The following is a 55,974-nucleotide window of genomic DNA, read 5'->3' on the forward strand; positions in this document are numbered from 1 at the left end:
TCCCCGTAGCCGTCGACATCGCACCCGGCCAAGCCTCGGACTACACCGGCGCACTGCCTCTCCTCGACGCCGACGGGCCGGAACCGAAGGTTCTGCTCGCCGATCGCGGCTACGATGCGGATGCCATCCGCACGGAGATGGAAGCGCGCGGCGTCACGCCGATTATCCCGATGCGGCGAAGCCGGAAGGTTCAGGTCCCCATCGACGCCTACGTCTACGCCCTGAGGAACCGGATCGAGCGCTGCTTCAACAGGTTGAAGAACTGGCGCCGCCTCGCCACCCGCTACGACAAGACCGCCGACAGCTATCTCGGCTTCGTCCTCATCGCCGCCGTCCGCCTATGGATACGCTTATTCGTCAACAGGACCTAGGCGTCTATGAGTTGCTGCGCCGGCGCTGCCGCTTCATCGTTGCCGTCGACGGCGAGAGTGACCCCGAGATGACATTTCATGCGCTGACCAACCTGCAGCGGCTCGCCTACATCGACTTCGGCATCGTGCTGGAGGCGGACCTCGACGACCTCAGATTGGGCTCTTCCGGATTCAGCAGATCACATTTCCGGATCTGCCGGATTCTCTATCCGCGCGGGCAGCAGGACGGGGAAATTGAGATTGGCTATCTCGTCTATCTGAAGCTGTCGCTAACAGGCAACGAAGGCGAATTCATCAGACGTTTCAAATTCGACGAGCCGGCGTTCCCACATCAGTCAACCGCAGATCAGTTCTTCTCTGAGCAGCAATTCGAGGCCTATCGCGCCCTCGGCGAACACATTGGCGAGAAGCTGTTTCTTCCCGCGATTACGGGGCGCCTCGGCGACACGGTCGGCCTGGAAGACTGGATATGCCGGCTTGGCATAAGTCTGCTGGACGCGCGCTCGCACGCTGGGCAAGATCAACTGGCTCGGGCGCCGTGAGATCACACCCGAAACGGCCCGTAGAATCCGCCGCGTCCGGCGGCACAGCTCGGTGGACCGATAGATGTTGATCGTCATCGGAGCGGGAATCTGACTCACTCTAGATGAAGTTTGGAGGCGGACTGAGCAACTCATCCCGGATGGGGGGGGGCGCCATGTCGTTGCCGCGCTGCTTCACGTCTCTCGTTCCGCCTGACCTTGCTGTTGAGCAGATCGACACGCGTGGGGAGACGATCTTCATCATCGCGTTGGCGCGCCGCCGCCATGCCAACTGCTCGTCATGTCTGTGAATGAGCGCCGAAATGGAGCCCTGGCCGGAGACATCCTAGCCCACTGATTCAATTCGCTATTTTCGATGACGACCCGGGTCGACACGAAGTTCATGACGCTATTTCAATGGACTGAAGCAATCTGCGGCGGGGTCCTGTTTCGGCGCTTATTCACAATCTGTCGAGAGCGGTTCGGGGTGGACTACACCGAGGCCGGCATGCTCCGACTGATGAAGGGGCTGGATCTGTCGCACCAGAAGACCCTGCCCGGCCATCCGCAGAGCGATCCGGCGGCGCAACGGGATTTTCAAAAAGGGGGATGGCGCGCGCGGTGAAACGGATCGTCCGCCGTCACCGCGATGCCGACGTTCAACTGTGGTTCGAGGACGAAGCCTGCGTCGGTCAGAAGGGGCGAAACGCCCACGTCTGGTACCAGCGGGGACAACGCCCGATTGCCCCGACCGACAAACGGTTTAAGTCGGTCTACGTCTACGGCGCCGTCCGCCCCGACACCGACGACGCCTTCGGCCTCGTCCTGCCTCACGCCGACACCGCGATGATGAGCCTCTTCCTTGACGCGTTCTCGGCTTCGCTCGCCCCGAACGTCCACGCCATCCTCGTCATGGACAAGGCGGGCTGGCACGTCACCGGGCGGCTGAAGGTGCCGCAGAACGTCAGCCTCGTACACCTGCCGCCGTATTCCCCGGAACTGAACCTGGTCGAACGCGTCGGGCTTCACCTGAAGGAAAGGTACCTCTCTCACCGCGTCTTCGCCGACGTGCCGGCGATCGTCTATGCCTGTGCAAAGGCGTGGAACGACCTCCTCGCCGACAAGGGCCGCGTCGCAAGCCTCACCGCATATCCCTACCTCAAACAGGTCTGGACTTCATCAGGTTGGTATAAGGCCGAGCTCACGACACCGTTGCGTTTCTTTGAACGGGCCATTCCGGCTTGGCCATTGCGCAGGCCGTCGTCCTCATACTTGAAGATCGCCTCAATTTGTCATATATAGATAATTACGATGAGAAATCGTTCGTATATGGAGGATAATATGGGTTCTCCGAAGTCGAGGGTGGCGCTCGAGAGGCTCGGACACGACGTACGCGGCGCACGCCTGCGGCGGGGAATTGCCGTGGCCGATCTGGCAGCCCGCGCCGGCACGTCTGCCAGCACAGTCGCCCGTCTCGAAAAGGGCGATCCCGGCGTCGGCATCGGGACCCTAGCGGACATTCTCGTCGCCTTGGGGCTGGTCGAGCGCTTGGCGGACCTCGTCGACTTCCGCAAGGATGATTTGGGTCTGGCGCTGGCTTCCGAGCAACTGCCGCGGCGCGGAAAGACCTATGCCGCGAAGCTTCGCAAGCAGAAGGCGCTCGACGATGAGGCCTCGGCTGGAGCAAGGGACGTCGTCGACCCGGACGGCGCGGCCTTCTGATGCCCGAATTCAACGCCCGTGTCGCTCTGGGGGAGAGCCTGACGCCGGTCGGCCACTTGCGGTTCACGCAGGCCGGGCCGCGTCAGTTTTCCACCTTCTCCTATGACCCAGCCTGGCGAGAGAACCCGCGCGCCTTCGCGTTGCAGCCGGACATGCCCTTCGATGGCGGGCCGTTCCATACCTCGGGACAGTCGGACACCATGCGTGATGCGCTCGCCGGCGTTTTCAGCGACGCATCGCCGGACAGTTGGGGGCGTCGGCTTCTCGAACGAGCCTATGGCAAAAACCTCTCCGAGTTCGCCTATCTGACGCTCTCCGACGACACCTGCCGTCAGGGTGCCTTGCGCTTCGTCGATGACGCGGGAGCCGTGATCCGCGGGGGCGCCGCCGAGGCGGTGCCGCGCCTCATCGATCTGCAGACGATCACCGGCATTGCCCGGGCCTATGAGCAGGGCAAAGAGATTTCGGCTCGGAACCTGCAGGCTCTTGCGGGAGCCGGCGGTTCGGGCGGCGCACGTCCGAAAGCCAACGTCATAGACGGCGAAGTCCTATGGCTCGCCAAGTTCACCTCCGTACACGATCAGCAACCGATCGAGCGGGTTGAAGTCGCGACGCTTCGGCTCGCCGGGGCCTGCGGCATCCGCACGCCGGAAGTCCGGCTGGAACTCGCGGACACTCCGTTCCCGGTCGCCTTGCTGCAACGGTTCGACCGGCGTGGCAGCGCGCGTATTCCTTATATCTCGGCGCGCACGGCACTCGGCAAGACCGGGACGGATCTCGGTGCCTACACCGAGATCGTCGATTTCATGCGAACGGCGTCGGCCGATCCGAACGCGGACTTCCGAGAACTCTATTCTCGTCTGGTCTTCACCATTCTCGTCTCGAACAAGGACGACCATCTGAAGAACCACGGTTTTCTCTATGTCGGCAGCGGGCGTTGGCGCTTGTCTCCGGTCTTCGACGTCAATCCGGCACCCGATCGCAACCCGCATCTTGAAACGGCGATCCTGGAGGGAGGTGCGCACGACCGGTCCATCCGGCTTGCTCTCGACGCTTGCGGCTTCTTCGAAATTGCTGAGCCCGACGCACGCCGGATCATCCGCGACACCGCGCAGCGCATTTCGGATGGATGGCGTGAGGCGCTCCGTCAGGTCGGCGTCACCGGCAGCCTGGCGCGCGACTACGAGCCCGCTTTCCTGAACGCTGAAACCGAGATCGCTTTGACGCTCTAGCCGCCGTATTTGACGGAGATATGGGTATTATTCATCAGATATGGAGATTTGTCATCTGTTTTCCTCGCGGGAGTTTGCGGGAAGGGTAGCCAGAAGTCCGGGGTTGCCGGGCGTGCCCAGTTGGTAAACTCGAAGAAGGCATGGGAGGTATCATCGCGCCATCTATCGCAGTCAATCACGGACGTTTGCGATCGGCTCTAGCTATTTCTCCCGCGCTTCGTATATAATACGAACGAAGAGATTGACGCCGCGCACCGCGCCACATTTATTGTGGAAAATCAATTGCGTGTGATTCTGACGGTATATCTGACGGTAAACGTCGATTTCTCCGTCTTACACTCGTCGAAAATTCAAATACTTACCACTTCGGTTGATCATCGAGTGGGAGTAATCTTCCCCCACTCATCGCCATCTCGCGCCGTCGCCTCACGGAAAAGACGAGCCTGATCGGGGCGAGCGAGAGACGCGGGAAGGGGCGCTTCAGACTCCCGGAGGGAGTTTGGAGCGCATCATTTCCTTGCGATCGAGCTTGCGGCCGTCGACGATGAAAGTCCCGTCGCCGACGGCATGCAGCATACGCTTCTCCTTGCGCGCATCGTCATAATAGGCCGCGACGCCCTGCAACACGACGATGCCGTGTCGCTCGACGATGTCCGTGACGCGACATTCGATGTTCGCGAGACAGTCCTCGATGAGCGGCGCTCGAACGTGCTTTCCGGGCCGCGCGGTGAGCCCGAACTTCCGGAACTTGTCCGTGTCCGCGCCCGAGCAGGTGCCGATTCCGACGACGGTGTCGATCATGTCGACGGTCGGAATCGCGATCACACATTCCCGCGACTTCTCCAACGCGGCGTAGGAATAGTTCCAAGCGCCCGTCGTCATCGCGAATTCCGCAGAAAAGCCCATGACCATCGTCCATGTGATGGTCATGACGTTGTTCTTCTCGCCGTCGTTGGTGGTCACCAGCACGACGGGACCCGGTTCGACCAGGGTGAATGCCTTTTCGAGCGCCAGCGTCCGCATGTCGTCATCCTCGTGAGGACATGACGACATCATACACCCTCTCACCGGCGGCCCGTTCCCGATTCTTCACCCCCCCGCGCGTCCCGGCGAAGCACGAGGATGCTGAAATTCATCAATATTCACAGTTACCTGCCATTTCGATCGTGTTACGGCCGGCCGCCTCTGGACGGAGCGGTGCCTTCGCGTGCAAGTTCGACGCGCTGACATGAACCGGAACGATCGGGCGGGAGCGGCTCCTTTGGCGACCATCGACATCTTCGGCATCAAGGCCTGCGACACGATGAAGAAGGCGCGGACCTTCCTCGAGACGCGAGGCGTGCCGCACGTCTTCCACGACTACAAGCTCGAGGGCGTGACGGCGGAGCGTCTGCGCGAATGGGCCGGGAAGGTCGGTTGGGAGAAGCTCCTCAATCGGTCCGGCACCACCTTCCGCAAGCTGCCGGAGGCGGCGCGCGCCGATCTCGACGAGGGACGAGCGATCGCGCTGATGGTCGCGCAGCCCTCGATGATCAAGCGGCCGGTCCTGACGCGCGGCTCCGACATCCTCGTCGGCTTCAAGCCCGAGGAGTGGGAGCGCTTCCTCGCCTGAGCGCCTTCAGCCCTCGCGCAGGCGCTTCTTCACCTTCTCGGGCACGTCGACGAAGATCGCGCCGTCCTCGATCTTCAGGTCGTATTGCTTGACCGGCGCGCATTTCTGGCCCGAGACGCAGGCGCCGGTCGTGCCGTCGAAGCGCCAGCGGTGATGCGGGCAAGTCATCTCGCGGCCGTCGAACGTCGCCTCGACGAGGCTCGATTCGTCGTGCGGGCAGAGCGCGCGGAAGGCTTTGGGCTCGCCGCCCGTCGGCCAGACCACCAGCCAGCGCTTCCTTTCGATCGTCACGACTTCGCAGGCGCCTTCCGCGAGCGCGGCGGCCTCGAGGACCCGGTGGAACATGTCGTCTCCCGTCGCAAGTCCGACACACCGGTCGGTCACGGGAGAGGTCGAGCAAGTTCGGTGCCGCCGGGCGGATCCGCCGACGCCGTCGCCTCCCCAAGGGAAGCCGAAAGGTTTTCTCAATCGTCTCGCGATTATTGTCTCCCGGAGGAAGGGGAGAGGCATGCGCGAGAAGCGACTACGCGAGCTCTATCGCGAGGGAACCGGCGGAAGCCGGCCCGCGCCCGAGATGCTGAAGCGCCTCGCCGAGTTGCATGGCCGCGACACGACCGAACTGACGCCGGTCGAGAGCCAGATCTTCAACAAATTGTCGATCGCTCTTCTCGACAAGGCCGGTCTTCTCGATCGCTTCGCCTTCGCCCGCGACGTCGCGCCGCTGCCGCACACGCCGCAGACGGTGATCGCCCGCCTCCTCGACGACGATCATCTGGTCGCCTCGTCGGTCATCGAACACGCCCCCTTCACCGATCTCGAACTGCTCAAGCTCATCGCCACCCGCGACGGCGAGCGCGTCCACGGCGCCATCGCGCGGCGCGCCCAGGTGAGCGAGACGATCTCCGACGTGTTGATCGGCAAGGGTCGGCCGGAGGTGCTGACCGCGCTCGCCGGCAACAAGGGCGCCAAGCTGTCGCGCGCCAGCCTCGAGATGCTGTGCGACACCGCCGTGCGCCAGAGCGCCATGGGCAAGGCGCTGGCGCGGCGCTCCGATCTGCCGCCGCAGGTCGCCTCGCTGCTCAATCGCCGGCTGGAGACGCGCGAGCTCGTCCATGCGGTCCTCTCCGACGAAGATCTGATCGGCATGGTCGTCACCAACGACGAGGAATCGAAGGAGGTCGCGATCGCCTGGCGCTCGCCGCTCTCCATCCAGATGACCGATTTCCTGATCGATCGCGGCCGTCCGCGGGTGCTGCTCACCATCGCCGGCAACGTCGGCGCCGAGATCTCGACGCGCGGGTTCGACGTGCTCTCGGCGATCGCCACCGATCATTCGGAGATGGACGAGGCACTGGCGCGGCGCGGCGACCTACCGCCGGCCATCGCTCGTTACCTCCATCATCGCCTCGGCGAGCGGATGCGGGCGCGCATCGACGAACTCGTCGCCCGCGACCTCGGGCGCGGCCGCCGCACCTTCGTGCTGCGTCAGGCCTGAGCCTCGCCCCCCTCCCCCGCGTCGCCGGTCTCGCCCGTGCCGCCGGTCGCGGTGGCGCGCGCCCGCGCCATGCGGCGGAAGGCGTTGGGCGTCAGGCCGGTGCGGCGCTTGAAGAAGCGCCAGAAGTAGGCGGGATCCTCGAAACCCAGCTCATAGGCGAGGCGTGACACCGGCGCGGCGATGTAGATCAGCCGCCGTCGCGCCTCGAGCGCCAGCCGTTCCTGCACCACCTCGAAGGCCGTGGTGCCGACGACGGCGCGGGCGGCGCGATCGAGGCTGCTCTCGCCGACGCCGAGGGTCGCGGCATACCACGCGATCGGGCGATGCTCGGCATGGGCGCGTTCGACCAGGGCGCGGAAGCGGGCGAAGAGGTCGGCCTCGGGACGCGCCGATCGGCTCCAGGGTGTCGCGACGGCGCGTGCCAGAAGCGTCAGGACGGCCGAGACCAGCCAATCGAGCAGGACCGCGCGGCCCGGCTCGGCGCCGTGGAACTCCTCGCCGATCTCCTCGAGGAGGCGGGTGATGCGAGCAAGGACGTCGGGCCGGTCGGCGAAGCCGGTCACGGCGGGGCGGGCGAAGAGGCTCTCCACCAAGGCCTCGCGTTCGGTCGCGGCGCGGGTCAGGCCACGTTCCGCGAAGGTCAGGACATGGCCGATCGTGCCGGGGCGAAAGCGGAAGGCATGGACGGTGCCGGGCGGCACCACCACCGCGCAAGGGGCGGAGGGCGAGGTCTCGACGTCGTCGAGGCGCAGATCGACCCCGCCCTCGACCACCACCAGGATCTGGCAGAGGCCCTGATGGACGTGGCGGTCGATCTCCCAGCCGTAGAGGCTCGAACGCGCGGCGATGTCCTCGACGTGGACGAAGTCGTCGCCGGCCCCGCCGCTGCTCTCGCCATAGAGGAAAAATGCAGGAATTCGAGTGTCCCGGCCCGTCGAAATCCGGCGTCCTCTCCCTGTTTTACCCCTTATTGCGGCGCACAAGACGTCGACCCTCCCCAGGATGCTCCGACGGAAAAGTACAGAATTTTCCCTCGATCGTCCATTTCGCCCGCGCGGCGCGACGGGCAGGATCGACGCATCCGGGAAAACCCGGAGGCCGGAGCGTTCCGCTCCCGGCGGCGACGAGCGACCGGCCCGGCCGAAGTCGCTCGCGAGGGAGGCCACATGTTCGTCTTCGACCCCTATTCGCCGGCGATCGACGCCGATCCGTTTCCCGCCTATCGGCGGCTTCGTGACGAGTTTCCCTGTTTCTGGAGCCCAGAGGCGGGAATGTGGGTGCTGTCGCGCCACGCCGACATCGTCACGGCGCTGAACGACTGGCAGACCTATTCCTCGGCCAAGGGCAATCTCATGACCGAGTTGCCGAACCGCGCCGGGGCGACGCTCGGGACCACCGATCCGCCGCGTCACGACCGTCTGCGCGGGCTCATCCAACACGCCTTCATGAAGCGCAATCTGGAGACGCTCGCCGAGCCGATCCGGGCGATCGCGGCGGAACTGGCGGCCGAGCTCGCCGGGCGCGACCGTTTCGACTACATCGGCGACTTCTCGTCGAAGTTCACGGTGCGGGTGCTGTTCGCGGTGCTCGGCCTGCCGATGGGCGACGAGGCGACGGTGCGCGAGAAGGCGGTGCTGATGGTGCAGTCCGATCCGGTGACCCGCACCAAGGGGCCGGAGCACATCGCCGCCTACGAGTGGATGCAGGCCTATGCGGCGCGGATCATCGCGCTGCGGCGGGCCGAGCCCTGCGGCGATCTGATCTCGCTCCTGTCCTCGGCCGAGATCGACGGCGATCGGCTGGAGGAGCGCGAAGTGCTCTTGACCATCACCACGCTGATCATGGCGGGGGTGGAATCGCTCGCCGGGTTCCTGGTGATGTTCGCGCTCAATCTCGCCGACCATGCGGAGGCGCGCCGCGCCGTGGTGGCGGATCCCGCACTCCTCGCCGACGCGATCGAGGAATCGCTGCGCTACAACACGTCCGCCCAGAGATTCCGCCGCTGCCTCACCCGCGACGTGACGTTGCACGGCGAGACCATGAAGGCGGGCGACTTCGTCTGCCTCGCCTATGGCGCCGGCAATCGCGACGAGCGCCAGTTCCCGAACCCCGACGTCTACGACATCGGGCGCAAGCCGCGCGGCCATCTCGGCTTCGGCGGCTCGGTCCATGCCTGCCTCGGCACCGCCATCGCGCGCATGGCGGTTCGGATCGGGATGGAGGAACTGCATCGCGTGGTTCCGGACTATGCTCGGGTCGAAACGGACCTGCCGTGGATGCCGTCCTCGACCTTCCGCAGCCCGACCCGGCTGGACCTCGTCCGGGCGTGAGGCCAGGATGCCCGCGACCCGCCCACCGACGGCGGGCGCATCACACGTACGGAGCCCGCCCCCGAGAGGCGGGCCCATCGAGGGAGAGAGACGCATGGTGAAGCTGACGTTCATCGAGCCTTCGGGCGCCGAGGTGGCGATCGAGGCGCAGGAGGGTTGGTCGGCGATGCAGGTCGCGACCTCCAAGGGGGTCGAGGGCATCGACGCGGAATGCGGCGGGTCCTGTGCCTGCGCCACCTGTCACTGCTATGTCGAGGGCGACGTCGCGGCGCGCCTACCGGCGCCGCTCGACGGCGAACTGGCCATGCTCGACAACGTCGCCGCCGAGCGACGGCCCAACAGCCGCCTCTCCTGCCAGATCAAGGTGACGCCCGAGATCGAAGGGCTGATCCTGCGTGTCGCCGAGGTTCAGTCGTGACCAGCGATCCCATGGTGATCGTCGGGGCCGGTCAAGCCGGTCTCCAGATCGCCGAAAGCCTCAGATCCGAAGGGTGGGAGGGGCCGATCCGCCTCCTCGGCGACGAGCCGCATCCGCCCTATCACCGCCCGCCGCTCTCCAAGGCCTGGCTCCTCGGCGAGGCGATCGAGGCGCAGGTCGGCATTCGCGGACCGGAGTTCCTTGAGCGCAAGGGGATCGAGCACGTCATGGCCCGCGAGGTCGCGGCGATCGATCCGGCGGCGCGGAGCCTCACCTTCGAGGGCGGCGAGACGCTGCGCTGGGCGGGGCTCGCGCTCGCCACCGGCGCCCGCCCGCGCGGCCTGCCGGTTCCCGGCGCCGATCTCGACGGCGTCATGGCGCTGCGCTCGCTCGACGACGCCACGCGTCTCGCGGCGCGGCTCGCGCCGGGCGTTCGGGTGGTGGTGATCGGTGCCGGGTTCATCGGGCTCGAAGTGGCGGCGGCGGCGGTCAAACGCGGCTGCGAGGTCACCGTGGTCGAGGCTCAGGCGCGGATCATGGCCCGCGCGGTGCCGCCGGCGATCTCCGCCTTCCACACCGAGCTGCACGCGCGCCACGGGGTGCGCATCCTGCTCGAGACCGGGGTGACCGCGATCCTCGGCGAGAGTGGCCGCGTGCGCGCGGTCGCGACCGGGGCCGGCGAGCTTCCCGCCGACGTGGTGGTGGTCGGGATCGGCGTCGTCGCGGCGGACGATCTCGCCCGCGCGGCAGGGATCGTCTGCGAGCGCGGGATCGTCGTCGACGCCTCCTCGCGCACCTCCGCGCCCGGGGTCGTCGCGGCCGGCGACTGCACCGTGCGGCGGCTCGACGACGGCACGTCGCAGCGGCTGGAATCGGTGCAGAACGCGGTCGAACAGGCGAAGTCGGCGGCGGCGGCGCTGATGGGCAAGGACCGCCCCTTCACGGCGACGCCGTGGTTCTGGTCCGATCAATACGACGTCAAACTGCAGATGGCCGGGCTCTCGGCCGGCGCGACGGCGATGGTGACGCGCGGCGATCCGGCCTCGGGGCGGTTTTCGCTCTGGCACTTCGCCGGGGATCGCCTGATCGCGGTCGACACGGTGAACCTCGCCCAGGAGCACATGGCGGCGCGGCGGATCCTCGATCGCGGCATGGCGCTCACGCCGGACGACGTCGCTGCGGCGGCGTTCGATCCGATGGCGGCGGCGCGCGGCTGACGGCGCGTCGCGCCCACGTGCCTCACGCCCGATAGCGGGCGACCTCGACGGCGTCGATCGCCCGCACCTCGCCCTCCGGCGGCGCGGCCGGATCGGCGCCCGGACGGGGACGCAGCGCGAGGCTGCGTTCGCCCGGCGCCAGATGGAAACCGTCGTCCTCGGCGAGGAAATTCTCGTCGACGATCACCACCGAGGTCGCGAGCACACTGGTCGCGACGACGAGGCGCCACGCCCCCTCCCCGCCCTCGACCCGCGCGATGAGCCCGCAGGCGCGGCGCGTGGCGGTGCGGCCGAGCGGGAAATGGAAGGCCTCGGCGAGCACCTCCCCGTCGGGGCCGGTCAGGCGAGCATGGGTCGCGTCGTGCGCGGGCGGGCCGAAGCGATAGGCCCGGGTCGTGTCGAAGAAGGCGCCGAAGAGGTCGGTGGCGGCGAGGGTCAGCGCGCCGCGCGCCGGGATCTCGACCTCGCGCGAGCCGGCGACGGCGGGGCGGGCTCCGTCGGCGAGCGCGACGAGATCGAGCCGGCCGGAGACCGGGGCCGCCGTCTCGTTCGAGAGATGGACGTCGAGCCCGTTGACGCCCTCGTCGGAGAGGATCACCGCGACCGGACGGCTCGCGCGGGCGAGCGCATGGAAGCTCGACTTCGGCACGCCGAGCGCGTCGACGAGGCCCCAACCGGCGCCGAACCAGGGATCGCGGTGGAGCAGCACCAGCGCGCCGCGCGTCGTCGAACCGGGGCGGCGGAATTCGCGGATCGTCTCCTCGACCACATGGGCGGTCGTGGCGCGGGCGAGATCGAGGTAGCGCGCCGGATCCTCCTGGCGCAGCGCGTGCGGATCGACGCCGAAGACGGCGGCCTCGTAGTGGATCCGCGTGTCCTCGAAGTCCCAGGCCGCTCCGGTGTCGCGCGGCACCCGCGCCTTCCATTTCGGATGCTGGACCGGGGGAACCGGCAGCGCCGTGGCGAGTGAGACCGGGTCCGGCACGTGGGCGAAGGCGAGGCACTCGGCGGCGAAGCGGACCTTCGCGCGGCGCGCGTCGTCGAGCGGGCGGCGATAGGCGCCGACGCCGAAATAATGGCCGACGCCCTCGTCGACGCGGAAGGGCATGGCGCCGCCGTCCGGCGTCGAGCGCAGCCACGGCACCGAGGGGGCGAGGCGGGCGGCAATCTCGGGCAGGATCTCGTCGAAGAGGGCATTGCCCCAGGCGGCGGGCGGAAGGCCCATCATCGCCGCCTGCTGGGTCACCTCCGAGCCGCCGCAGACGATGGTGAGCGACGGCGAGGCGGCGAGCCGCGTCAGAACCTGCTCGGCCTCGCGGCGGCAGAGATCGACGAAGGCGGGATCGGCGGCGGGATAATCGAAATTGGCGAACATCAGGTCCTGCCAGACCAGAAGGCCGCGCTCGTCGCAGAGGTCGTGGAAGGCGGCGCTCTCATAGGCGCCGATCCCGGCGACGCGGACCATGTTCACGCCGGCGGCGACGAGACGGTCGAGGTCGGGGGCGAGGGCTTCGCGATCTCCGGCGAGGCCGACGAGGTCGGACGGGGTCCGGACGACGCCGCGCGCGAAGACCGGGACGCCGTTGACCGTGATGCCGAAGCCCTTGCCGTCGGCGTCGCGGTCGACGGTGAGCCGGCGGAAGCCGACCCGGCCGAGCGGCAGACGGCGCCCGGCGACGTCGAGGACGACGTCGTGCAGCCTCGGCTCGCCGTGGGTCGCCGGCCACCAGGGTGCGATGCCGGCGAGGGCGAGGCGGGCGACGAGACCGCCGTCGGGGCCGGCGACGAGCGGCGCCTCGCAGCCGGCGCAGCGCACCACCGCGCCGTCGAGCGACACGCCCGGCGCCGGATCGATCCGCGCCTCGAGCCGGCCGTCGATGCCGTCGTAATCGGCGCGCAGATGCACGTCGCGAAGCCGGGCCTCGGCCGGATCGATCAGCAGAACAGGGCGGAACGGGCCGACCACGTCGACCGGCGGACACCAGCCGGGCATGTGGCCGAGGAGCGTGGTGCGCACCGCGCGCAGGCGCTGATCGGGCACCAGGGTCGAGCGCCAGCGGGCGCGTTTCGGCTTCACGCCGTCGAGATGGGCGGCGAGCGAGCGGAAGACGATCGCCAGTTCCTCGCCGCCGACGAGATCGACCTCGACCTCGTGGGCGAGGAACATGCTGGTCGAGGCCAGGATCTCACGGCCGTCGAGGAAGACCTGCGCGATGGTCGCGAGACCCTCGAAGCGCAGAATGCGGCGGCCGGCGACGTCGAGACGGCGGCGATACCAGTGATCGCGATCGTGGAGGGCGGCCGGCGCGTCGAGCGACCAGCGGCCGTGGGCGGCGAGCGTCGCGGCGACGGTGCCGGGAACGGCGGCTACGAGCCGTTCGGCGTCGGGCGGCAGATCGGCGGGGCCGGCGTGGGCCCGCGCGGGCGTCGAGGTCAGCGACCAACCGGCGTCGAGGGCGACGGCGGTTTCGAACGGACGTGCGGTCACGGGCGGGCTCCGGGCGAGTCGAGGGCGTCTTTCTCGGGGAAGAGTAACCCGGAGCGCGGCCCCCGGCAGCCCGGTCGCCCCCCGTTCGCGACGCTCATATCTATCACAGGCCATTCCGACTCGTCGGAATGGCCTGCGGTTGCGGCCTGACCGGCCGACGCCCGTTCGGGCTTGCCTTCGCCTACGCAGTTTCGAGCATGTCGAAACTTCCCAGGCTCGGTATCAAGCGGCGTCGCGGATCGGTTCGTCGCGATATTTCGCGTCGAGATCGGCCATGATCCGCTCCCAGGAGGCGGCCATGGTCTCGATCATCTCGACGAGACCGTCGAATTTCCTGCGCGCCATCGCCCGCGCCAGTTTGAACTGGAACACCTTGGCGGTCTCGGCGATGGCCTCGGCCTCGATCGCGGCGGGCTCGAGCCCGGTCTCGCCCTTCGCCTCGAGCCAGCGCAGATGGCTGGCGAGAAGCTCGAAATTCGCGCCGTACTGGCGCGGCAGATTGAAGGCGTAGGTGTGGAACCACTCCGGCGGCCGGGTCGCGAGATCGGCGGCGTGGCGCGGGAAGTCGGCGGCCCAGGCGGCGAAGGGATTGGTCGCCGGACGGCGGTCGAGATGGCGGCGCAGCAGCGCCACCGTCTCGCGGCGCAGGTCGCGCGGCGGCGCCCGGTCCGGGATCTTGAGGAATTCGGCATAGGGCAGGAGCCGGGTCGGATCGACCGGCTCGCCGCGGCGGCCGAAGATCCCGTCGTAATCCTCGCCGTCGAGAGAGAAGAACCCGTCGTTGTGGAAGTAGTCCAGGCGACGGGCCTCCGGATCGATCCGCGTGATGCCGATCGTCGTCTTCGGATGGGTGGTGCGATAGGAGACGCCGAGCGTGTCGGGCAGGTAATGCCCGTCGACCTCGACCACGACGATGCGGCCGCGCGCCGCCTGCTCGACCACATGGGCCTCGAGCCGGTCGAAGATCGACAGTTCGAGAAGCCTGAGACCCCAGAGCCGCTCCATGTCCTCGGTCGGCACCTTGAAGAAGGTGGCCTGATCGCCCTCGTAGTCCTGCATCACCGTGAAGCCGAGCATGGCGTGGGGATCGTGGCCGAGCGCGGCGACGATCTCGATCCACAGATCGGTCCAGCAGTTGGTCTGCGGCCAACGGCGGTCGGAGGCGTGGAGGACATGGGAGCGATGGGTCGAGGGGTCGAGTGCGAGCATTCGGATCTCCACGATCGAGCGGTGTGGTCACGCCGACGGCGCGTTCGCCTCCTCCCGCGAGGGGAGAAGGAAAGGCCGCGCGTCGCGCGGCCCCAGTCTTCGAGGTCTCAGCCCCACAGGACCTTGCGCACGGCTTCCGGCCAGGTCGCCGGATCGGAGCCGTGCTGGCGGAAGAGCGCCAGCGCGATGCGCTCGAGGCCGAAGCCGACGCAGGCCGAATGGGCCTTCTCGCCGTCTTCCCGCGTCATCCCCCACAGGGTGCCGAAATGGTCCTGGTGGTAGTTGAAGGAGAGGCAGGCGGTCGGGTTCTCGACCGAGTTGACCGGCACGAGCAGCTCGAACTTCAGCTGCTGGTCGCGCTGATTGCGGGCCATCAGCTTGCCGCCGCGCCCGAAGAACGGGTCGTTGGCGACGTCGAGGACGCAGGGCAGATCGAGCGAGCGCAGGAGCTCGGGGCCGCGCGCCAGCCAGCGCTCGCGGAACTCGGTCACCTGTTCGGCGGTGCCGATGCAGACGTTCTCGCGCATGCGGAAGAACTGCATGCGGGTCGGTTCCTTGGAGGGCTCGTGGCGGAAGCAGTAGCTCTTCAGGTCGAACAGCAGCCCCTCGGCCGGCACCGCGCCCTTGGCCGCCACCGTCGGATAGAGCGGGTAGCAGGCGGCGGGCGTCAGGACGAGGTCGGTCGGCTTCTGGAACTCCGACCAGTCCGCCCCTTCGGCGATCGCCGCGATCAGGCGGCAATGGTCCATGTCGTTGCCCATGAAGGAGTGGACCGATCCGGCGAGCTGGGGAAAGCTCTTCAGATAGCCCGACTTCTCCATGTTGACGCGCGGCATGGCGGGGGGGAAGTGGATCTTCACCGCCCCGTCTTCCTTCGAGAAGCGCTCGACCAGCGTCTCGAACCGATCGATCACCTCCTCGAAGGCGCCGGAGCGGCCGTAGAGACCGTCCACACCGGAGGGGATCAGGACGCCGTCCTCGAAGAGTTCGTCGAGGAAGGGCTTGGCGGTGGAGACGCTCGGCGCCTCGGCGGCCGCCTGGAATGCGGGAGGTCGGGCGTTCATGACGTCACTCTCCGATCGAGGTGTCGATCCGGCTCATCAGGAGCAGGTTCGCGGTGTTGCCGAGGATGCGGTCGTTGTTGATCATGATCGCGGCCGACAGGAGATCGCGGTAGTTGCGCGCGATCGAGAACGGGCCTTCGTTGCGATAGCCGGCGAGGCCGGTGATCATCAGCGACTGCTGAGCGATCTCGATGCCGAGCTGCGAGGCCGACACCTTGATGGTGTTGAGCTCGGCGATGAACGACAGCGCGTTCATCAGGTTCTCGTCGGCGAGGGCGGCCTCGTAGCGGGCGATGCCGGCGACGAGCAGCGACTTCATCTTCTGGAGCGAGGCGGAGACCTCGGCGAGGCGGAGCGCGCCCGGCGGCACGACGCCCGGCTTCTTCTTGGCCTCGGCGCGGACGAAGGCCTGGGACTTCACCACCGTATCGGCGGCGATGCCGTACCAGGTCGCGCACCAGATGATGTGCGCCATGGCGAGCATCGACTGGGCGGCGATCTCACCGAAGGGCTGGACGAAGACCTGACGGGCGTCGCCCTCGGAGACCAGCTCGAAGCCTTCCGAGCGGGTGCCGCGCATGCCCATCGTGTCCCAACCGACGGTCTCGCGCAGGGTGTAGTCGCCCTTCTTGCAGACCACCATCACCTGATCCGACGAAGCGGCGTCGGGATGGCGACGGCAGGTCGCGAGGATCGCGTCGGCGGCGCGGCCGTAGGAGATGCAGGTCGCCTGCTTGGTCAGGCGATAGCGATCGCCCTCGACCTCGACGGCGCAGATCGAATTGCGGAGGTCGCCGCCGATGCCGCCCTCGGTCGTCGCCGAGCCGAGCAGGAGCTGATCACGGGCGCATTCGCGCATGTAGTCCTGATGCCAGGCGCTGCCGGTCGAATGGACGATCAGGCTCGACATCTTGATCTGATGCATGCCGTAGATCATCGCCGACGATCCGCAGGCCTGACCGAGGCGGGCGACGAGATCGCACATCTCGGTGAGGGTGACGCCCTCGCCACCGTATTCCTTCGGGATCCAGCAGCCGAGCAGACGCTCGCGCTTCAGGGCCTCGAAGGTCTCGGCCGGGAACCGGCCGGACTTGTCGACGTCGCCGGCGTATTTGGAGGCGACCTCGTCGGCGACGCGCGCCATGCGCGTCAGGGCGGTCTCGGCGAGCGTGGTCGGATCGATGGCGATGTTCATGGCGTCAGGCCCTTCCAGCGACGAGTTCGGACACGGAACGGTCGATCGAGGCGATCGACTGGAACGTCTTGCGATTGAGCATGCGTTCCGGGAATTCGATGTCGAACGCTTCCTCGAGCGCCAGCATCAGCTGGACCGAGGCGAAGGACGTCATTCCCAGATCGTAGAGATCATCCATGTCGCCGATCCCGTCGACGGGAACCGGAATGATCTTGTGGTTACCGAGAAGTTCTCGAATCTGAACAGCCATGACACTCCCCTTGAGCAAGTGACCCATGACCGAAACCTTGCCCGGAAAACTGAAAAATAGCGTGAATTCACATGATTACCGTTTCACTACGAAATTCGTTCGAATTCGATCGAACCGGCGCGAGGCGTCATCGCGGCACGCGCGGCGTCGGCCCGGCAGGGCTTGCCGGGTGAGGGATGCCGATCGGCAGCGATTTCCCGGTGGGCCGGGGTGGTCGCCGGGCGCCGGGTGGGCGGCCACCCAGGAAGAACCCGCCGCGAACCGCCGAAACTTGTCGCGCTCGTTTCTCTGGAAGGCGATTTTTCGCGGTCGGAGACGAGGCGGATACACGGCACGGTCCTTGATCCTCGGTCTGCGACCCGAACCGTTCCGCGTTCGGCCCAGCCACCGGAGATCCCGACCATGATCGGCTCCCTGTCGTCCCATACCCCGTCCTGGCAGGCGGACTGGTCGTCCTCGCGAGACGCGGCCGTCGCGACCCGGTCCACCTCCAGCGCCGACATTTTGCCGCAGGAGCGGATGTCGGCGCTCTTCGGTTCGCTCGACGGCGATCAGAGCGGCGCGGTCTCCTCGACCGAACTGCAATCCTATGTCGACGGCCTCGACAGCACGACCCTGAGCGCGCTCCTCTCGCTGCAGGAACAGACCGTCTCCGCCTCGAGCGGCGACACCACGACCACGACCGACGGCACCGACACCTCGTCCGACACGACGACGACCTCGGCGACCTCCGCCGACGTGGTGGCGACGCTGATGTCGGCGCTCGACGGCGACGGCGACGGTTCGGTCAGCGAGAGCGAGCTCTCCGACCTCCTCACCTCCTCCGCGCCGCCGCTGCCCCCGCCGGGCGGACACGGCGGACCGGGTGGACCGGGCGGGCCGCCGCCGGAGGGTTCGAGCGTCTCGACGACGGCGAGCTTCTCCGACATCGACACCGACGGCGACGGCTCGATCAGCGAGAGCGAATACGAGGCCTGGACCAGCGCCTCGACGACCAGCAGCGGCACCACCACCTCGAGCAGCGACACGACGACGTCCGAAGGTACCGTCGGCACCACGACCGCCGCCGCCACCACCTCCACCGACTGCGCGGCGATCATGGCCCAGCTCCTCATGCGCTCCTACGCGCAGTCGAGCAGCGGCCTGACCTCGACGCTCCTGTCCTCGGTCGACACCGCGGCCTGACCCGCCGGGGATGCGACATGCGAAGGGCGGGATCCCCTCCCCGGGGATCCCGCCCCTCGTGTCTCTTCGTGACCCGCGCCGAGCGGCGCCCGGTCGATCAGCGTTCGATCTGGCTGACGTCGCGGACCGCGCCCTTGGCGGCGGAAGTCGCCATCGCGGCATAGGCGCGCAGCGCCGCCGAGACCTTGCGCGGACGCGCCTCGGACGGCTTCCAGGCGTCCTTGCCCTTGGCCTCCATCGCGGCGCGACGCCGGCTGAGCGTCTCGTCGGAGACGAGCAGCGCGATGGTGCGGTTGGGGATGTCGATGCGGATGCGATCGCCGGCCTCGACCAGACCGATGGCGCCGCCCTCGGCGGCTTCCGGCGAGGCGTGGCCGATCGAGAGGCCCGAGGTGCCGCCGGAGAAGCGGCCGTCGGTCAGGAGCGCGCAGGCCTTGCCGAGACCCTTCGACTTCAGATAGCTGGTCGGGTAGAGCATCTCCTGCATGCCCGGACCGCCCTTGGGGCCCTCGTAGCGGATGACGACGACGTCACCGGCGACGACCTTGCCGCCGAGGATGCCCGAGACCGCCGCGTCCTGGCTCTCGAAGATCTTCACCTCGCCCTCGAAGGTCAGGATCGACTCGTCGACGCCGGCGGTCTTCACCATGCAGCCGTCGAGGGCGATGTTGCCGAAGAGGACCGCGAGGCCGCCGTCCTTGGAATAGGCGTTCTCGGCGGAACGGATGACGCCCTTCTTGCGGTCGGTGTCGATCTCGTCCCAACGGCGATCCTGGCTGAAGGCCTCGAGGCTCGGCACGCCGCCCGGCGCCGCCGCGTAGAAGGTGCGCACGGCGAGCGAATTGGTGCGCATCACGTCCCACTGGTCGATCGCGGCCTTGAGCGTCGGCGCATGGACGGTGGGCAGATCGGTGGTCAGCAGGCCCGCGCGGTCGAGTTCGCCGAGGATGGCGAAGATGCCGCCGGCGCGGTGGACGTCCTCCATGTGGACGTCGGCGACCGCGGGCGCGACCTTGCAGAGACAGGGCACGCGGCGCGACAGGCGATCGATGTCGGCCATGGTGAAGTCGACGCCGGCTTCCTGCGCGGCGGCGAGGAGATGCAGCACCGTGTTGGTCGACCCGCCCATGGCGATGTCGAGGGTCATGGCGTTCTCGAAGGCGGCGAAGGAGGCGATCGAGCGCGGCAGGACGCTCTCGTCGTTCCCCTCGTAGTACCGCTTGCAGAGATCGACGATGGTGCGTCCCGCCTCGAGGAAGAGGCGCTTGCGGTCGGCGTGGGTGGCGAGCGTCGAACCGTTGCCGGGCAGCGACAGGCCGAGCGCCTCGGTCAGGCAGTTCATCGAATTGGCGGTGAACATGCCCGAGCAGGAGCCGCAGGTCGGGCAGGCCGAACGCTCGTAGGACTTCACGTCCTCGTCGGAGACCTTCTCGTCGCCGGCGGCGATCATCGCGTCGATCAGATCGACCGACTTGGTGACGCCGGTCGAGAGCAGCACCTTGCCGGCCTCCATCGGACCGCCGGAGACGAAGATGGTCGGGATGTTCAGGCGCAGCGACGCCATGATCATGCCGGGGGTGATCTTGTCGCAATTGGAGATGCAGACCATCGCGTCGGCACAGTGGCCGTTGACCATGTATTCGACGCTGTCGGCGATGAGGTCGCGCGAGGGCAGCGAATAGAGCATGCCGTCGTGGCCCATGGCGATGCCGTCGTCGATGGCGATGGTGTTCATCTCCTTGGCGACACCGCCGGCCGCCTCGATCTCGCGGGCGACGAGCTGGCCGAGGTCCTTCAAATGGACGTGGCCGGGCACGAACTGGGTGAAGGAGTTCACCACCGCGACGATGGGCTTGCCGAAGTCGCTCTCCTTCATGCCGGTGGCGCGCCACAGGCCGCGGGCGCCGGCCATGTTGCGACCGTGGGTGGAGGTGCGGGAGCGATAGGCGGGCATGGAGCTTTCCTTCGACGCGAGACGCGGGCGCGACGGGTGAACGACGGACGCGGTTGACATAGCGCCTTCCGCCCGTCGAGACCAGAGGTCGATCGTCGTCGCGCACGCCTTGCGAGGCGCCCCGTCAGAGTTCGCGCACCTTACTGTCGTTCGTCTTCGACGCGCGGATCTCGACGACGTCGCCGACGCCGAGCTTGTGACCCTCGGGATAGTCCGACAACTGGCGCTTGGCGGCATGGGCCTTGCCGTCGACCGGCGAGGTGAAGAGATAGCCGACCTCGATCTTCATCTTGATCGCATAGCCCGCCCATTTCGGGTGGCTCGCGACCAGCCGTTCGGCGACCGGGCACGGCAGGAGATCGGAGGTGTGGGTCGTCTTGGTGAGGATCCCCCGCTCCTTCTTCTCCATGTAACACTGCTCGTCGACCTTGGTGACGCGCGCCATCACGGGCTCGTAGTTCGCCCGCTTGTCGTAGAAGTCGTAGGCGGTGAATCCGATGATCGCCAAGACGAAGAAGACGAACATCATGCCCCTGAGTCCCATCGAACCCTCCATCGGTCGAAACGAGTGATCTCGCAATGCGCCACCGAGGGTCGGCGCGGCGGGTGAAGTGTCGGTTAAGGCCGTGCCCGTCGCGCACGACATGGTTGTCGAGCGGCTACCGCGATCGATCGAATGAGGCGACGTTCTCCTCCCGCGCCGAGAGGCGTCGTCATCGGCGCCGGGCATGCGTCCCGCGCTCTGCTCAGACCGCCCGTCATCTGCTACGAAAGTCGTGAAGTCATTTCCGCCACGGTCGCCGCCGTCGGCCGACCGAGGGGCCACATGAGCTTCGCCTTCGAGACCGTTCTGCCGATTTTCCTTCTGATCGCGGTCGGGTGGACGCTCGCGGCGACGGGGTTGCTGGCGCATACGGTCGGCGAGGGGCTCGCCGCCTTCGCCGCGACGGTCGGCATTCCGCTGCTCCTCTTCGAGACGGTGGTCTATGCCGATCTCGGCGCGACCTCGCCCTGGATGGTCTGGCTCTGCTATTTCCCGGCGGCGGGTTGCGCCTGGGCGCTCGGCCAGACCCTGGCGCGGCGGGTCTTCGGCCTGGACCGGCGCACCGCCGTCCTCGCGGGGATGGGCGCCACCTTCGCCAACATCGCCTTCGTCGGGCTGCCGCTGCTGCATCGGGCGTTCGGTGAACAGGGCGTGCTGGTCGCCACCGTGGTGGTCTCGGTCCATCTGCCGATCTGGATGACGACGCTGACGCTGGCGATGATGCGCGCCGAGGGCGGCGGCGGCGGATCGGCGATCGAGGCGACCCTGCGGGTGATCGGCGCGCTCCGCCGCAATCCGATCATCATCGGGCTCGGCAGCGGGATCGTGCTGCGCTTCGTCGGCTATCGTCCGAGCGGCATTCCCGCCCACACGATCCACACGCTCGCCGGGGTGGCGAGCCCGGTCGCGCTGGTCTCGCTCGGCATGGCGATGTACGGACAGAACTTCCGGGGCGACGCCCCCGCCGCCCTCGCGATCTCGGCGGTGAAGCTCGTGGCGCTGCCCGCCTTCGTGGCGATCGCCTGCCGGATCCTCGACCCCGATCCGGCCGTGGTCGGCCCGCTGGTGATGCTCGCCGGGGTACCGACCGGCATCAACGTGTTCCTCGCCGCCGGCCAATACGGCGTCGGCCTCAGGCTCGCGTCGAGCGTGGTCACCGCCACCACGGCGCTCGGTGCCGTGACGTCGATGCTGTGGCTGATCTGGCTCGCGCCGCACTGAGAGCCTGTCTCGAAAGGTCGGACGGGTCGGCTCGGCGGGTCTTTTCGCACCTCGCGGCGTCGGCAATCTCGCCGATATCTCGATATCGGCATCGATTTCCTCCTTGCGAGGCACGAAAATCCCTCGCCGTTCCTCCGCCGCCGACTTTCGAGACAGGCTCTGAGCGAGGCCGCGCGCTTCGCCGCCCCGTCTCGCCCCTCGTCGCATTGACTCGCCTCGCCGGCCGGAGGACGCTCTGCGGGTTCACCCCCAGGCCTCGCGCCGACCAACGGGAGGGAAACATGGTGCTCGAGCCTTCGCGCCGCCTCGGTCTCGTCGTCCTCACGGCCCTCCCCCTCGCCATGGGAGCCTCGATCGGATCCGCCCGGGCCGACGGGGCGCTCGCGGTCGGTCTGCCGGAAAGCGGCGCCCAGGACGGCTTCAGCTACGGTTACGCGGTCGGCTACGAGGCCGGCGAAGCCGAGGCCCAGGCGATGGGCTCCTGTCGCAAGAACAGCGGCGACGCCGAGCGCGCGGTGCTGCGGCTGTGCCGGGTCGTGGAGACCTTCCAGGGGAGCTGCGTGGCAGTGGCGATGGATCCGGAGGACGGCACGCCCGGCGTCGGCTGGGCCGTCGACGACGACGAGACCGCGGCCCAGGCGGCGGCGATCGCCGCCTGCCACGAGACCGCCGGCGAGGGACGGCGCCTCTTCTGCCGCATCGACGCCTCCGCCTGCGACGACGGCGAGCGCTCGGCCAATTGACTCGCGCGCGCCGGTTGCCAATTTGTTCCGTTTCGCACAGACTGCCGCCCGATCGCGGGAATCGGATAGGGTCGCGCCCGACGAGACGGGGGCGGGGCTTCGGGACGACGGATGGATTGGTCGAGCGAGCAGGACACGGCGCTGAAGGAGATCGCCGCTTGGCTGAAGGCCGGGGACAAGCAGGTCTTCCGGCTGTTCGGCTATGCCGGCACCGGCAAGACCACGCTCGCGCGCCATCTCGCCGAGGGCATCGACGGCGACGTCTGTTTCGGCGCCTTCACCGGCAAGGCGGCGCTGGTCATGCGCTCCAAGGGCTGCGAGGGCGCCACCACGATCCATTCGATGATCTATCGGCCGAAGCGTCCGGCCGAAGACGAGGAAGAGGCGGAGGAGACCTTCTCCTTCACGCTCAATCGTCATTCCGACGCGGCCAAGGCGGATCTGATCGTCATCGACGAGTGTTCGATGGTCGACGAAGACTTGGGCCGAGATCTTCTCTCCTTCGGCAAGAAGACGCTGGTGCTCGGCGATCCGGCGCAGCTGCCGCCGGTCAAGGGCGGCGGCTTCTTCACCGAGGCCGAGCCCGACGTGATGCTGACCCAGGTCCACCGTCAGGCGGCCGACAATCCGATCATCCGCCTGTCGATGGACGTGCGCGAGGGCCGCGCCCTCGACTTCGGCGATCACGGCCGGGCGGCGGTGATCCATCGGCGCGAGATCACGGCCGATCGGATCCTCGCCGCCGATCAGGTTCTGGTCGGCCGCAACAAGACCCGCCATCTCTACAACAAGCGGATCCGCGAATTGCGCGGCTACGGTTCGCCGACGCCGGAGGTCGGCGAGAAGCTGGTGGGGCTCAGGAACGACAAGACCAAGGGCATCCAGAACGGCGGCCTCTACCGGGTCACCCGGGTCAAGGATCCCAAGGGCGCCTTCCTCAAGTTCGATCTGGCACCGGAAGACGCCTCGGAGCGGCGACGAATCGCCGCATCGGTGCTGCCGGCCTTCTTCGAAGGCGGCGAGGACGCCCTGCCCTTCCAGCTGAAGCGCAGGTCCGACGAATTCGACTACGGTTACGCCCTGACCGTGCACAAGGCGCAAGGATCTCAATGGGACGACGTCGTCCTGTTCGACGAGAGCTTCGCCTTCCGCGACCATCGAATGCGTTGGCTCTACACGGGCATAACGCGCGCCGCGGAACGTTTGACCATCGTCGTTTGAGGCCAATGGGGGCCGGTCGTCGAAGAGACGTCCCCCTCGTCGGATTTGACGAGAGGTCTCCTTTGGTTGACGTTACGGAATATCGCGACGTCATCGGGCCGGCCCGGCGAAATTTCATGGCCTATCCCTGCACTATAAGTCCAGAAGACCTGGCGTCTGCGTATTTCGCCGGAGGCTCCCTACGTTGGGGAAAGCGACGAATTCTTTAACCAACGACGGTTAAATTTCCTGAATCCTCGTTCCAACGTCGGATCCAGAGCAACCATGCCGACCGGCTTCAAGATGACCCTCGGCCTTCGCTTCCTCACCGTGATCGCCATCGCCGTGGTGATCATGAGCGCGGGGACGATCTACGCCATCTTCCAATTCCGCGGCGCGATGATCGAGCTGCGCGAGGAACAGGCCAAGGCGGTCGTCGAAACCGCCGCCTCCTACATCGCCGGACTGGAGAAGAAGTCGGCCAATGGCGAGATCTCGCGCGCCACGGCCGAGAAACTGTCGATGGACGCGATCTCGTCGATTCGCTTCGAGGGGGACAACTACATCTTCGCCTATGACCGCGACGGCCGAATGCTGGCCTCCGGCAGCCCGGAGCCGAAGATCGGCGCAGACATGAACGGCTTCGTCGGCGCCGACGGCAAGACTTTGATGCAGGAGATGATCGCCGTCGCCGACAAGGGGGGCGGCTTCATCGACTACAAGTGGAAGCGGCCGGGCGAGACGAGCGATTCGCGCAAGATCACCTATGTGACGCGACTGCCCGGTTCGGGCTGGATCATCGGCAGCGGCACCCACGTCGCCGATGTCGACCGCACCATCCTGAAGACCGTCCTGTGGATCTCGGCCGGCTGCACGCCGGCGATGATCGCCTTCGTGATCTACGCGCTGTGGCTCGGGCGCGGCATCACCCGGCCGGTCGGCCGTCTCAACGGCGTGATGGCGGACCTCGCCGCCGGCGACACCGCCGAGCACGTGCCCTTCACCGACCGCCGCGACGAAGTGGGCGAGATCGCCCGGGCGGTTGCGGTCTTCCGCGACTCGATGATCGAGCGCGACGCGCTGAAGCGCGAGGAAGCCGACATCGCCGGGGAACGGCACGCCCGCGCCGCCCGGGTCGAAGCGATCATCGCCGCCTTCCGCGAGGAGGCGGCGCAGATCGTCGGCTTCGTGCGCACCACCGCCCAGGACATGACGGTTTCGGCCGAGGAACTGACCCGCACCGCGGCCACGACCGGCCGCTCCATGCACGATGCCGAGGGGCTCGCCTATTCCGACGCCGAGCACGTCGCCGCCGTGGCCCAGGCGACCGGCGAATTGGCGGGGACCGTCGACGGCGTCGGCCGGCAGATCGCCGAGGCCGGCCGGATCACCGCCGACGGCGCCGCCCATGGCCGCGACGCGCGCCAGGGCGTGGCCGCGCTGGCGGAGACGGCCGAGAAGATCGGCGTGGTCGTCGACCTGATCCGCGCCATCGCCGATCAGACCAATCTGCTCGCGCTCAACGCCACCATCGAGGCGGCCCGCGCCGGCGAGGCCGGGCGCGGCTTCGCGGTCGTGGCGCAGGAGGTCAAGCAGCTCGCGACCCAGACCACCAAGGCGACGGAGGAGATCGGCGACAGCGTCGCGGCGATCCAGACCGCCACCCGCGAGGCCGTGCGCCAGATCGCCGCCGTGACCGACTCGCTGACCGCGATCGAGAGCGCGAGTTCGACCATCGCTCAGGCGATCGAGGAGCAGACCGTGACGACGACGCAGATCTCCGATCGCTCCAAGGACGTGGCGCGCGACACCGACCTCCTCACCGGGGCGATCTCCAAGGTCGCCCATGCGATCGACGAGACGTCCCGGGTCGCGGCGGAGGTGACCGGGGTCGCCAAGGAACTGGCGGAATCGGCCGGCGAGCTCGACGGCCGCATCCGCCGTTTCCTCGAGGACGTGGCGGCGGCGTGAACGACACCGCCACGGGATCGCGAACGGCCGCTCTCGGGCGGCCGTTTGGCGTTCGGCGATCGATCAGGCCCCGGCTTCGGCCGGGCGGTGATGGGCGTGCCAGTGGCGGGCGATGTCGATGCGGCGCGCCACCCAGACCTTCTCGCGCGCGGCGATGTGGTCGAGGAAGCGCGCGAGGCCGGCGGCGCGGCCGGGACGGCCGGCGATGCGGCAGTGGAGGCCGACCGACATCATCTTCGGCGCCTCGGCGCCCTCCTCCCACAGCAGGTCGAACGTGTCCTTCAGATAGGTGAAGAACTGCTCACTCTCGGTGAAGCCGGGGGCGTTGGCGAAGCGCATGTCGTTGGTCTCGAGGCTGTAGGGGATCACCAGATGGGATCCCTTCGGCCCGCCCTCCCAATAGGGCAGATCGTCGGCGTAGGTGTCGCTGTCGTAGAGAAATCCGCCCTCGGCCTTGACGAGATCGCGGGAGTGGACCGACGTGCGGCCGGTGTACCAGCCGAGCGGCCGCGAGCCGGTCACCTCGGTGTGGATGCGGATCGCCTCGTCGAGATGGGCTTGTTCCTCCGCCTCGGTGAAGTTGCGATAGTCGATCCAGCGCAAGCCATGGCTGGCGATCTCCCAATCGGCCTCCTTCATGGCGGCGACGGCCTCGGGGTTGCGCGCCAGCGCGGTGGCGACGCCGAAGACGGTCACCGGCATGTCGCGCTCACCGAACATGCGCCACAGCCGCCAGAAGCCCGCGCGGGAGCCGTATTCGTACATGCTCTCGATGTTCATGTGGCGCTGGCCCGGCCAGGGCTGGGCGCCGAGCACGTCGGAGAGGAAGGCCTCGGAGGCCGCGTCGCCGTGGAGGATGCAGTTCTCGCCGCCCTCCTCGTAGTTCACCACGAACTGAACCGCGACCCGCGCGCCGCCCGGCCATTTCGGATCGGGCGGGGTGCGGCCGTAACCGATCATGTCGCGAGGATAGGGCGCGGCGTCCGTCATGGGTCTTCTCCGGCGTGTACACACGAGGGCATACAGTGCGACGGCACCATGGCGAAATTCAAGTCCGCCGATCCCCCTTCAGAGCAGAGCTGCCCCCGCGGGCGCCGGGACCGGCGGGGGCCGGCCGGCGGGATCAGAAGCGCGAGCGGCGCGAGCCCGCGGTGACGCGCACGGGTGCGGGCGTCATCGGCGGCGTCATCTGGGGCAGCTTCAGGACTTCCAGCTTGGATCCGCCGCCGGGGCCGTCGTCGTCGTCGTCCTTGGGCAGCATCATCACCGCCGTGCCCATGGCGACCGAGCCCATGGTCACCACGAAACCGAAGAACAGGAGGACGATGCCGATCCACGGCTCCCGCGAGGAGAAGATCAACGTACGCAGATGGGCCGTGTCGGTGATCAACACGACGGCGGCGAGCGCGCCGGCGACCACCGCGCCGATCAGACCGTTGACGGCGAGCAGGCGCAGCAGCGGTTCGTCGCGCAGGCGACGGGGTCCACCGGCCGTGGCGAAATCCGGGTTGGCCGGATCGAAGTCCGATTCCCGACGATCTTCGCGCATCTCGAACATTCTCCTCGACGCTCTCGTCCGACAGGATAGCTCGACGGCGGCGCGTCACCAGACAATAAAAAGGCGATCGGCGAAAAAAACGCACCGGAGTCGCGCGACGACATGCCGAGGTCATGGTTCGAGGGGACGATCTCCGCCTCGAGCGCGGGGCGCGAACGGCACGATCCATGCTAGGGACCATCGGGTCTCAGCGGATCGCGCAAGGTTGCGCCGGGAGGACGACATGAACGGCGGTAAGACTTTCCATTCCATCGAGCCGAGCCCCGGCGAAAGGCGGGTTCTCGGCGAAGGACCACCCGGGTGGTCCTCGACGCAGCACTGCGCGGTGACCGACTCGCGGGTTTCGGAGATGCGGGCGCTCTTGGCGCAGATGCGGCCGGTGAGCGATTCGGAGGCACTCCAGTGCCTGCGCCGTGCCTTTCCGGAATCGACGCTCGCCGCCCGCGTCGCGGCGATGGCGACCTCGCGCGGGTGATCGCGCCGAAGTGATCACCCCTCGGATCGAGGGGCGGCGTCGGTGGAGAAGACCGGCGAGGCGAGATGCGCGGAGTGAGCCGCCTGCTCGTCCTTCCAGGCGCGATCCATGCGCCGGAACAGAGTCCATCCCCAGGGGATGAAGGTGAGATAGGCGATCGTCACCGCCGCGAGGATCGGGAACGGGTAGCTGACCAGGGCGGCGATCACCAGGACCACGCCGACGGTGATCGGGATGACCTTGTCGCGCGGCACGCGGGTGCCGATCTTCTTGCCCGACCAGGTCGGGATGGTCGAGACCATCATGAAGGCGATCACCAGAAGATAGACCGCCACCACGCCGGCGATCGCCCGGGCCGGCACGAATTCGAAGATCTCGGCCAGATAGAGCGGCAGCATCGCGGCGATGGCGCCGGCGGGCGCGGGCATGCCGGTGAAGAAATTCGCCTGCCACGCCGGTTTCGGCTTGTCGATCATCACGTTGAAGCGCGCCAGACGCAGCACCGCGGCGATGACGTAGGCGAGCACCGCCAGCCAGCCGAAGGAGGCGGCGTATTTCAGCACCCAGATGTAGAGCAGAAGCCCGGGCACGACGCCGAAATTGACGAAGTCGGAGAGGCTGTCGAGTTCGGCGCCGAAGCGCGACGTACCCTTCAGCCAGCGCGCGACACGGCCGTCGACGGCATCGAGGAGGGCGGCGAGCACCACCGCCGCGACCGCCCATTCGAACCGCCCCTCGAGCCCCATGCGAATGCCCGTCAAGCCGGCGCAGAGCGCGAGCAGCGTCACGAGATTGGGCAGGACCACCCGGAAGGGCAGCGATCGCAGCCGGGCGAAGCGTCGTCCGGTGCGGGTCGACTGATGTTCGATGTCGGGGAACAACTGTTCGTTCATCGCTGCGGCCTTTCGGGAGGTCGGTCCACGTCTCGCGGCACGCGGCGTTCGGCCGGGCCGGACGCCGCGAACGCGGGTGTCAGGCGGCGTGGAACACCGGCTTCGCCGCGCCGGTCGCGGTGAGATCGGCGAGGATGGTCTCACCGGCCAGCGTGGTCTGGCCGAGCGCCACCTTCGGCACGGTGCCGAGCGGCAGGAACACGTCGAGGCGCGAGCCGAAGCGGATCATGCCGAAGCGCGTGCCGACCGTCAGGTGCGAGCCCTCGGTGGTCCAGGGGACGATGCGGCGGGCGACGAGGCCGGCGATCTGGACGCAGCCGATCACGCCCAGAGAATGGCGGATCAGAAGCGCGTTGCGCTCGTTGAACTCCGACGCCTTGTCGAGTTCGGCGTTGAAGAACTTGCCGGGCGTATAGACCATCTTCTCGATCTCGCCGGTGATCGGCATCCGGTTCACATGAACGTTGAAGACGTTCATGAAGATCGAGATGCGCAGCATCGGCTCCGCCGGCAGGCCGAGTTCGGGCGGCGGCAGGACCTCGACCAGATGGGAGATGCGGCCGTCGGCGGGCGAGACGACGAGCCCCTCGGCCTCCGGCGTGACCCGGGTGGGATCGCGGAAGAAGGCGGCGACCCAGATCGTCAGACCGAGCAGGATCCAGAACAACGGCTGCCACATCAGACCGAGAACCAACGTCAGGATCACGGCGATGGCGACGAAGGGCCAGCCCTCACGGTTGATCGGGGGGAAGGCCTTGGTGATGGTCACCCACAGGGAATTCATCGGTCGAGCTCTCTCTCGTGAGGCGCGAGCACGGTCGCGCGCGAGGTTTTCACCGACCTATACGGGATCGGTGGCAATGAAAAGGCCGCAAGACGGCGCGGGCAGAGGCGGCAGGGCGCGCGCGCCCCGCCGGCCCGTCCTCACTCCGCCGCCGGCGCGCCGCGCTCGACGACGCCGTAGGGATCCTCCGCCACCGTCTTCTCCAGCTGTTCGCGCGCCTCGTCGGCGGCACGCTGGCGGGCCCACATCGAGGCATAGAGACCGTCGGCGGCGAGCAGTTCGTCGTGGCGGCCGCGCTCGGCGACCACGCCCTTGTCGAGCACCAGGATCTCGTCGGCGGCGACCACGGTCGACAGGCGATGGGCGATGACGAGCGTGGTGCGGTTCTGCGAGACGCGATCGAGCGCCTCCTGGATCTCGCGCTCGGTGTGGGTGTCGAGCGCCGAGGTCGCCTCGTCGAGCATCAGGATCGGCGGCGCCTTCAAGATGGTGCGGGCGATCGCCACACGCTGTTTCTCGCCGCCGGAGAGTTTCAGGCCGCGTTCGCCGACTTCCGTTTCGTAGCGCTTGGGCAGACGCTCGATGAACTCGGCGATCTGAGCGAGGCGGGCGGCCTCCATCACCTCCGCCTCGGAGGCGTCGGGGCGGCCGTAGCGGATGTTGTAGGCGACGGTGTCGTTGAAGAGCACGGTGTCCTGCGGAACCATGCCGATGACGCCGCGCAAGGACGTCTGGGTGACGTCGCGGATATCCTGACCATCGATGGTGATGCGGCCGCCGGAGACGTCGTAGAAGCGGAACAGGAGCCGTGAGATGGTCGACTTGCCGGCACCCGAAGGGCCGACGATGGCGACCGTCTTGCCGGCCGGCACCTCGAAGGAGACGCCCTTCAGGATCTGGCGTTCCGGATCGTAGGAGAAGGTCACGTTCTCGAAGCGGATCGCGGCGTCGGTGACGCGCAACGGCTTGGCGTCGGCACGGTCGGAGACCTCCGGCGGCTGATCGAGGATCGCGAACAGGCTTTCGATGTCGACGAGCGACTGCTTGATCTCGCGATAGAGCGTGCCGATGAAGTTGAGCGGCACCGAGAGCTGCATCATCAGCGCGTTGATCATCACGAAGTGGCCGACCGACTGCTCACCCTTCAAGACCGCATGGGCGGAGAGCGCCATGCAGGCGGCCATGCCGATCGAGAAGATCACCGCCTGACCGAAGTTGAGCCACGCCAGCGACGTATAGGTGCGGATCGCCGCGCCCTCGTATTTCTGCATGGCGCGGTCGTAACGGGTTGCCTCGAGGTTCTCGGCGGTGAAGTACTTCACGGTCTCGAAGTTGAGGAGACTGTCGACCGCCTTCGACATGGAGTCGTTGTCGGCCTCGTTCATGTCGCGGCGGATGTCCATGCGCCAGTCGGACGCCTTGACCGAGAACCAGACGTAGAGCCAGGTCGTGACCGCGATCACCGCGACATAGACCCAATCGAACTCCCACAGGATCACGCCGGCCATCAGCGCGAATTCGACGATGGTCGGGAAGCCGGCCAGGATCGAGATGCGGACGATGGTCTCGATGCCCTTGGCGCCGCGCTCCACGACGCGGGAGAGGCCGCCGGTGCGGCGCTGCAGGTGGAAGCGCAGCGACAGGGCATGGAGATGGCGGAAGGTCGAGGTCGCCAGTTCGCGCACGGCATGTTGGCCGACGGCGGCGAAGAGGGCGTCGCGCAACTGGTTGAAGCCGTTGGAGGCGATGCGGACGACGCCGTAGGCGATCACCAGCAGCACCGGAACGGCGAGGAGCTGCACCGTCTGCGGCTCGCCGGCGGGGGCGGCGAGTGCGTCGGTGCTCCATTTGTAGATGTAGGGCAGGAAGACCGTCGTCACCTTACCGAGAATCAGGGCGCCGAAGGCCAGCATCACCGCCCGCTTGAGGTCGGGGCGATCGTGGGGCCACAGATGCGGCCACAGGTTCTTCAACGTCTCGAAGGTCTTGCCCTCTCCGGCCGAAACGCGCGGGCCGACGGGTCGATGATGTCGCGACATGAGAAATCCGGACAGGAGGGAATGAGCCGAAAGGCGAGGCTTTCTGTTGTCCTTCAGATATAGACTCCGGCGCGGATTTCAAACCCGCGCGGCCCGCATGGGTCCCCCTCTCCGCCGCCGGAGGACGCGCGCGGGGGTTTCGCCGCTCTCGGAAACGGATAGAGTGGCGCCCGTGTTGCATTGCGATACGGCCGTTCGCCGGCCGCCGCCCGACGGAGTGACGACGTGATGGGTCTCGGTTCGATCTGCATCTATTGCGGTTCCGGCAAGGGCGCCGACCCGGCCTTCGAGCAGGCGGCGATCGAGCTCGGCCGTCTCCTGGCGCGGGAAGGGATCCGGCTCGTCTACGGCGGCGGCTCGCTCGGGCTGATGGGCGCGTCGGCGCGCGCCTGTCTCGACGCCGGCGGCGAGGTGACCGGCATCATTCCGCAGTTCCTGGTCGACAAGGAGCTGATGCTGCCCGAGGTCTCCGAGCTGATCGTCACCGCCGACATGCACGAGCGCAAGCGGCTGATGTTCGAGAAGGCCGACGCCTTCGTGGCGCTGCCGGGCGGCATCGGGACGCTCGAGGAGGTGGTCGAGCAGATGACCTGGGCCCAGCTCGGCCGTCACGCCAAGCCGATCATGCTCGCCAACATCGCCGGATTCTGGGATCCGCTGGTGGAGCTTCTCCACCACATGAACCAGAACGCCTTCATTCGCGAGGGCTTCGAACTCTCCTACGGGGTCGCCGACACGATCGACGACATCTTGCCGAAGATGCGCAAGCGCCTCGGGCAGCTGGAGGACCGCGCGGCGGAGGCCGGCGCGGTGGATCTCCAGAAGATGTGAGGGCCGTCTCCCCTCTCCCTCTCGGCAGAGGGAGCCGCGCTCACACCGCCTTCTCCACGCCCGCCTTCACGAGCTTGTAGAAGACCGAGTCCATCAGCGCCTGGAACGAGGCGTCGATGATGTTCTCGGAGACGCCGATCGTCGTCCAATGGTTCTTGGCGCCGTCGCGGCTCTCGATCAGGACGCGGGTGGTCGCGCCGGTACCGCCGTTGAGGATACGGACCTTGAAGTCGACCAGCTCGAGGTCCTCGATCGCCGACTGATAGGGGCCGAGATCCTTGCGGAGCGCCGCGTCGAGGGCGTTGACCGGGCCGTTGCCCTCGGCCACCGACAGGAGCAGATCGTCGCCGATCTTCACCTTGACGATCGCTTCCGACAGCGTGATCAGCTCGCCGATGGCGTTGAACCGGCGCTCGACCATGACCCGGAACGACTGCACGTCGAAATAGCGCGGCACGGTGCCGAGCGTGCGGCGGGCCAGGAGCTCGAGCGAGGCGTCGGCGGCCTCGTAGGAAAAGCCGCGCGCCTCGCGCTCCTTCACCTCGGCGAGCAGCTTGTCGAGGCGCGGATCGGCGCGATCGGCCTCGATGCCGAAGCGGGCGAGTTCGGCGAGGAGGTTCGACTTGCCGGCCTGATCGGAGACGAGCACGCGGCGGCGGTTGCCGACGCTCTCCGGCGTCACGTGCTCGTAGGTCTTGGGGTCCTTGACGATCGCCGAGGCGTGGATGCCGGCCTTGGTGGCGAAGGCGTTCTGGCCGACATAGGGCGCGTGGCGGTTGGGCGAGCGATTGAGGATGTCGTCGAAGGCGCGGGAGACGTGGGTCAGTTCGACGAGTTTCGCCTCGGCGACGCCGGTCTCGTAGCGATCGGAGAATTCCGGCTTGAGGCCGAGGGTGGCGATGATCGTCACCAGATTGGCGTTGCCGCAGCGCTCGCCGATGCCGTTCAGCGTGCCCTGGACCTGCCGCACCCCGGCGCGCACGGCGGCGAGCGAATTGGCCACCGCCTGGCCGGTGTCGTCATGGGCGTGGATGCCGAGATGGCTGCCCGGCACCACTTTCGAGACCTCGCCGACGATCGCCTCGATCTCGTGCGGCAGGGTGCCGCCGTTGGTGTCGCAGAGCACCACCCAGCGGGCGCCGCTGTCGTGAGCCGCGCGGGCGACCTCGATCGCGTAATCCGGATTGGCCTTGTAGCCGTCGAAGAAGTGCTCGCAGTCGATCATCGCCTCGCGGCCACGAGCGATCGCCGCTTCCACGGTCTGGCGGACGCAGGCGAGGTTCTCCTCGAGGGTCGTGCCGAGCGCCACATGGACATGATAGTCCCAGGACTTGGCGACGAAGCAGTCGGCGTCGGTGTCGGCGGCGAGGATCGCGGCGAGGCCGGGATCGTTCGAGACGGAGACGCCGGCGCGCTTGGTCATGCCGAAGGCGGTGAAGCGGGCGCGCTTCGTCCGCTTCACCTCGAAGAAGGCGGTGTCGGTCGGGTTGGCGCCGGGATAGCCGCCCTCGACATAGTCGACGCCGAGATCGTCGAGGAGGCGGGCGATCTTGATCTTGTCGTCGAGGGTGAAGTCGACGCCGGAGGTCTGGGCACCGTCACGCAGGGTGGTGTCGAAGAGGTAGACGCGCTCTTTCATTCTTCCGTTCTCACTCTGCGCCGGTCGCCGACGGCGGCCATTCGGCCGTGTCGTGATCGGGATGCTGGTAGGAGACGATCTCGGCGAAGAAGCCCTCGGCCTTCGCCTGCTGCTCGGGCGGACGGCCGGGAAGCGTCGCCAGTTCGTGGAACCAGGGCATGCGGCTCTCGACGCCGACCTGGATCTCGGGGCGGATCTCGGCCGGGGCATCGAAGGCGCCGAGCGCCACCTCGACGTGGGGATATCCGTCCGGCTCGTAGGTCAGCGGCGTGCCGCAATCCGCGCAGAAGCCGCGGCGGATCTCGTTCGACGAGCGGAAGCGCTTCGGCTCGCCGCGGGTCCAGACGAGGCCCATCGCGGTGACCAGCGGGCCGTAATGGCCGCCGAAGGCCTTCTGGCACATGCGGCAATGGCAGATCGAGGCGCGGCCGAGATCGTCGCAGCGAAAGCGAACGGCACCGCACTGGCAGCCGCCGGTGAGCGTGGTCATGACGTCCCTCCCCTCATCCCCTCAGATCAGGCCCTTCCAGCGTAGGATCACCACCGTCAACGCCGAGAGCACGGCCAGCTTCACGGCGATGAAGATCGCGACCTTGGCGACCGGGTTCATGCGCTCGCGCGGCCGCGGCTCGGTCATCGCGTCCCCCTCCGGGCGCCGTCGCCGCGATCGGCGGCCCCTTCCCCGAGGGTCTCGAGAAGGCGGCGGGTGGTCAGGAATTCCATCGGCACCTCGGCGTCGAGGCAGATCGCCGCCGCGCGCGGGTCCTCGTGCAGCACCAGGATCGGACCGCCGGCCGGAAACACGAACCGATCGAGCGCCGCCTTCAACGCCACCGCGGGCGCGGTGTGCGGCGGCGTGCCCGAGGGCTCGATCCGCAGCCGATCGCCGAGGCGCTCGGCCCATTCCCGGATCCTCCAGGCGAAGGGCGCGGTCAGATCGCCGAAGGCCGCCTCCGCCACCCGGTCGACCACCACCACCGTCCGCCCGAGCCGGCCGAGAGCGTCGAGCCGATCCGCCTCGGCCAGGCGCAGGAGCGGTTCGGCGTCGGCGATCAGCACCGGCGGGCGGGGGTCGCGTCTCACCGCTTGACCTCCCAGGTGGTCTTCATCTCGCCGGACGCAGGGTCCTTGGCGTCCTTCAGGACGACGCCCAGGCCTGCGAGTTCGTCGCGGATGCGGTCGCTCTCGGCCCAGTTCTTGTGCTTGCGCGCCGAAAGACGCGCGGCGATCAGCGCCTCGACCTGCTCCACGTCGACCGAGACCGAGGTCTTGCGGCGGGCGGCCCAGGCGTCGGGGGTGTCGGCGAGAAAGCCGAGGAAGCGCAGGCTGCCGGCGAGCGCGTCGCGGGCGCCCTCGCCGCCGTTGCGCTGGGCGGCGTTGCGGAGTGCATGCAGCTCGGCGATCATCTTCGGCGTGGCGAGATCGTCGGCGAGCGCTTCGACCACCGCCTTGGCCGGCTTGGTGCCGGGGGTGTCGCCGACGAACCAATACCAGTCGTCGAGCGTCTTCCAGCTCTCCTCGAGGCTCTTCACCGTCCAGTCGATCGGCTGGCGATAGTGCGTCTTCATCATGGTGAAGCGCAGCACTTCGCCCGGCCAGTCGGCCAGAAGCTGGTTGATGGTCAGGAAGTTGCCGAGCGACTTCGACATCTTCTCGCCTTCGACCTGAAGGAAGCCGTTGTGCATCCACACGTTCGCCATCACGTCGTGGCCGAAGGCGCAGCGCGACTGGGCGACCTCGTTCTCGTGATGGGGGAAGAGCAGATCGATGCCGCCGCCGTGGATGTCGAAGACCTCGCCGAGGTGCTTCCACGACATGGCCGAGCACTCGATGTGCCAGCCGGGACGGCCGCGACCCCAGGGGCTCTGCCAGCCGGGCTCGTCGTCGGCGGAGGGCTTCCACAGCACGAAGTCCATCTCGCCGCGCTTGTAGGGGGCGACGTCGACGCGGGCGCCGGCGATCATGTCGTCGAGCGGACGCTTGGAGAGCCTGCCGTAGTCGGGCATCGAGGGCACGTCGAAGAGGACGTGACCCTCCGCGGCATAGGCGTGGCCGGAGGCGATCAGCTTCTCGATGAGGGCGATCATCTCGGCGATGTGCTCGGTGGCGCGCGGCTGGACGGTCGGCGCGAGCGTGCCGAGCGCGGTCACGTCGGCCTGGAACTGCGCCTCGGTGGTCGAGGTCACCTCACGGATCGCGTCGTTGAGCGCGAGGCCGGGGAAGTCGCGGGCGGCACGGGCGTTGATCTTGTCGTCGACGTCGGTGACGTTGCGCACATAGGTCACGGCCTGGGCACCGTAGGTGTGCCGCAGCAGGCGGAACAGGAGATCGAAGACGATCACCGGCCGGGCGTTGCCGATATGGGCGAAGTCGTAGACCGTCGGACCGCAGACGTACATGCGCACGTTCTTCGGGTCGATCGGCGAGAAGTCTTCCTTCTCGCGGGTGAGCGTGTTGTAGAGCTTCAAGGCCACCGACGATCTCCTTCGGTCCCGCGATGCCGCGCGGTCGGATGTGCGTATGGTACCGAGCCCGCGACGTTTCGACCTCGTCGAGACGTCGTGGGCGAAGGCGAGCCCGAACGGGCGCCGGCCGGTCGGGCCGCAACCCCATGAAATTCCGACGAGTCGGGATTTCATGGGACTGGTATGACACGACGTCCCCGCCCACCGGCCGGGGTCTCATCTGATCTTCGTGAAAGAAAGGCAGACGGAACCGGGCCAGCGAAAGAGCTAGCCGCAAATAATGCCGATGAGGGCGAGCGCGAGGATCGCGCGGGGTCCGTTCGTCATGGTGGCGAGAAGTGACGGATTTCGAAGGTTCCGTCAAGGGCGTGCCGGCCCCGGAGGGCCGATCAGAAGGTCGCGGCGAAATCCGAGATCAGCTTGACGATCAGCGCGATCACCGCGACCAGGAACACCCGCCGCAGGAACTTCGAGCCCCAGCGCAGCGCCACCCGCGCGCCGACCTGGGCGCCCATGAAGTTCGACGCGGCCATCATCAGCGCGAGCGGCCACATCACCGCGCCGTTCCAGGCGAAGAAGAGGAGCGCCGCGAGATTGGTGGTGGCGTTGACGATCTTGGTGCAGGCGTTGGCGGTGACCAGATCGAGGCCGAAGAGACGAACGAAGCCGAAGATCAGGAAGGAGCCGGTGCCGGGGCCGAAGATGCCGTCGTAGAAGCCGACGCCGCCGCCGAGCATCGCCGCCTTGGGGCGATCGGCCGCGTCCGGCACGCGGGTGGCGGTGTGGCCGAAGTCCTTCTTCAGGAAGGTGTAGAGCGCCGCGCCGATCATCAGAACGATGACCAGCGGCAACATCACCCGGCGCGGCAACGACGAGGCGAAGAAGGCGCCGGAGAAAGAGCCGACGAAGGCGGCGACGGTCGCCGGCACGACGATCAGCCAGGGTATCTTCACCCGGCGGACGAAATGGACCGCGGCGGCGAGCGTGCCGACCACGCTCGCCACCTTGTTGGTGCCGAAGAGGGTGGCGATCGGCGTCGTCGGGAAGAGGCCGAGGAGCGCCGGCACCTGGATCAGGCCGCCGCCGCCGCCGACCGCATCGACCATCCCGGCAAAGAAGGCGGCGAAGAGCAGGAACGGCCAGAAATCGGGCAGCATGACGGGTCCGGTGCGTCGCGAGGGGCGAAACGCTCGACCCACGGCCGTTTCGACGACGAGACGGCCGGCGCTTCTACCCCATTCATCGAAGAGGAGCGATAGGCAAAGGGCGCATCACCCCTGCGCGACTCTCCCCGATCGGCCCTGCATGCCCGGTTACCGACCCATCTTGCGCTTCACGCAGGCGTCGAGCTCGGCGATCTTCATGGGAGATTTTTTGACCTTCCCGGGCAGGTTGGGCCAATCCATCTCTTTGCGACATTCCTTGACCGCTTTTTCCTGATCGGTCTTCGCCGAGGCCGAACCGACGCCGAAGCTCACGAAGGCGGCGACCACTGCAATGGAAACGGCGCGATACCCGTGAATCATGATGATTTCCTCCCAATACGCGACACGCCAAACGTTCGCAATTGCAATCTACAGGCGAAGACACGAAGTAAAAACAAAATTCCACTGAAATTCGACGGATCATTCGTGGTCGTCAGGCGGGAAAATCCCGGTCGGCAGGCCGTCCATGCTGACGGTGTTCTTCTGGCGGCGATAGGCGTCGAGTTCCTCCGCCGACTTCGACGAGGCCCAGCGATCGAGCGTGTCGCGCGGGCCGACGTGATCGAAGAAGGGCACGGCGAAGCCGCAGGAGGTCTGCACCAGATCGATGTCGAGCCAGACCATCTGGCGGGCACCGGGCGGCTCGACCCCGTCGAACTCGATGGCGAGCAGCGTCGCCCAATCCGGCGTGCCGCGTCCGACCACCCGGCCCCGGCCGTAGAAGCGCAGGATCATCGGCGGCCCCTCGAAGGCGCAGAACATCACCGTGAGGCGGCCGTCCGCGACGAGATGGGCCGCCGTCTCGTTGCCGGAGCCGGTCTTGTCGAGCCACAGCACCGCGTTCGGGCTCATCACCCGGAACATGTCGGTGCCGCGCGGCGACAGGTTCACGCGCGTGCCGTCGGCCGCCGAGGCGGTGAAGAAGATCTTCTGCTTCTCGACGAAGGCGCGATGGACGTCCTCGATGCGCTCGAACGGCTTGGCCATGGGGGCCTCCTCATGTCGGGCGCCCATGGCCCCGTCGGTTCGAAGGATCGTCGTGGCTCACTTGATGAAGTCGGCGCAGCGCGGCGGCGGCTCGGCGCCCCAGGGCATCACCGGCACCGTCGAGGTCGAGTTCTTCGGGCTGCCCTCGATCAGCTTGTCCGTATAGACCATGTAGACCAGCACGTTGCGCTTGGCGTCGCAACCGCGCACGATCTGCATCTTCTTGAAGATCAGCGAACGGCGGGTGCGGAACATGTCCTCGCCCTGCTCGAGCTGGCGCTTGAACTTGATCGGCCCCCACTGGCGGCAGGCGAGCGAGACGTCGGAGGTCTCCTCGGCGACGCCGAGCATGCCCTTGACGCCGCCGCGCTCGGGCACGGTGTAGTGACAGGCGACGCCTTCGACGTCGGGATCGTCGATGCCGTAGACGGCGAGCTTGTCGTCGGGGGTGAGCAGCTTCCACACCGTCGACTTCTTGAAGATCAGCTCGGGGTCCTCGGCACGGGCGGCGGTCGGGGCCGCGAGCGGCGCGGCGAGCGCGGCCAGGACCGTCACGATCGGGAAGAGGCGGGAGGCGAAGGCGGCAATCGGCATGGGGATCTCCTGTGTCGAGGAAGAGATGAGGCCGGCGCCGAGAAAACGGAAGGGGAGAGATGCGAAAACGTCACTCTTCCCCAAGGTCAGGATGCGGGCGCGGCGTTACCCTTTTCTCCACGGATCCGATGTTATATCTCGCCGGACAGGGAGTCGCCCCCGACGACTCCACATCGAGGACGACCATGAGACGCGACCATCGACACCGAGTTCGCCCTCGGCTGGCGATCGCCTTGCCGGTGATCGGCGGCCTGGCGAGCGGCTTGGCGTCGGTCGCGCCGGCGTGGGGGCAATCGGGCGCCGATCAATGGGCCTCGGCGATCCGCGAGCAGAAGGAGGCGATCGCCGCCAATCGGGCTCAGCGGGCGCGCTGCGCCCCGGCCGACGATCCGCGTTGCGTCGCGCTCGCCCAGCGCGGCAAGCTGATGGACGACAATCTCGGTCGCCTCGAGCGTCATTACGCGCGGCTGACCGGCGCGCCGGCACCGGCCGCGCGCGCCTCGAGCGGCGTGACGCTGAACGGCCGTCCGGTCCAGGCGGCGCAGCGCGGCCATGGCGAGATCCCGCCGGGGGTGACCTTCCGCACCGCCGAGGCGCGGCCGGCGCCGCAGCAGCAGCGCGGCTTCTTCTCGTTCCTCTTCGGCGGCAACGACACCACCCAGGCGCGATCCGGGGTGACGATCGACGGCGAGCCGCTGGACGAGCTGCCGCAGGGCGGCCTCGGCGAGGGCGACGGCTACGGCGCGTGGTCGGGCAATTACCGGACGCTGTGCGTGCGCACCTGCGACGGCTATTTCTTCCCGGTCTCGTTCAATTCCACGCGGGGGCGGCTCAAGACCGACGCGTCCGTCTGCAAGGCGCTGTGCCCGCAGGCGGAGACGCGGCTCTACTATCACGACGCCGCCGGCCAGGAGGCGGAGGACGCGGTCGCCGCCGACGACGGCACTCCGCTGGTGAAGATGACCAACGCCTTCCTCTATCGCACCAAGGTGGTCGAGGGCTGCACCTGCGGCACGCCCGATCCCCGCACACTGCCGGTTCAGGCGGGCGGGCTCGCCGGCATCCGCGAGGCGCGGCTCGACGACTCCGGCGGTCTGCCGATGCCGCGACCGCGCCCCGGCCCGGATCAGGATCCGGCGACGCAGGCGGTGCAGCTCTCCGGGCTCTCGGCCGAGCCGGTGGCGCCGCTGACGCCGCTCTCGCCGGAGAGCGAGGCGCGCATCGCCGCCGCCGCGCCCGCGACCCCGCCCAAGGTCAGGACAGTCGGGCCGAAGTGGCTCTCCGACCGATGACCGGCAGCAGGCGCTTCATCTCCGGCCCGTGATCGCGGCCGGTGAGCGCGAGGCGCAGCGGCAGGAACAGGGCCTTGCCCTTGCGGCCCGTCGCCGTCTGGATCGCCTTGGTCCAGGTGCCCCAGGTGGTCTCGTCCCAGGGCTCCTCGGGCAGGAGGCGCAGGGCCTCGGCGAGGAACTCGGCCTCACCGTCCGCCCGCACCGCCACGCCGTCGTCGCGGACGACGCCGGCCCATTCGACGACGTCCGGCAGTTTCGCCAGATTGTCGCGTACCGCCGACCAGAAGGCCGGGCCGAGATCCGCGTCGAGGGCGGCGAGGCGGGCGCGGGCGTCCTCCCAGGCGAGCGCGTGGACGAGGCGGGCGTTGATCGTGTCGAGTTCGTGGGGGTCGAACTTGGCGGTCGAGCGCGACATGCCGGCGAGTTCGGCGTGCGGGGCGAGGCTCGCCAGATCCGGATAGGCGTGGACCTCCTCCGACGAGCCGATCAGCACGGCGATCGAGGCGACCGTCATCGCCTCGTAGCCGGCCTCGCGCAGGGAGCGGATCGACAGCGAGCCGAGCCGCTTCGACAGGGCCTCGCCGGTGGTGGTGGCCAAGAGATTGTGATGCGCGAAGCGCGGCACCGGGCCACCGAGCGCCTCGAAGAGCTCGATCTGGACGCCGGTGTTGGTGACGTGGTCCTCGCCGCGAATGACGTCGGTGACGCCCATGTCGATGTCGTCGACGACCGAGGGCAGCGTGTAGAGGAACGAACCGTCGGCGCGCACCAGCACCGGGTCCGACAGCGAGGTGGTGTCGACGGTCTGGGGACCGCGTACGCCGTCGTCCCAGGAGACCGTGCGGCCCTCGAGCTTGAACCGCCAATGCGGACGGCGGCCCTCGGCCTCGAACTTGGCGATCTCCTCGGGCGTCAGCTTCAGCGCGGCACGGTCGTAGACGGGGGGAAGCCCACGCGCCATCTGGCGGCGACGGCGGCGCTCCAACTCGTCGGGGCTCTCCCAAGCCGGGTAGAGGCGGCCCATGGCCTTCAGCTTCGCGACCGCCGCCTCGTAGGCTTCGATCCGCTCCGACTGGCGCTCGACCCGGTTCGGGGTGATGCCGAGCCACGCCAGATCCTCGGCGATGGCATCGGCATATTCGCGCTTCGAGCGCTCGAGATCGGTGTCGTCGTAGCGCAGGATGAAGGCGCCGCCGCGCGTCAGCGCGAAGAGCGCGTTGAGGAGCGCGGTGCGGGCGTTGCCGATGTGGATGAGGCCGGTCGGCGACGGGGCGAAGCGGACGGTGGGGGCGGTCATGAGCGGAGGACTTTCGGCGGGCAGAAACGAGGAGCGCGGCATCGGGTGTGGGCGGCTCGCACGCGGAGGCGATGCGCCTTCCGGCGCGGGCGAGCGCCCGCACCTCCAGCGCCGATCGTCGGCGACGCCATCAGAAATCCACCACGTCGGTCATCGGCTTCACCGGCACCGGCGCCTCCGGGACCTCGATCTTGCGGCCGGGGTCGCGGAAGCCGTTGGTGATCGGATAGCGGCGATCGCGGCCGAAGTTCTTGGCGGTGATCTTCACCCCCGGGGCGGCCTGACGGCGCTTGTATTCGGCGATGTAGAGGAGCCGCTCGATGCGCTTGACCGTCGCCTCGTCGTGGCCTTTCGCGAGAATGTCGGCGAGCGCCATCTCCTTCTCGACGAGGCATTCGAGGATGTCGTCGAGGACGTCGTAGGGCGGCAGGCTGTCCTGGTCGGTCTGGTTCTCGCGCAGTTCCGCCGTCGGCGCCTTGGTGATGATCCGGGTCGGGATCACTTCGCCCGAAGGCCCGAGCGAACCGGCCGGCCGGTTCTGGTTGCGCCAGCGGGCGAGCGCGTAGACCTCGGTCTTGTAGAGGTCCTTGATCGGGTTGTAGCCGCCGTTCATGTCGCCGTAGAGCGTGGCGTAGCCGACCGACATCTCCGACTTGTTGCCGGTCGTCACCACCATGGCGCCGAACTTGTTGGAGATCGCCATCAGGATCACGCCACGGGCGCGCGACTGGAGGTTCTCCTCGGTGATGCCCGGGTCGGTGCCGGCGAACATCGGCGAGAGCGCCGCCACGAAGCCCTCGACCGGCTCGGCGATCGGCACGGTGTCGTAGCGGATGCCGAGGGCGGTGGCGCAGGCGGCGGCGTCCTCGAGGCTCGCCGACGACGTGTAGCGGTAGGGCAGCATGACCGCGTGGACCCGCTCGGGCCCGAGCGCGTCGACCGCCATCGCCGCGACGATCGCCGAATCGATGCCGCCGGAGAGCCCCAGCACGACGCCGGGGAAGCGGTTCTTGTCGACGTAGTCGCGCAGACCCAGGACACAGGCGGCGTAGTCGGCGGCGAGGCCCTCCTCGATCACCGTCAGATCGCCCGGCTCCGGTGCCCAGCGGCCGTCCCGCTTCACGAAGGCCTGGAGCGCCATGTCCTCGCGGAAGGCCTTCATCTGGCGGACCATCGCCCCGTCGGCGTCGAGCACGAAGGAGGCGCCGTCGAAGACCAGTTCGTCCTGGCCGCCGACCTGATTGAGATAGACGAGCGGCAGGCCGCTCTCCTTCACTCGCGCGACGGCGACGGCGAAACGTTCGTCCATCACGCCGCGGCGATAGGGTGAACCGTTCGGCACCAGCAAAATGTCGCCGCCGGTCTCGGCGATGCATTCGACCGGGTCGGCGCCCCAGATGTCCTCGCAGATCGGCGTGCCGACGCGCAGGCCACGGAAGGCGATCGGACCGGCGAGATCGCCGGGGGTGAAGACGCGCTTCTCGTCGAAGACGCCGTAGTTGGGCAGATCCGCCTTGAACCGCAGCGAGGCGATGCGGCCCTGATCGAGCAGGGCGACGGCGTTGTAGAGGCCGGTCTCGGTCTTCCAGGGCGAGCCGATCAGAACCGCCGGGCCGCCGTCGGTGGTGTCCTCGGCGAGTTCCGCCGTCGCGGCCATGCAGGCGGCCTGGAACGAGGGCTTCAGCACCAGATCCTCGGGCGGATAGCCGGCGAGGAAGAGTTCGGGCAGGAGCACGAGATCCGCGCCGAGGGCGGCGGCGTCGGCGCGCGCCCGGCGGGCGCGGGCGAGGTTGCCGGTGACGTCACCGACGGTCGGATCGAGCTGGGCGAGGGCGACGAGAAGGCGTTCGGTCATGCCCTCGGTCTTAGCGCGCGCCGGGTCGCGCCACAACGGGCGTCGATCGGCTCGGCGAACGGTTCGGCTCGTGACGCGCCGCGCCCTTGGCCGGTTCGCCGCGCGTCGGCAGGTGCGGATGAATGTGCGGCACGGTGTCGTGATATTCGACGAAGAGGAGATCGGCGTCGTAATCGAGCATGCGGCCGACGCGGGCGCCGAGCTTCAGGCGCAGGACATGGCCGCCGGCGGCGGCGATGGCGAGCGAATCGACGTCGCAGGTGAAGCCGGAGATGTCGTAGACGTTCTCGACGAAGGCGCGGGTCTCGGCCGGCAGGTGATAGAGATCCCGCGCGGCGCGATTGGCGAAGGCGATCTCGCCGGTGGCGATCGACACCAGCAGAATCGGGTGTTTGACCCATTCCAGCGCGCGATGGCGCGCCTGGAGCTCGATCTCCTCGGGCGCGCCGGCGGGGGCCGGCGGCAGGGTCGGCTCGAGCGGCGCGGGCGGCGGCGCAGGTTCGGCGGCGCCCCCGGACCGCAGCGCCTCGCGCTCGGCCAGATCGGCGACGCGGATCTGGCGCTTGGCGTTCAGCGTCATCACCAGACCGGACATCTCGCCCTCGCCCCAGGGGTTGGCGCGCCACGACAGGCGCGGGCCGCCGAGACCGCCGAGCGAGAAGGTGCCGGAGACCGCCGAGGCATTCTCGATCGCCTCGAGCAGGAGGTCGCGGGTGGTCTTGGGAAGTCGCGTCTCGATGACGGCGGCCCAATCGCCGTTCTCCTCCTCGGCCTCGGTGACGCCGAAGAGACCGAGGGCGTTGCGATTGAGGCGGCGCACCTTGAGGGCGCCGTCGAAGATGACGATGCCGCTGTCGGAGGAGATGAAGAGCGCCTCGATGATGAAGCCGAGGCTCTTCGCCAACATCTCGTGCTCGCGCCAGCGTTCGATCACCTCGACCAGTCCGACCACCTTGGTGTCGCGCCCCGCGCCGATCTGCCGGCCGGCCATGCGCAGGCGGATCTTCTCGCCCCACGAGGCGAGATGGGTCATCTCGATCACGCAATCGGAACGGCCCTCGAGAATGTCGGCGAGGAAGCGGCGAAACCGGCCCTGATCGGCCTCGTCGATGCGGTCGATCATCTTGTCGAGGGGGGCGACGCGATAGCCGCGCTCGGCCTCGGTGCCGCCCTCGTCGTGACGGCCGAGACCCTTCGGCCAGTAGACGAGACGCCGTTCGAGATCGATCATCCAATAGCCGATGTCGAGCGTGTAACCGACCTGTTTGACGATCTCGATCGCGTCGAGCATTCCCGCACTCCCCTTCGTCGCGCCGATCCGGGGCACACGGCCGATCCGCGTCGATATTTGCGAAAATCCTGCGCACGAATGGGTTTAAGATCCCTCAAATCGCCCGTGACATTTCGACGGGCCGGGCGTCGTTCGGCGGCGGGCGCGGGTTTTCCGGCCGCGTCACGGCAGGCGCAGGCCCAATCCCAGGCCGAAGCCGATCAACAGCGTCGCGAAGACGCCGCGCCGCAGCGCCGCCAGACGCGGGCGACCGGCCGAAAGCGCGCCGAGACCGGCGCCGAGACACGCGTAGGCCACGTCGAAGGCGAGGCCGATCGCCACCAGCACCGCGCCGAGTTCGAGGAACTGCACCTCCACCGGCCCGCGCTCGGGATGGACGAACTGCGGCAGCAGCATCGAGCAGAACAACAAGGCCTTGGGATTGAGGATGTTGGTGAGGAGGCCGCGCAGGAAGGCCGCGGCATGGGAGCGGCGCGAGAAGGGTCGCCCCGGCGCCGTGATCGGATCGGCATCGCCGGACCGCAGGATCCCCCAACCGAGCCAGACGAGGAAGCCGGCGCCGGTCCAGCGGGCGACGTCGAAGGTCCAGGGCTCGGCGCGAAAGAGCGCCGCCAGGCCGACACCGGCGAGGCCGACATGGGCGGCGCGCGCCAGCGCCAGACCGCCGGCCGTGGCGAGCGCGCGCGACCGCCCCTCGGCGGCGCCGGTCTGGAGCACCAGGATCATGTCCGCCCCGGGCATCACGTAGACGATGACGAGGGCCGTCACGAACATCACCCAGCCGGTCGGATCCATCGCGCCTCTCCCGTCGCCTCGAACCGGGATCTAGCACGCCGACGCCCGGCAGGTCCTTGCAAAGTCTGCCTCTTCATGCTCCATGATCGGCAGATCATGCCACTCTGGCCCCATTCGTCATCGGGATCTGCCACCATGCGCCTCGACGCGATCGATCGCCGCATTCTCGCCGCGCTCCAGCGCGACGGCCGCCTCACCAACGCCGATCTCGCCGACGCCGTCGGCCTGTCGCCGTCACCGTGCCTGCGCCGGGTGAGGCTCCTGGAAAAGGCCGGGGTCATCGCCGGCTATCACGCGGCCCTCGATCGCAAGGCGATCGGCCTCGGGCTGACGATCTTCGTCGGGATCAAGGTCGAGCGTCACCACGACGAGGAGGCGCGCGCCTTCCGCGAGGCGGTGGCGGCGCTCGACGAGGTGGTCTCGTGTCACCTCGTCTCGGGCGAGGCGGACTTTCTGTTGCAGGTGGTGGTGGCCGATCTCGCCGCCTACGAGCGGTTTCTGATCGGCACGTTGTTGAAGCTGCCGGGCGTGAGCGACATTCGTTCGAACTTCGCCATCCAGACCGTCAAGGACGGCGCGCCGCTGCCGCTCGACCATCTGTCGGAGGCGGCGGCGCGCCGGGCGTGATCGCCTCGGATCGACGGCTCAGGCCTCGGCGCGACGCAGGCCGGAGCGCACCGGCCGACGCGCGGCCGAGGGGCGGCTCACCGTCTTGCCGTCGACGCGTGCCGAGGCCGCCGGCAGGGCGTGGGCGTGCGGCAGGTCGTGGTATTCGACGAAGAGGAGATCGGCGTCGTAGTCGACCATGCGTCCGACCCGGGCGCCGAGCATCAGATGCACCAGCATGCCGTCGGGCGGGGCGTCCTCGTCGATCGGCGTTCCGAAGCCGGAGAGCTCGGGCAGATTGGTGGCGAAGGCCCGGTCGGCGGTGGCGAGATGAAAGAGATCGCGGGCGGCGCGGTTGGCGAAGACGACCTCGCCGGAGGCGATCGAGATCAGCAGGATCGGGTGTTTGACCCATTCCAGCACCGCGTGATGGGCCGCGCCGGCATCGTCCCGGTGCGGCGGCGAAGCTTCCTTCGGCTCGTCGTCGACGACGGGATCGGCGACGTCGGAGAGATCGATCGCGCGTCCGCTCATCATCAGCGTCATCCGTTCGGCGAGGTCGGCGGAGCGGATGAAGCGGCGGCAATCGATGGCCACGACGAGGCCGGTCACCTCGCCGGTGACGCTCTGCCACGGCGTCGCCCGCCAGGACATCCGCCTGCCGCCGAGACCGCCGAGCGAGAAGGCGCCGGTGGCCGGAGATTTCGAGGCGACGGCCTCGCGCAGTGATCGTCGCGCGGACTCCGGCCAGAGCGCCTCGATGTGGCCGATCCAGTCGTGGCGCGGTTCGTGGCGATCGGTGATCGCGCCGAAGAGCTCGAGGGCGTGACGGTTGGCGTTGCAGACCGTCAGGTGCTCGTCCATCACGACGAGACCGCAGGTGACCGTCGAAAAGAGGGCATCGAGGACGCCGCGCAGGCTTTCGGCGAGGTGCTCGTGGTGACGACGGGAATGGATCACCTTCACGAAGCCGACGATGCGCGCGTCGGCGCCGGAACCGATGCGGCGCCCGTCCATGTGCAGGCGTACGTCGGTGCCCCAGGAGGTGCGCTGGGTGAATTCGATCGCGTCGACCGGCCGGCGCGCCGCCATGTCGGCGAAGAAACGCCGGACCGTGTCGCGGTCGGACACGTCCACCTGCGCCATCGCCCGGTCGAGCGGGATGGCATGGAGCCCCCACTCGACCTTGTCGGCCTCGACGTCGCCGAGGCCCTTCGGCCAATAGACGAGGCGCCGTTCCAGATCGACCACCCAACAGCCGACCTCGGCGCGATGCATCTGCGGATCGAAGAGCTCGAAATCCTCGCGCATGGGCTATCCCCCCTCCCATGGTGCATGAAAGCGTCCCGGCGGGCCTTTCCGGCGACCACGCCACTTCGACGTTCCATGATAGACCGGCACTTCCCGGGCACAATCAGACCGAGTGGGCGACACGCGAAGACGGTGAAGAAACGCTCGAGAAAAGGACGAGGTTTCGAAAGGGACCGGGGCGCCCGTCGCAAGGCGAGCGCCCCGGCCGGGAGGGCTTCGGTTCGGAGGGAGACGGCGGGGCCGGGTGATCAGGCGGCGAAGCGATAGGCGTCCATCGCCAGTACCGCGAACTGGGTCTCGCGATGGATCACCTCTCCGAGCCCGCCGGCGCCGAGCGCCACGAACAGCGGCAGGAGATGCTCGTCGGTCGGGTGATTACGACCGCCGAATGGCGCGCGGGCGCGATAGTCGAGCAGCGCCTCGACGTCGTTCGCCGCGATCTTCTCGGCGATCCAGTCGGCGAAGTCGGCGACCCAGGCCGGCGCCTTCTCGTCCATCGGGCGGAAGCCGCCGTTGGGGGAGAAGGCCTCGTGGAGATTGTGGGAGAGCGAGCCGGAGGCGAGCACCAGCACGCCGTCCTTCGTCAGCGGCGCGAGGGCGCGGCCCATCTCCCAATGGTGACGCGGATCGCGGCGCGGCTGCACCGAGAGCTGGACCACCGGAATGTCGGCGGCCGGATACATCAGCTTCAACGGCACCCAGGTGCCGTGATCGTAGCCCCGCTTCGGCACGCGGACCGGGTCGAGACCGGCGGCGTCGAGGAGGCCGTGCACACGCTCGGCCAGCTCCGGATCGCCGGGGGCGGGATAGGTCATGCGGTAGAGCTCGCGCTCGAAACCGCCGAAGTCGTAGATCATCTCCGGCGCGGGATCGGTCACCACCGCCGGCCGGGCCGCCGTGAAATGGGCGGAAACCGAGACGATCGCCCGCGGACGCGGCAGACGATCGCCGAGCCGATCGAGGAAGCGACGGGTGGCGCTGTCGTGAAGGATCATGTTGGGCGCGCCGTGCGACACGAAGAGCGGCGGGATCGCGGCGGCGGGGGCATCGAGACGGGGTTCGGACATCACGGGATCTCCATACGAACCGGGCCGGATCGCCGAAGGGCGCCATCCACGGGCCGGTTGCTTCGTCTTCAGAGATCGCCCTTCCCTCGGCCCGGGTCAACGCCGAACGATGGCACGAAAAGAGAAAGGATCGTTCGAGTTCATCGAACGATCCTTCCGGCAGTCTCGATCCGCGCCGGTCGGCGCGGTGGCTCACTCGGCGGCGGCGGCGAAGGGGCTCGGGCGCGAGGCGCGGTCCTTCTTCAGCTCCTCGGCGACGAGGAAGGCCAGTTCCAGCGCCTGGGCCGCGTTGAGGCGCGGATCGCAGGCGGTGTCGTAGGCCTGGCCGAGATCGGCCTCCTGAATGGCGACAGCGCCGCCGGTGCATTCTGTGACGTTCTTGCCGGTCATCTCGAGATGGACGCCGCCGGCCCAGGTGCCCTCGGCGCGATGGATCTCGAAGAAGCTCTGCACCTCGGAGAGCACCTTGTCGAAGGGCCGGGTCTTGTGGCCGGTCGCCGAGGTCACGGTGTTGCCGTGCATCGGGTCGCAGGACCACAGGACGTTGCGGCCCTCGCGGGCGACGGCGCGGACGAGATCGGGCAGATGGCGGCCGATCTTCTCCGAGCCGAAGCGGGCGATGAGGGTCAGGCGTCCCGCCTCGTTCTGCGGATCGAGAGTCTCGATCAGGCGCAGCAGGCTGTCGGCGTCGACGGTCGGGCCGCACTTGAGGCCGATCGGGTTCTCGATGCCGCGCATGAACTCGACATGGGCGTGATCGGGCTGGCGGGTGCGGTCACCGATCCACAGCATGTGGGCGGAGGTGTCGTACCAGCCGCCCTGGACCGAATCCTCGCGCGTCAGCGCCTCCTCGTAGGGCAGCAGCAGCGCCTCGTGGGAGGTGTAGAAATCGACCGACTGGAGCTGCGGCACGGTCTCGGCGGTGAGGCCGCAGGCGGCCATGAAGTCGAGCGCCTCGGAGATGCGATCGGCCACTTCCGAGAAGCGCTCGGCGACGGGGCTGTCGGCGAGGAACTCGACCATCCACTGCTGGACGCGCTCGAGCTTGGCATAACCGCCGTGGGCGAAGCCGCGCAGGAGGTTCAGCGTCGCCGCCGACTGGCGATAGACCATGCGCATGCGCGCCGGGTCGGGAATGCGCGCCTCGGGCGTGAACTCGGTGCCGTTGATGATGTCGCCGCGGTAGGACGGCAGCTCGATGCCGTCGCGCCGCTCCATGTCGGAGGAACGGGGTTTGGCGAACTGACCGGCGATGCGGCCGACCTTGACCACCGGCAGGCCGGCGGAATGGGTGAGCACCACCGACATCGACAGGAAGATGCGGAAGAAGTCGCGGATCTGGTTCGCCGAATGCTCGGCGAAGCTCTCGGCGCAGTCGCCACCCTGGAGCAGGAAAGCCTTGCGCTCGGCGACGCGGCCGAGCTGGCGGCGCAGCCGGCGCACCTCGTCGGCGATCGCCAACGGCGGCCAGGTCTGCAGATCCTCCTCGACCGCGTGGAGCAGGGCCTGGTCGGCATAGGCCGGCACCTGGACGATCGGCTTTCCGCGCCAACTCGCCGGCGACCAGTCGGCCGGGTTCCCAGACTTCGTCATCTCACACTCCTCCGCCCGTCTCGTCGCGGGCTCTTCCTCGTCCTTGCGAAGACGCCAAAGCGCCGAGGAGGCGTCCACCCCCTCGGGAGGCCGGTTTTATACACTCCCCCTCCCCGCTTGGCCACCGCCGCCCGCACCTCCGATGGGCGTATCCCTCCCGCCCTCGAAAGCGCGCCGATCGCCAGCATTACCCTAAGTCGTCCCCCCTCATCCGGACATATCGACATGGCCCGTGCACCGCCCCGGCGGGCGAGGACTTCCGGTTTCTTTTGCAATCCATTCGCAACGACGAATGCCGACTTTAGAATATCTGTAATTACTCCCATTTCGCGATTTGCAATCCTGCTCTACCATGGGCGCACAGGGAGTCGAGAAAAACGCAACACCGGGAGAACTCTCGAGAGAAGCGACCCGCAGAGGTCGCACCGGGAGCAAGGAGGCAAAAATGTTACGTGGCGCCAGACAGCCGACCGGAGTCGACGAAGACGGCGGGGCCGTCGTTCGCAAGTCCGAGAAGGCCTACACCTGGTTGCGGGAGGAAATCCTCTCCTTCCGCATGCAGCCTGGAATGTTCATCGATAAGATCGAAGTCTGCGAGAAGCTCGGGGTCTCCAAACAGCCGGTCACGGCCGCTCTGACGCGTCTGGAGCAGGAAGGCCTCGTCGAGATCTATCCGCAGCGCGGATCCTACGTGGCGCGGCTGCGCCTCGGCGCGATGACCGAGAGCCTGTTCATCCGCGGCGCGCTCGAGGCGGCGGCGGCGAGACGGCTGGCGACGGAGGGCAACGATCTGCTCCTCCACACGCTGAAGCGCAGTCTCGAGGCCCAGGAGGCGGCGATCTCCTCCGACAATCCGGGGCGCTACTACACGCTCGATCAGGAGTTCCATCTCGCCATCGCCCGCGCGGTGCCGTTCCCGCAGGTGGCGCATCAGATCGACATCGGCCTCGCCACGGTGAAGCGCTGCCACGAACTTTTCCGGCCGGACGTGCGCTCCATTCGCGGCTCCTACGAGGGCCATCGGCGCATCGTCGCCGCGCTCGAGGCGCGCGACGGCGCGGTGGCGGCACGCGAGATGACCGATCACGTCGCCGACTACGGCGCGATGCTGCAGAATTTCGCCGAGATGCGACCCGAACTGTTCGTCGGCTGACGGCGCGCCTCGCGCCCCGGCCTTCGTCGGGACAGGTCCGGTTGAAGAAACGGCCCCGGGAGGCGTCTCCCGGGGCCGTTTCTCTCCTTGGTGCCTCGCGGCGGCGATCGCCGCCGGAGGGCGTTCGGCCGGGGAGGCCCGGCCGGGCCGATCAGAGTTCGGCGTCGCCGTGGGCGGCGGAGGGGATCGAATCCGGTCCGCGCATCGCCACGTAGATCGCCGGGATGACCAGAACGGTCAGGGCGGTCGAGGAGGCGAGGCCGAACAGGAGCGAGATCGCGAGACCCTGGAAGATCGGGTCGGCCAGGATGAAGGCCGCGCCGATCATCGCCGCGATGGCGGTGAGGATGATCGGCTTGATGCGGATCGCACCGGCCTCGAGCACCACCTCGCGCAAGGTCATGCCCGGCTTCGCCGCATGGCGGATGAAGTCGACCAGCAGGATCGAGTTGCGGACGATGATGCCGGCGAGCGCGATGAAGCCGATCATCGAGGTGGCGGTGAAGGGCGCGCCGAACAGCCAATGGCCGATGACGATGCCGACCAGCGTCAGCGGCACCGGCGTCAGCACGACGAGCGGCACCCGGAACGACCCGAATTGGGCGACCACCAGCAGGTAGATGCCGACCAGCGCGACGCCGAAGGCGCCGCCCATGTCGCGGAACGTGACCCAGGTCACCTCCCACTCGCCGTCCCAGAGGAGGCTCGGATGGGCCTCGTCGGCGGGCTGGCCGTGCAGCGACACCGGCGGTTCGCCGTTCTTGCCCCAGTCGATCTTCTTCAGCTCGTCGGTGACGGCGAGCATGCCGTAGATCGGCGCCTCGTAGGCACCGGCGAGTTCGGCGGTGACCATCTCGGCCGGGCGGCCGTCGCGGCGGAAGATCGAGGGCGAGGCCTTCTCGCGCTCGACGCGGACGAGATCGCCGAGCTCGACGTTGCCCTTGGCGCCGGGGACCGGCGTCGACAGGAGACGTTCGGTCACGGCGAGTTCGGACTTGGGCAGGCGCACCACGATCTCGATCGGCGAGACGCCGGCACCGCGATGGCTGTAGCCGACGGGCACGCCGGAGAGCACCGCCCGCATCGTGTCGTAGACCGCCTGTTCGGTCACGCCGTACCACTCGAGCGCAGCCTCGTTGAGGCGGAAGCGGATGCGCTCGCCGGGCTCGCGCACGGTGTCGTCGACGTCGACGATGAAGGGCACCCGGCCGAAGGCCTCACGCACCTTGGCGGTGACCTCGCGGCGCTCGGCGGCGTCGCGGCCGTAGACCTCGAGCAGCAGCGTCGACAGGACCGGCGGTCCCGGCGGCACCTCGACCACCTTGACCGAGGAGCCCGCCGGCAGCTTCAGCCCCTGGTCGAGGCGATGGCGGATATCGAGCGCGATCTGGTGGCTCTGACGGCTGCGCTGGGCCTTCGGCGTCAGGTTGACCTGGAGATCGCCCTGATTGGCGGCGGAGCGCAGGAAATAGTGACGCACCAGTCCGTTGAAGTTGAAGGGCGCGGCGGTGCCGGAATAGGCCTGGAGATTGGCGAGTTCGGGCACGTCGGCGATCAGCGAGGCGGCCTTCGCCAGGGTGCGGTCGGTGTCCTCGAGCGAGGTGCCCTCGGGCAGATCGAACACCACCTGCAGCTCCGACTTGTTGTCGAAGGGCAGGAGCTTCACCGTGACGCTCTTGGTGGCGAAGGGAATCATCGACACCAGCGTGGCGATGCCGACGACGGTCAGAAACATCGCCGCCGAGCGGCGCGAGACGACGAGCGGCGCGGCGATGCGGCGGTAGATCCGCCCGAGTGCGCCCTCGTCGTGTTCGCCGTCGTGGCCGGTGCCGTGACCGGACCCGTTCTTGCCGCGCATCTTCACCATCAGCCACGGCGTGAGCATCACCGCGACGAAGAAGGAGAAGAGCATGGCGGCCGAGGCGTTGGCCGGGATCGGGCTCATGTAGGGGCCCATCATGCCGGAGACGAACATCATCGGCAGGAGGGCGGCGACCACGGTCAGGGTGGCGACGATGGTCGGATTGCCGACCTCGGCGACGGCGTCGATCGCCTTGCGGACGATGCCGCGGCCGTCGGGCATCGACCAGTGTCGATCGATGTTCTCGACCACGACGATGGCGTCGTCGACGAGGATACCGATCGAGAAGATCAGCGCGAACAGCGACACGCGGTTGATCGTGTAGCCGAGGATCCACGAGGCGAACATGGTCAGGAGGATCGTGGTGGGCACCACGACCAGAACCACCACGCCCTCTCGCCAGCCGACCGCGAGCGCCACCAGGGCGGCGATCGACAGGGTGGCGAGGGCGAGATGGAACAGCAGTTCCTCGACCTTCTCGTTGGCGGTCTCGCCGTAGTCGCGGGTCTTGGTGACCACGACGTCGGAGGGCAGGATCTCGTGCTCGACCATGGCGAGCCGCTTCTCCACCGTCTGGGCGATGGTCACGGCATTGGCGCCGGCGCGCTTGGCGATGGCGATGGTCACGGCCGGGGTGGTGATCATGCCGCCCTTGCCGTCCGGCGTCATGGTCCAGGCGCGGGCCTCCTCGGGCTTGGCCTCGAGGACGACGGTGGCGACGTCCTTGACGTAGACCGGGCGGCCGTCGCGCGATGTCAGAAGCAGGAGCCCGACGTCGGGAATGCCCTGGAGCGTCTGGCCGGCGGCGCCGGGGACCTGGCGGCCCTGGTCGCGCAGGGTGCCGACCAGGAACGAGCGGTTGGCGTTCTTGACCTTCTCGACGAGATCGTTGAGGGCGATGCCGTAGCGCGCCAGCCGTTCCGGATCGGGCTCGACGCGGATCTGATCGGCGCGCCCGCCGACCGTGTAGGTCAGACCGACGTCGTCGATCTTGATCATCTCGGTCAGCAGCTTCTCGGAGAGCTTGTAGAGCGCGTTGTCGGACCAGCGGTCGGCCGCCTCGGGCTTGGGCGAGAGGGTCAGCGTGACGATGGCGACGTCGTTGATGCCGCGACCGACCACCAGCGGCTCGGGGATGCCGAGCGGGATCCGCGAGAAGTTGGCGCGCAGCTTCTCGTGGACGCGCAGGATCGCCTCGTCGGACTTGGTGCCGACCTGGAAGCGGGCGGCGGCCATGACGCGATCGTCGTAGGAATAGGTGTAGACGTGCTCGACGCCGTCGATGCCCTTGAGGATGCCCTCGAGCGGCTTGGTGACGAGCTCTACCACGTCGTCGGCACGCAGACCGTCGGCCTGGACCAGGACGTCGACCATCGGCACCGAGATCTGCGGCTCCTCCTCGCGGGCGAGCGACATCAGCGCGATGGCGCCGAGCGCGATCGAGGCGAAGAGCAGGAGCGGCGTCAGAGCCGAGCGGATGAAGGTGGCGGTGAGATGCCCGGCGAGGCCGAGCTTCTGCACCGGCGCCTTTTCGGCGCCGTCGTGTTCGTTTCCGCTCATGGACGCAGCACCTCGTCGCCGACCTTGAGGCCGGTGAGAATCTCGACGCCCGGCGCCGAGCCGTCGGCGGTCGCCCGCTTGGCGCCGGTCTGGACCGGCACCTCCCCGACCCCGGCGAGGCGCACGAAGGTCAGGCCCTCGCGATTGATCACCACGTCCTGCGGCACGATGATGGTCTGGCGCTTGCCGGTGGCGACGAAGACGGAGACGCGCTCGCCGACGAAATAGTCGCCGATCATGCCGGCCTCGACGTCGGCGACGACGCGGCCCTGGTCGAGTTCGGGATAGACGCGGACGATCTTGCCCTTGGCCATGTGGGTGTCGGTGGTGCGATCGAGGCCGCGGCCGGCGATCACCACCTCGTCGCCCTCGTGCATGAAGCGGGCATGGCGCTCGGGCAGGCGGAGCTTGAGGATGTAGTTGGCGATGGCGATGGTGGCGATCGGCTCGCCCGGCATCACCACCTGACCCGCCACGGCGGAGACCTTGAGGACGCGGCCGTCGTCGGGGGCGAGGACGCGGCCCTCGATCACCTGCTCCTCGATCACCGACTTGTCGGCGCGGGCGGCGGCGATCTCGGCCTGGGTGACCGTCAGTTGGGTCTCGCTGTCGTCGAGGCGCGACTGCGGCGCGGCGCCGGTGAAGCGGAGCTGGCGGACGCGGTCGAGTTCCATCTGGACCAGACCGAGCTTGGCCTCGAGCGCGCCGATGCGCGCCTGGGCGGCGGTCAGTTGGAGCTTCAGCTTGGGATCCTCGACCACGGCGAGGACGTCGCCCTTCTTGACGCCGTCACCCTCGGTGACGGCGACCGAGGTCAGCGTGCCGCCGATGCGGGTGCGCGCCTGGGGCGTGCGCACGCTCTCCACGGTGGCGAGAACTTC

The 55,974-nt window shown here is 68.1% G+C and carries 54 protein-coding genes (1 of these 54 only partly in view); 21 read left to right on the forward strand and 33 right to left on the reverse strand.

Features of this window, described 5'->3' with window-relative positions; genetic code table 11:
- From J3S89_RS03095 to J3S89_RS03120, 6 genes are all read left to right on the forward strand, one after another.
- On the forward strand, window positions 1-371 hold a 371-nt coding region (locus J3S89_RS03095), incomplete at its 5' end, for an IS5 family transposase (protein WP_217926012.1).
- A gap of 68 nt (window positions 372-439) precedes the next feature.
- Window positions 440-913 (forward strand): hypothetical protein, encoded by a 474-nt coding sequence (locus J3S89_RS03100; protein ID WP_217926013.1) that lies wholly within the window; start codon window positions 440-442, stop codon window positions 911-913.
- A gap of 382 nt (window positions 914-1,295) precedes the next feature.
- Window positions 1,296-1,517, forward strand: a complete 222-nt coding sequence (locus J3S89_RS23340) for a helix-turn-helix domain-containing protein (protein ID WP_274383117.1) — start codon at window positions 1,296-1,298, stop codon at window positions 1,515-1,517.
- A complete protein-coding gene (locus J3S89_RS03110; protein ID WP_217926015.1) occupies window positions 1,502-2,194 on the forward strand; it encodes an IS630 family transposase in 693 nt (230 codons plus the stop codon). Before J3S89_RS23340 ends, J3S89_RS03110 begins: the two co-directional genes overlap by 16 nt.
- A 39-nt stretch (window positions 2,195-2,233) precedes the next feature.
- A complete protein-coding gene (locus tag J3S89_RS03115) occupies window positions 2,234-2,614 on the forward strand; it encodes a helix-turn-helix domain-containing protein (RefSeq protein WP_217926016.1) in 381 nt (126 codons plus the stop codon).
- On the forward strand, window positions 2,614-3,846 hold the full coding sequence (locus J3S89_RS03120; protein WP_217926017.1) for a type II toxin-antitoxin system HipA family toxin: 1,233 nt from the start codon (window positions 2,614-2,616) through the stop codon (window positions 3,844-3,846). The genes J3S89_RS03115 and J3S89_RS03120 overlap by 1 nt, the downstream gene beginning before the upstream one ends.
- A 480-nt stretch (window positions 3,847-4,326) precedes the next feature.
- Here J3S89_RS03120 and J3S89_RS03125 read toward each other — a convergent pair whose 3' ends face one another.
- Complete coding sequence (locus J3S89_RS03125; RefSeq protein WP_217926018.1) at window positions 4,327-4,869, reverse strand: flavin reductase family protein; 543 nt, start codon at window positions 4,867-4,869, stop codon at window positions 4,327-4,329.
- 205 nt (window positions 4,870-5,074) lie between these two features.
- On the opposite strand from J3S89_RS03125, the gene J3S89_RS03130 reads away from it, so the two are divergent.
- Window positions 5,075-5,458: an arsenate reductase gene (locus tag J3S89_RS03130; RefSeq protein ID WP_217926019.1), complete on the forward strand. Its 384-nt coding sequence runs from the start codon at window positions 5,075-5,077 to the stop codon at window positions 5,456-5,458.
- A 6-nt stretch (window positions 5,459-5,464) separates the two neighbouring features.
- Here J3S89_RS03130 and J3S89_RS03135 read toward each other — a convergent pair whose 3' ends face one another.
- Window positions 5,465-5,803: a Rieske 2Fe-2S domain-containing protein gene (locus J3S89_RS03135; protein WP_217926020.1), complete on the reverse strand. Its 339-nt coding sequence runs from the start codon at window positions 5,801-5,803 to the stop codon at window positions 5,465-5,467.
- 163 nt (window positions 5,804-5,966) lie between these two features.
- On the opposite strand from J3S89_RS03135, the gene J3S89_RS03140 reads away from it, so the two are divergent.
- Complete coding sequence (locus tag J3S89_RS03140; RefSeq protein WP_217926021.1) at window positions 5,967-6,953, forward strand: DUF2336 domain-containing protein; 987 nt, start codon at window positions 5,967-5,969, stop codon at window positions 6,951-6,953.
- Here the strand turns inward: J3S89_RS03140 and J3S89_RS03145 are convergent.
- Entirely contained in the window at window positions 6,944-7,936 is a 993-nt protein-coding gene (locus tag J3S89_RS03145) for a helix-turn-helix domain-containing protein (protein ID WP_217926022.1), read from the reverse strand. The two genes, J3S89_RS03140 and J3S89_RS03145, sit on opposite strands and share 10 nt — an antisense overlap.
- A 183-nt stretch (window positions 7,937-8,119) precedes the next feature.
- On the opposite strand from J3S89_RS03145, the gene J3S89_RS03150 reads away from it, so the two are divergent.
- From J3S89_RS03150 to J3S89_RS03160, 3 genes are all read left to right on the forward strand, one after another.
- Complete coding sequence (locus tag J3S89_RS03150) at window positions 8,120-9,283, forward strand: cytochrome P450 (protein WP_217926023.1); 1,164 nt, start codon at window positions 8,120-8,122, stop codon at window positions 9,281-9,283.
- Between the two features lie 94 nt (window positions 9,284-9,377).
- Complete coding sequence (locus J3S89_RS03155; protein ID WP_217926024.1) at window positions 9,378-9,701, forward strand: 2Fe-2S iron-sulfur cluster-binding protein; 324 nt, start codon at window positions 9,378-9,380, stop codon at window positions 9,699-9,701.
- Window positions 9,698-10,918, forward strand: coding sequence for an NAD(P)/FAD-dependent oxidoreductase (locus J3S89_RS03160; protein WP_230488931.1), 1,221 nt, complete (start codon window positions 9,698-9,700; stop codon window positions 10,916-10,918). The genes J3S89_RS03155 and J3S89_RS03160 overlap by 4 nt, the downstream gene beginning before the upstream one ends.
- Window positions 10,919-10,940: 22 nt before the next feature.
- On the opposite strand, the gene J3S89_RS03165 is transcribed toward J3S89_RS03160, so the two are convergent.
- The 5 genes from J3S89_RS03165 to J3S89_RS03185 all read right to left on the reverse strand — a co-directional run bounded on the left by J3S89_RS03165 (window position 10,941) and on the right by J3S89_RS03185 (window position 17,124).
- Window positions 10,941-13,406, reverse strand: coding sequence for a glycosyl hydrolase 2 galactose-binding domain-containing protein (locus J3S89_RS03165; protein ID WP_217926025.1), 2,466 nt, complete (start codon window positions 13,404-13,406; stop codon window positions 10,941-10,943).
- Between the two features lie 222 nt (window positions 13,407-13,628).
- Window positions 13,629-14,615 (reverse strand): DUF1839 family protein, encoded by a 987-nt coding sequence (locus J3S89_RS03170; protein ID WP_217926026.1) that lies wholly within the window; start codon window positions 14,613-14,615, stop codon window positions 13,629-13,631.
- Between the two features lie 107 nt (window positions 14,616-14,722).
- Complete coding sequence (locus tag J3S89_RS03175; RefSeq protein WP_217926027.1) at window positions 14,723-15,679, reverse strand: amino acid--[acyl-carrier-protein] ligase; 957 nt, start codon at window positions 15,677-15,679, stop codon at window positions 14,723-14,725.
- Between the two features lie 4 nt (window positions 15,680-15,683).
- On the reverse strand, window positions 15,684-16,874 hold the full coding sequence (locus tag J3S89_RS03180) for an acyl-CoA dehydrogenase family protein (protein ID WP_217926028.1): 1,191 nt from the start codon (window positions 16,872-16,874) through the stop codon (window positions 15,684-15,686).
- Between the two features lie 4 nt (window positions 16,875-16,878).
- The gene (locus tag J3S89_RS03185; protein WP_217926029.1) at window positions 16,879-17,124 is read right to left on the reverse strand and encodes an acyl carrier protein; all 246 of its coding nucleotides are present in this window, start codon (window positions 17,122-17,124) and stop codon (window positions 16,879-16,881) included.
- Window positions 17,125-17,526: 402 nt separating this feature from the next.
- Between J3S89_RS03185 and J3S89_RS03190 the strand changes: the two genes are divergently transcribed.
- A complete protein-coding gene (locus J3S89_RS03190; RefSeq protein WP_217926030.1) occupies window positions 17,527-18,309 on the forward strand; it encodes an EF-hand domain-containing protein in 783 nt (260 codons plus the stop codon).
- A gap of 97 nt (window positions 18,310-18,406) precedes the next feature.
- On the opposite strand, the gene ilvD is transcribed toward J3S89_RS03190, so the two are convergent.
- Both ilvD and J3S89_RS03200 read right to left on the reverse strand, forming a co-directional pair.
- A complete protein-coding gene (gene ilvD, locus J3S89_RS03195) occupies window positions 18,407-20,263 on the reverse strand; it encodes a dihydroxy-acid dehydratase (RefSeq protein WP_217926031.1) in 1,857 nt (618 codons plus the stop codon).
- 124 nt (window positions 20,264-20,387) lie between these two features.
- Window positions 20,388-20,807 (reverse strand): hypothetical protein, encoded by a 420-nt coding sequence (locus J3S89_RS03200; protein WP_230488932.1) that lies wholly within the window; start codon window positions 20,805-20,807, stop codon window positions 20,388-20,390.
- A 282-nt stretch (window positions 20,808-21,089) separates the two neighbouring features.
- Between J3S89_RS03200 and J3S89_RS03205 the strand changes: the two genes are divergently transcribed.
- The 4 genes from J3S89_RS03205 to J3S89_RS03220 all read left to right on the forward strand — a co-directional run bounded on the left by J3S89_RS03205 (window position 21,090) and on the right by J3S89_RS03220 (window position 25,942).
- The gene (locus J3S89_RS03205) at window positions 21,090-22,028 is read left to right on the forward strand and encodes an AEC family transporter (RefSeq protein WP_217926032.1); all 939 of its coding nucleotides are present in this window, start codon (window positions 21,090-21,092) and stop codon (window positions 22,026-22,028) included.
- Between the two features lie 281 nt (window positions 22,029-22,309).
- Entirely contained in the window at window positions 22,310-22,771 is a 462-nt protein-coding gene (locus J3S89_RS03210) for a DUF4189 domain-containing protein (protein ID WP_217926033.1), read from the forward strand.
- A gap of 111 nt (window positions 22,772-22,882) precedes the next feature.
- Window positions 22,883-23,992, forward strand: coding sequence for an ATP-dependent DNA helicase (locus tag J3S89_RS03215; protein WP_217926034.1), 1,110 nt, complete (start codon window positions 22,883-22,885; stop codon window positions 23,990-23,992).
- 264 nt (window positions 23,993-24,256) lie between these two features.
- Complete coding sequence (locus J3S89_RS03220; RefSeq protein ID WP_217926035.1) at window positions 24,257-25,942, forward strand: methyl-accepting chemotaxis protein; 1,686 nt, start codon at window positions 24,257-24,259, stop codon at window positions 25,940-25,942.
- A 63-nt stretch (window positions 25,943-26,005) separates the two neighbouring features.
- Here J3S89_RS03220 and puuE read toward each other — a convergent pair whose 3' ends face one another.
- On the reverse strand, window positions 26,006-26,932 hold the full coding sequence (puuE, locus tag J3S89_RS03225; RefSeq protein ID WP_217926036.1) for an allantoinase PuuE: 927 nt from the start codon (window positions 26,930-26,932) through the stop codon (window positions 26,006-26,008).
- A 133-nt stretch (window positions 26,933-27,065) separates the two neighbouring features.
- Window positions 27,066-27,491 (reverse strand): hypothetical protein, encoded by a 426-nt coding sequence (locus tag J3S89_RS03230; protein ID WP_217926037.1) that lies wholly within the window; start codon window positions 27,489-27,491, stop codon window positions 27,066-27,068.
- Window positions 27,492-27,723: 232 nt separating this feature from the next.
- On the opposite strand from J3S89_RS03230, the gene J3S89_RS03235 reads away from it, so the two are divergent.
- On the forward strand, window positions 27,724-27,975 hold the full coding sequence (locus tag J3S89_RS03235) for a hypothetical protein (protein WP_217926038.1): 252 nt from the start codon (window positions 27,724-27,726) through the stop codon (window positions 27,973-27,975).
- 14 nt (window positions 27,976-27,989) lie between these two features.
- On the opposite strand, the gene J3S89_RS03240 is transcribed toward J3S89_RS03235, so the two are convergent.
- The 3 genes from J3S89_RS03240 to J3S89_RS03250 all read right to left on the reverse strand — a co-directional run bounded on the left by J3S89_RS03240 (window position 27,990) and on the right by J3S89_RS03250 (window position 31,691).
- Window positions 27,990-28,868: a CDP-alcohol phosphatidyltransferase family protein gene (locus J3S89_RS03240; protein WP_217926039.1), complete on the reverse strand. Its 879-nt coding sequence runs from the start codon at window positions 28,866-28,868 to the stop codon at window positions 27,990-27,992.
- 79 nt (window positions 28,869-28,947) lie between these two features.
- Entirely contained in the window at window positions 28,948-29,652 is a 705-nt protein-coding gene (locus J3S89_RS03245; RefSeq protein WP_217926040.1) for a phosphatidylserine decarboxylase, read from the reverse strand.
- Between the two features lie 140 nt (window positions 29,653-29,792).
- Entirely contained in the window at window positions 29,793-31,691 is a 1,899-nt protein-coding gene (locus tag J3S89_RS03250; RefSeq protein ID WP_217926041.1) for an ABCB family ABC transporter ATP-binding protein/permease, read from the reverse strand.
- Window positions 31,692-31,916: 225 nt separating this feature from the next.
- On the opposite strand from J3S89_RS03250, the gene J3S89_RS03255 reads away from it, so the two are divergent.
- Window positions 31,917-32,522 carry an LOG family protein gene (locus tag J3S89_RS03255; protein WP_217926042.1) on the forward strand — a complete coding sequence of 202 codons (606 nt, stop codon included), beginning with the start codon at window positions 31,917-31,919 and terminating at the stop codon, window positions 32,520-32,522.
- A gap of 40 nt (window positions 32,523-32,562) precedes the next feature.
- Here J3S89_RS03255 and cimA read toward each other — a convergent pair whose 3' ends face one another.
- From cimA to J3S89_RS03295, 9 genes are all read right to left on the reverse strand, one after another.
- Window positions 32,563-34,161, reverse strand: a complete 1,599-nt coding sequence (gene cimA, locus J3S89_RS03260; protein ID WP_217926043.1) for a citramalate synthase — start codon at window positions 34,159-34,161, stop codon at window positions 32,563-32,565.
- Between the two features lie 10 nt (window positions 34,162-34,171).
- The gene (locus tag J3S89_RS03265) at window positions 34,172-34,651 is read right to left on the reverse strand and encodes a GFA family protein (RefSeq protein WP_217926044.1); all 480 of its coding nucleotides are present in this window, start codon (window positions 34,649-34,651) and stop codon (window positions 34,172-34,174) included.
- Window positions 34,652-34,672: 21 nt separating this feature from the next.
- Entirely contained in the window at window positions 34,673-34,798 is a 126-nt protein-coding gene (locus J3S89_RS23345) for a hypothetical protein (protein ID WP_274383119.1), read from the reverse strand.
- Window positions 34,795-35,244 (reverse strand): hypothetical protein, encoded by a 450-nt coding sequence (locus J3S89_RS03270; protein WP_217926045.1) that lies wholly within the window; start codon window positions 35,242-35,244, stop codon window positions 34,795-34,797. The genes J3S89_RS23345 and J3S89_RS03270 overlap by 4 nt, the downstream gene beginning before the upstream one ends.
- Window positions 35,241-36,635, reverse strand: a complete 1,395-nt coding sequence (gene cysS, locus J3S89_RS03275) for a cysteine--tRNA ligase (protein WP_217926046.1) — start codon at window positions 36,633-36,635, stop codon at window positions 35,241-35,243. The genes J3S89_RS03270 and cysS overlap by 4 nt, the downstream gene beginning before the upstream one ends.
- Window positions 36,636-37,015: 380 nt before the next feature.
- On the reverse strand, window positions 37,016-37,783 hold the full coding sequence (locus J3S89_RS03280) for a sulfite exporter TauE/SafE family protein (RefSeq protein WP_217926047.1): 768 nt from the start codon (window positions 37,781-37,783) through the stop codon (window positions 37,016-37,018).
- A gap of 156 nt (window positions 37,784-37,939) precedes the next feature.
- Window positions 37,940-38,152, reverse strand: a complete 213-nt coding sequence (locus J3S89_RS03285) for a hypothetical protein (RefSeq protein WP_217926048.1) — start codon at window positions 38,150-38,152, stop codon at window positions 37,940-37,942.
- A 99-nt stretch (window positions 38,153-38,251) separates the two neighbouring features.
- On the reverse strand, window positions 38,252-38,818 hold the full coding sequence (locus tag J3S89_RS03290) for a pyridoxamine 5'-phosphate oxidase family protein (protein WP_217926049.1): 567 nt from the start codon (window positions 38,816-38,818) through the stop codon (window positions 38,252-38,254).
- Between the two features lie 57 nt (window positions 38,819-38,875).
- Entirely contained in the window at window positions 38,876-39,412 is a 537-nt protein-coding gene (locus J3S89_RS03295; RefSeq protein WP_217926050.1) for a CreA family protein, read from the reverse strand.
- Window positions 39,413-39,597: 185 nt separating this feature from the next.
- On the opposite strand from J3S89_RS03295, the gene J3S89_RS03300 reads away from it, so the two are divergent.
- Window positions 39,598-40,704, forward strand: a complete 1,107-nt coding sequence (locus tag J3S89_RS03300) for a DUF2865 domain-containing protein (RefSeq protein ID WP_217926051.1) — start codon at window positions 39,598-39,600, stop codon at window positions 40,702-40,704.
- On the opposite strand, the gene J3S89_RS03305 is transcribed toward J3S89_RS03300, so the two are convergent.
- From J3S89_RS03305 to J3S89_RS03320, 4 genes are all read right to left on the reverse strand, one after another.
- The gene (locus J3S89_RS03305; RefSeq protein ID WP_217926052.1) at window positions 40,667-42,001 is read right to left on the reverse strand and encodes a glutamate--tRNA ligase; all 1,335 of its coding nucleotides are present in this window, start codon (window positions 41,999-42,001) and stop codon (window positions 40,667-40,669) included. The two genes, J3S89_RS03300 and J3S89_RS03305, sit on opposite strands and share 38 nt — an antisense overlap.
- Before the next feature lie 130 nt (window positions 42,002-42,131).
- Window positions 42,132-43,856, reverse strand: coding sequence for an NAD+ synthase (locus J3S89_RS03310; RefSeq protein WP_217926053.1), 1,725 nt, complete (start codon window positions 43,854-43,856; stop codon window positions 42,132-42,134).
- Window positions 43,857-43,866: 10 nt separating this feature from the next.
- Window positions 43,867-45,147: a PAS domain-containing protein gene (locus tag J3S89_RS03315; protein WP_217926054.1), complete on the reverse strand. Its 1,281-nt coding sequence runs from the start codon at window positions 45,145-45,147 to the stop codon at window positions 43,867-43,869.
- A gap of 162 nt (window positions 45,148-45,309) precedes the next feature.
- On the reverse strand, window positions 45,310-45,942 hold the full coding sequence (locus J3S89_RS03320) for a LysE family translocator (RefSeq protein ID WP_217926055.1): 633 nt from the start codon (window positions 45,940-45,942) through the stop codon (window positions 45,310-45,312).
- A gap of 135 nt (window positions 45,943-46,077) precedes the next feature.
- Here J3S89_RS03320 and J3S89_RS03325 point away from each other — a divergent pair, with 135 nt between their 5' ends.
- Window positions 46,078-46,569: an Lrp/AsnC family transcriptional regulator gene (locus J3S89_RS03325; RefSeq protein ID WP_217926056.1), complete on the forward strand. Its 492-nt coding sequence runs from the start codon at window positions 46,078-46,080 to the stop codon at window positions 46,567-46,569.
- A gap of 18 nt (window positions 46,570-46,587) precedes the next feature.
- Here the strand turns inward: J3S89_RS03325 and J3S89_RS03330 are convergent, their stop codons facing one another.
- The 3 genes from J3S89_RS03330 to J3S89_RS03340 form a co-directional block, all read right to left on the reverse strand.
- Window positions 46,588-47,859, reverse strand: a complete 1,272-nt coding sequence (locus J3S89_RS03330; protein WP_217926057.1) for a PAS domain-containing protein — start codon at window positions 47,857-47,859, stop codon at window positions 46,588-46,590.
- A 248-nt stretch (window positions 47,860-48,107) separates the two neighbouring features.
- On the reverse strand, window positions 48,108-48,926 hold the full coding sequence (locus tag J3S89_RS03335) for a DODA-type extradiol aromatic ring-opening family dioxygenase (RefSeq protein ID WP_217926058.1): 819 nt from the start codon (window positions 48,924-48,926) through the stop codon (window positions 48,108-48,110).
- Window positions 48,927-49,118: 192 nt separating this feature from the next.
- Window positions 49,119-50,519 (reverse strand): class II 3-deoxy-7-phosphoheptulonate synthase, encoded by a 1,401-nt coding sequence (locus J3S89_RS03340; protein ID WP_217926059.1) that lies wholly within the window; start codon window positions 50,517-50,519, stop codon window positions 49,119-49,121.
- 445 nt (window positions 50,520-50,964) lie between these two features.
- On the opposite strand from J3S89_RS03340, the gene J3S89_RS03345 reads away from it, so the two are divergent.
- Window positions 50,965-51,672: a GntR family transcriptional regulator gene (locus tag J3S89_RS03345; protein WP_217926060.1), complete on the forward strand. Its 708-nt coding sequence runs from the start codon at window positions 50,965-50,967 to the stop codon at window positions 51,670-51,672.
- 151 nt (window positions 51,673-51,823) lie between these two features.
- On the opposite strand, the gene J3S89_RS03350 is transcribed toward J3S89_RS03345, so the two are convergent.
- Window positions 51,824-55,093, reverse strand: coding sequence for an efflux RND transporter permease subunit (locus tag J3S89_RS03350; protein WP_217926061.1), 3,270 nt, complete (start codon window positions 55,091-55,093; stop codon window positions 51,824-51,826).
- Window positions 55,090-55,974 carry the 3' portion of an efflux RND transporter periplasmic adaptor subunit gene (locus J3S89_RS03355; RefSeq protein WP_217926062.1) on the reverse strand. It continues 171 nt past the right edge of the window, so 885 of the gene's 1,056 nt are visible here — the last part of the coding sequence; its start codon lies off the right edge, out of view; its stop codon occupies window positions 55,090-55,092. The genes J3S89_RS03350 and J3S89_RS03355 overlap by 4 nt, the downstream gene beginning before the upstream one ends.

The organism is Pinisolibacter aquiterrae (assembly GCF_019160155.1).
Classification (GTDB): Bacteria; Pseudomonadota; Alphaproteobacteria; order Rhizobiales; family Ancalomicrobiaceae; genus Pinisolibacter; species Pinisolibacter aquiterrae.

Bases quoted from the DNA above. Each gene is read 5' to 3' on its own strand.
- J3S89_RS03240 (WP_217926039.1), bottom strand. From the start codon at position 28,868: ATGAACGAACAGTTGTTCCCCGACATCGAACATCAGTCGACCCGCACC.
- J3S89_RS03185 (WP_217926029.1), bottom strand. From the start codon at position 17,124: ATGGCTGTTCAGATTCGAGAACTTCTCGGTAACCACAAGATCATTCCG.
- J3S89_RS03120 (WP_217926017.1), top strand. From the start codon at position 2,614: ATGCCCGAATTCAACGCCCGTGTCGCTCTGGGGGAGAGCCTGACGCCG.
- J3S89_RS03265 (WP_217926044.1), bottom strand. From the start codon at position 34,651: ATGACCACGCTCACCGGCGGCTGCCAGTGCGGTGCCGTTCGCTTTCGC.
- J3S89_RS03350 (WP_217926061.1), bottom strand. From the start codon at position 55,093: ATGAGCGGAAACGAACACGACGGCGCCGAAAAGGCGCCGGTGCAGAAG.
- J3S89_RS03290 (WP_217926049.1), bottom strand. From the start codon at position 38,818: ATGGCCAAGCCGTTCGAGCGCATCGAGGACGTCCATCGCGCCTTCGTC.
- J3S89_RS03175 (WP_217926027.1), bottom strand. From the start codon at position 15,679: ATGAACGCCCGACCTCCCGCATTCCAGGCGGCCGCCGAGGCGCCGAGC.
- ilvD (WP_217926031.1), bottom strand. From the start codon at position 20,263: ATGCCCGCCTATCGCTCCCGCACCTCCACCCACGGTCGCAACATGGCC.
- J3S89_RS03100 (WP_217926013.1), top strand. From the start codon at position 440: ATGACATTTCATGCGCTGACCAACCTGCAGCGGCTCGCCTACATCGAC.
- J3S89_RS03335 (WP_217926058.1), bottom strand. From the start codon at position 48,926: ATGTCCGAACCCCGTCTCGATGCCCCCGCCGCCGCGATCCCGCCGCTC.
- J3S89_RS03125 (WP_217926018.1), bottom strand. From the start codon at position 4,869: ATGCGGACGCTGGCGCTCGAAAAGGCATTCACCCTGGTCGAACCGGGT.
- J3S89_RS03310 (WP_217926053.1), bottom strand. From the start codon at position 43,856: ATGACCGAACGCCTTCTCGTCGCCCTCGCCCAGCTCGATCCGACCGTC.
- J3S89_RS03190 (WP_217926030.1), top strand. From the start codon at position 17,527: ATGATCGGCTCCCTGTCGTCCCATACCCCGTCCTGGCAGGCGGACTGG.
- J3S89_RS23340 (WP_274383117.1), top strand. From the start codon at position 1,296: ATGACGCTATTTCAATGGACTGAAGCAATCTGCGGCGGGGTCCTGTTT.
- J3S89_RS03110 (WP_217926015.1), top strand. From the start codon at position 1,502: ATGGCGCGCGCGGTGAAACGGATCGTCCGCCGTCACCGCGATGCCGAC.
- J3S89_RS03200 (WP_230488932.1), bottom strand. From the start codon at position 20,807: ATGGGACTCAGGGGCATGATGTTCGTCTTCTTCGTCTTGGCGATCATC.
- J3S89_RS03295 (WP_217926050.1), bottom strand. From the start codon at position 39,412: ATGCCGATTGCCGCCTTCGCCTCCCGCCTCTTCCCGATCGTGACGGTC.
- puuE (WP_217926036.1), bottom strand. From the start codon at position 26,932: ATGACGGACGCCGCGCCCTATCCTCGCGACATGATCGGTTACGGCCGC.
- J3S89_RS03285 (WP_217926048.1), bottom strand. From the start codon at position 38,152: ATGATTCACGGGTATCGCGCCGTTTCCATTGCAGTGGTCGCCGCCTTC.
- J3S89_RS03135 (WP_217926020.1), bottom strand. From the start codon at position 5,803: ATGTTCCACCGGGTCCTCGAGGCCGCCGCGCTCGCGGAAGGCGCCTGC.
- J3S89_RS03210 (WP_217926033.1), top strand. From the start codon at position 22,310: ATGGTGCTCGAGCCTTCGCGCCGCCTCGGTCTCGTCGTCCTCACGGCC.
- J3S89_RS23345 (WP_274383119.1), bottom strand. From the start codon at position 34,798: ATGACCGAGCCGCGGCCGCGCGAGCGCATGAACCCGGTCGCCAAGGTC.
- J3S89_RS03345 (WP_217926060.1), top strand. From the start codon at position 50,965: ATGTTACGTGGCGCCAGACAGCCGACCGGAGTCGACGAAGACGGCGGG.
- J3S89_RS03220 (WP_217926035.1), top strand. From the start codon at position 24,257: ATGCCGACCGGCTTCAAGATGACCCTCGGCCTTCGCTTCCTCACCGTG.
- J3S89_RS03300 (WP_217926051.1), top strand. From the start codon at position 39,598: ATGAGACGCGACCATCGACACCGAGTTCGCCCTCGGCTGGCGATCGCC.
- J3S89_RS03155 (WP_217926024.1), top strand. From the start codon at position 9,378: ATGGTGAAGCTGACGTTCATCGAGCCTTCGGGCGCCGAGGTGGCGATC.
- J3S89_RS03340 (WP_217926059.1), bottom strand. From the start codon at position 50,519: ATGACGAAGTCTGGGAACCCGGCCGACTGGTCGCCGGCGAGTTGGCGC.
- J3S89_RS03305 (WP_217926052.1), bottom strand. From the start codon at position 42,001: ATGACCGCCCCCACCGTCCGCTTCGCCCCGTCGCCGACCGGCCTCATC.
- J3S89_RS03250 (WP_217926041.1), bottom strand. From the start codon at position 31,691: ATGTCGCGACATCATCGACCCGTCGGCCCGCGCGTTTCGGCCGGAGAG.
- J3S89_RS03150 (WP_217926023.1), top strand. From the start codon at position 8,120: ATGTTCGTCTTCGACCCCTATTCGCCGGCGATCGACGCCGATCCGTTT.
- J3S89_RS03245 (WP_217926040.1), bottom strand. From the start codon at position 29,652: ATGAATTCCCTGTGGGTGACCATCACCAAGGCCTTCCCCCCGATCAAC.
- J3S89_RS03320 (WP_217926055.1), bottom strand. From the start codon at position 45,942: ATGGATCCGACCGGCTGGGTGATGTTCGTGACGGCCCTCGTCATCGTC.
- J3S89_RS03230 (WP_217926037.1), bottom strand. From the start codon at position 27,491: ATGCGCGAAGATCGTCGGGAATCGGACTTCGATCCGGCCAACCCGGAT.
- J3S89_RS03330 (WP_217926057.1), bottom strand. From the start codon at position 47,859: ATGCGCGAGGATTTCGAGCTCTTCGATCCGCAGATGCATCGCGCCGAG.
- J3S89_RS03140 (WP_217926021.1), top strand. From the start codon at position 5,967: ATGCGCGAGAAGCGACTACGCGAGCTCTATCGCGAGGGAACCGGCGGA.
- J3S89_RS03170 (WP_217926026.1), bottom strand. From the start codon at position 14,615: ATGCTCGCACTCGACCCCTCGACCCATCGCTCCCATGTCCTCCACGCC.
- J3S89_RS03130 (WP_217926019.1), top strand. From the start codon at position 5,075: ATGAACCGGAACGATCGGGCGGGAGCGGCTCCTTTGGCGACCATCGAC.
- J3S89_RS03280 (WP_217926047.1), bottom strand. From the start codon at position 37,783: ATGCTGCCCGATTTCTGGCCGTTCCTGCTCTTCGCCGCCTTCTTTGCC.
- J3S89_RS03215 (WP_217926034.1), top strand. From the start codon at position 22,883: ATGGATTGGTCGAGCGAGCAGGACACGGCGCTGAAGGAGATCGCCGCT.
- J3S89_RS03205 (WP_217926032.1), top strand. From the start codon at position 21,090: ATGAGCTTCGCCTTCGAGACCGTTCTGCCGATTTTCCTTCTGATCGCG.
- J3S89_RS03115 (WP_217926016.1), top strand. From the start codon at position 2,234: ATGGGTTCTCCGAAGTCGAGGGTGGCGCTCGAGAGGCTCGGACACGAC.
- cimA (WP_217926043.1), bottom strand. From the start codon at position 34,161: ATGAAAGAGCGCGTCTACCTCTTCGACACCACCCTGCGTGACGGTGCC.
- J3S89_RS03235 (WP_217926038.1), top strand. From the start codon at position 27,724: ATGAACGGCGGTAAGACTTTCCATTCCATCGAGCCGAGCCCCGGCGAA.
- J3S89_RS03315 (WP_217926054.1), bottom strand. From the start codon at position 45,147: ATGCTCGACGCGATCGAGATCGTCAAACAGGTCGGTTACACGCTCGAC.
- J3S89_RS03325 (WP_217926056.1), top strand. From the start codon at position 46,078: ATGCGCCTCGACGCGATCGATCGCCGCATTCTCGCCGCGCTCCAGCGC.
- J3S89_RS03180 (WP_217926028.1), bottom strand. From the start codon at position 16,874: ATGAACATCGCCATCGATCCGACCACGCTCGCCGAGACCGCCCTGACG.